32 protein-coding genes are annotated in these 43,189 nt (G+C 64.3%); 25 read left to right on the top strand and 7 right to left on the bottom strand.

Features of this window, described 5'->3' with window-relative positions:
- Nucleotides 1-52: 52 nt before the first annotated feature.
- The 11 genes from B3P22_RS08475 to B3P22_RS08425 all read left to right on the top strand — a co-directional run bounded on the left by B3P22_RS08475 (nucleotide 53) and on the right by B3P22_RS08425 (nucleotide 10,809).
- Complete coding sequence (locus B3P22_RS08475; RefSeq protein WP_296270652.1) at nucleotides 53-493, top strand: NUDIX hydrolase; 441 nt, start codon at nucleotides 53-55, stop codon at nucleotides 491-493.
- 122 nt (nucleotides 494-615) lie between these two features.
- A complete protein-coding gene (gene mnmA, locus B3P22_RS08470) occupies nucleotides 616-1,728 on the top strand; it encodes a tRNA 2-thiouridine(34) synthase MnmA (protein WP_296270651.1) in 1,113 nt (370 codons plus the stop codon).
- Nucleotides 1,725-2,345, top strand: a complete 621-nt coding sequence (gene hflD, locus B3P22_RS08465; protein WP_296270650.1) for a high frequency lysogenization protein HflD — start codon at nucleotides 1,725-1,727, stop codon at nucleotides 2,343-2,345. Before mnmA ends, hflD begins: the two co-directional genes overlap by 4 nt.
- 2 nt (nucleotides 2,346-2,347) lie before the next feature.
- A complete protein-coding gene (locus B3P22_RS08460) occupies nucleotides 2,348-3,211 on the top strand; it encodes a DMT family transporter (RefSeq protein WP_296270649.1) in 864 nt (287 codons plus the stop codon).
- Nucleotides 3,212-3,359: 148 nt separating this feature from the next.
- The gene (gene purB / locus B3P22_RS08455; protein ID WP_197856518.1) at nucleotides 3,360-4,730 is read left to right on the top strand and encodes an adenylosuccinate lyase; all 1,371 of its coding nucleotides are present in this window, start codon (nucleotides 3,360-3,362) and stop codon (nucleotides 4,728-4,730) included.
- Nucleotides 4,731-4,808: 78 nt separating this feature from the next.
- Complete coding sequence (locus B3P22_RS08450) at nucleotides 4,809-5,975, top strand: cupin domain-containing protein (protein ID WP_296270648.1); 1,167 nt, start codon at nucleotides 4,809-4,811, stop codon at nucleotides 5,973-5,975.
- Nucleotides 5,968-6,393 (top strand): GNAT family N-acetyltransferase, encoded by a 426-nt coding sequence (locus tag B3P22_RS08445; RefSeq protein WP_197856516.1) that lies wholly within the window; start codon nucleotides 5,968-5,970, stop codon nucleotides 6,391-6,393. The genes B3P22_RS08450 and B3P22_RS08445 overlap by 8 nt, the downstream gene beginning before the upstream one ends.
- An 8-nt stretch (nucleotides 6,394-6,401) precedes the next feature.
- On the top strand, nucleotides 6,402-7,043 hold the full coding sequence (locus B3P22_RS08440; RefSeq protein ID WP_296270647.1) for a histone acetyltransferase HPA2: 642 nt from the start codon (nucleotides 6,402-6,404) through the stop codon (nucleotides 7,041-7,043).
- Entirely contained in the window at nucleotides 7,040-7,849 is an 810-nt protein-coding gene (locus B3P22_RS08435; protein ID WP_296270646.1) for a secretin N-terminal domain-containing protein, read from the top strand. Before B3P22_RS08440 ends, B3P22_RS08435 begins: the two co-directional genes overlap by 4 nt.
- A 557-nt stretch (nucleotides 7,850-8,406) precedes the next feature.
- Nucleotides 8,407-10,002, top strand: a complete 1,596-nt coding sequence (locus B3P22_RS08430; RefSeq protein ID WP_296270645.1) for an isocitrate lyase — start codon at nucleotides 8,407-8,409, stop codon at nucleotides 10,000-10,002.
- 144 nt (nucleotides 10,003-10,146) lie between these two features.
- Nucleotides 10,147-10,809, top strand: a complete 663-nt coding sequence (locus B3P22_RS08425; protein ID WP_296270644.1) for a hypothetical protein — start codon at nucleotides 10,147-10,149, stop codon at nucleotides 10,807-10,809.
- 40 nt (nucleotides 10,810-10,849) lie between these two features.
- Here B3P22_RS08425 and B3P22_RS08420 read toward each other — a convergent pair whose 3' ends face one another.
- Nucleotides 10,850-12,238 (bottom strand): pectin acetylesterase-family hydrolase, encoded by a 1,389-nt coding sequence (locus tag B3P22_RS08420; protein ID WP_296270643.1) that lies wholly within the window; start codon nucleotides 12,236-12,238, stop codon nucleotides 10,850-10,852.
- 571 nt (nucleotides 12,239-12,809) lie between these two features.
- Here B3P22_RS08420 and B3P22_RS08415 point away from each other — a divergent pair.
- From B3P22_RS08415 to nuoN, 13 genes are all read left to right on the top strand, one after another.
- Entirely contained in the window at nucleotides 12,810-13,223 is a 414-nt protein-coding gene (locus tag B3P22_RS08415; protein ID WP_013715479.1) for an NADH-quinone oxidoreductase subunit A, read from the top strand.
- 10 nt (nucleotides 13,224-13,233) lie between these two features.
- Nucleotides 13,234-13,911, top strand: a complete 678-nt coding sequence (locus B3P22_RS08410) for a NuoB/complex I 20 kDa subunit family protein (protein WP_013715478.1) — start codon at nucleotides 13,234-13,236, stop codon at nucleotides 13,909-13,911.
- A 62-nt stretch (nucleotides 13,912-13,973) separates the two neighbouring features.
- Nucleotides 13,974-15,755 (top strand): NADH-quinone oxidoreductase subunit C/D, encoded by a 1,782-nt coding sequence (nuoC, locus tag B3P22_RS08405; protein WP_296270642.1) that lies wholly within the window; start codon nucleotides 13,974-13,976, stop codon nucleotides 15,753-15,755.
- Nucleotides 15,752-16,252: an NADH-quinone oxidoreductase subunit NuoE gene (gene nuoE / locus B3P22_RS08400; RefSeq protein WP_296270653.1), complete on the top strand. Its 501-nt coding sequence runs from the start codon at nucleotides 15,752-15,754 to the stop codon at nucleotides 16,250-16,252. The genes nuoC and nuoE overlap by 4 nt, the downstream gene beginning before the upstream one ends.
- On the top strand, nucleotides 16,249-17,595 hold the full coding sequence (gene nuoF / locus B3P22_RS08395) for an NADH-quinone oxidoreductase subunit NuoF (RefSeq protein ID WP_296270641.1): 1,347 nt from the start codon (nucleotides 16,249-16,251) through the stop codon (nucleotides 17,593-17,595). The genes nuoE and nuoF overlap by 4 nt, the downstream gene beginning before the upstream one ends.
- Nucleotides 17,596-17,654: 59 nt before the next feature.
- Nucleotides 17,655-20,378 (top strand): NADH-quinone oxidoreductase subunit NuoG, encoded by a 2,724-nt coding sequence (nuoG, locus tag B3P22_RS08390; RefSeq protein ID WP_296270640.1) that lies wholly within the window; start codon nucleotides 17,655-17,657, stop codon nucleotides 20,376-20,378.
- Nucleotides 20,375-21,367 (top strand): NADH-quinone oxidoreductase subunit NuoH, encoded by a 993-nt coding sequence (gene nuoH, locus B3P22_RS08385; protein WP_197856507.1) that lies wholly within the window; start codon nucleotides 20,375-20,377, stop codon nucleotides 21,365-21,367. The genes nuoG and nuoH overlap by 4 nt, the downstream gene beginning before the upstream one ends.
- Before the next feature lie 11 nt (nucleotides 21,368-21,378).
- Complete coding sequence (gene nuoI, locus B3P22_RS08380) at nucleotides 21,379-21,927, top strand: NADH-quinone oxidoreductase subunit NuoI (RefSeq protein WP_296270639.1); 549 nt, start codon at nucleotides 21,379-21,381, stop codon at nucleotides 21,925-21,927.
- 160 nt (nucleotides 21,928-22,087) lie between these two features.
- On the top strand, nucleotides 22,088-22,597 hold the full coding sequence (gene nuoJ, locus B3P22_RS08375) for an NADH-quinone oxidoreductase subunit J (protein ID WP_296270638.1): 510 nt from the start codon (nucleotides 22,088-22,090) through the stop codon (nucleotides 22,595-22,597).
- Nucleotides 22,594-22,902 (top strand): NADH-quinone oxidoreductase subunit NuoK, encoded by a 309-nt coding sequence (gene nuoK, locus B3P22_RS08370; protein WP_003460477.1) that lies wholly within the window; start codon nucleotides 22,594-22,596, stop codon nucleotides 22,900-22,902. The genes nuoJ and nuoK overlap by 4 nt, the downstream gene beginning before the upstream one ends.
- Entirely contained in the window at nucleotides 22,899-24,749 is a 1,851-nt protein-coding gene (gene nuoL / locus B3P22_RS08365) for an NADH-quinone oxidoreductase subunit L (RefSeq protein WP_296270637.1), read from the top strand. Before nuoK ends, nuoL begins: the two co-directional genes overlap by 4 nt.
- A gap of 15 nt (nucleotides 24,750-24,764) precedes the next feature.
- A complete protein-coding gene (gene nuoM / locus B3P22_RS08360; protein ID WP_296270636.1) occupies nucleotides 24,765-26,294 on the top strand; it encodes an NADH-quinone oxidoreductase subunit M in 1,530 nt (509 codons plus the stop codon).
- 19 nt (nucleotides 26,295-26,313) lie between these two features.
- Complete coding sequence (nuoN, locus tag B3P22_RS08355) at nucleotides 26,314-27,798, top strand: NADH-quinone oxidoreductase subunit NuoN (protein ID WP_296270635.1); 1,485 nt, start codon at nucleotides 26,314-26,316, stop codon at nucleotides 27,796-27,798.
- 110 nt (nucleotides 27,799-27,908) lie between these two features.
- Here the strand turns inward: nuoN and tam are convergent, their stop codons facing one another.
- Nucleotides 27,909-28,670 carry a trans-aconitate 2-methyltransferase gene (tam, locus tag B3P22_RS08350; protein WP_296270634.1) on the bottom strand — a complete coding sequence of 254 codons (762 nt, stop codon included), beginning with the start codon at nucleotides 28,668-28,670 and terminating at the stop codon, nucleotides 27,909-27,911.
- Between the two features lie 309 nt (nucleotides 28,671-28,979).
- Here tam and B3P22_RS08345 point away from each other — a divergent pair, with 309 nt between their 5' ends.
- Entirely contained in the window at nucleotides 28,980-29,987 is a 1,008-nt protein-coding gene (locus B3P22_RS08345) for a TRAP transporter substrate-binding protein (RefSeq protein ID WP_197856500.1), read from the top strand.
- Between the two features lie 24 nt (nucleotides 29,988-30,011).
- Here B3P22_RS08345 and B3P22_RS08340 read toward each other — a convergent pair whose 3' ends face one another.
- The 5 genes from B3P22_RS08340 to B3P22_RS08320 form a co-directional block, all read right to left on the bottom strand.
- On the bottom strand, nucleotides 30,012-32,060 hold the full coding sequence (locus B3P22_RS08340) for a putative bifunctional diguanylate cyclase/phosphodiesterase (RefSeq protein WP_296270633.1): 2,049 nt from the start codon (nucleotides 32,058-32,060) through the stop codon (nucleotides 30,012-30,014).
- A gap of 154 nt (nucleotides 32,061-32,214) precedes the next feature.
- A complete protein-coding gene (locus tag B3P22_RS08335; protein WP_296270632.1) occupies nucleotides 32,215-33,693 on the bottom strand; it encodes an efflux transporter outer membrane subunit in 1,479 nt (492 codons plus the stop codon).
- Nucleotides 33,690-36,794: a multidrug efflux RND transporter permease subunit gene (locus B3P22_RS08330; RefSeq protein WP_296270631.1), complete on the bottom strand. Its 3,105-nt coding sequence runs from the start codon at nucleotides 36,792-36,794 to the stop codon at nucleotides 33,690-33,692. The genes B3P22_RS08335 and B3P22_RS08330 overlap by 4 nt, the downstream gene beginning before the upstream one ends.
- Nucleotides 36,795-36,879: 85 nt before the next feature.
- Nucleotides 36,880-39,972 carry an efflux RND transporter permease subunit gene (locus B3P22_RS08325; RefSeq protein WP_296270630.1) on the bottom strand — a complete coding sequence of 1,031 codons (3,093 nt, stop codon included), beginning with the start codon at nucleotides 39,970-39,972 and terminating at the stop codon, nucleotides 36,880-36,882.
- On the bottom strand, nucleotides 39,969-43,189 hold a 3,221-nt coding region (locus B3P22_RS08320), incomplete at its 5' end, for an efflux RND transporter permease subunit (protein WP_296270629.1). The genes B3P22_RS08325 and B3P22_RS08320, both read right to left, overlap by 4 nt.

Genomic DNA, 43,189 nt, shown 5'->3' with positions numbered 1-43,189 from the left:
GCAGAGCTCGCTCCTACAGAATCACGCTGATCGTTTTTTTTGGAGCACCGAAATGGACTGGCAACCCCATATCACCGTGGCCACGGTGATCGAAGACGATGGCCGTTTCCTCTTCGTTGAAGAATTCAAGGCCGGCCGCATGGTGCTGAATCAACCAGCCGGACACCTGGAAGCCAACGAGTCGCTGTGCGAAGCCGCACTGCGCGAGACCCTTGAGGAAACCGGCTGGGACGTAGAGCTGACCGCCCTGCTCGGCATCTATCTCTATACCGCACCGAGCAATGGCGTGACCTATCAGCGCGTGTGCTTCAGCGCCCGCCCGGTGCGCCATGACCCCGAGCGCGAACTGGATAGCGACATCAGCGGCATCACCTGGCTGACCCGCGACGAGTTGGCCGCGCAACCCGAGCGCTGGCGCAGCGAGCTGGTACTGCGCTGCGTCGACGATTATTTGGCAGGCGTCAGTGGGCCGCTGGAGCTGCTGCGCGATTGAGCAGCCTGGCATGGCGTGGCCGAATCCGGCGTTTACCAGGATCGCCCCGGATTGCATCCGGGCTACGGGCGTTTGCTTTCTGGTAGACTCGGCAGTTTTTCAGGCTTCACTCGCAGACTCCCATGCAAGCACCTAGCACCCAACGCGTGATCGTCGGCATGTCCGGCGGCGTCGACTCGTCCGTTTCCGCCCTGCTGCTGATGGAACAGGGCTATCAGGTCGAAGGCCTGTTCATGAAGAACTGGGACGAAGACGACGGCACCGAATACTGCACCGCCATGGATGACCTGGCCGACGCCCAGGCCGTATGCGACCGCATCGGCATCAACCTGCACACCGCCAACTTCGCCGCCGAGTACTGGGACAACGTGTTCGAGCACTTCCTCGCCGAATACAAGGCTGGGCGCACGCCGAACCCGGACATCCTGTGCAACCGCGAGATCAAGTTCAAAGCCTTCCTCGACTACGCCCTTAGCCTCGGTGCCGACCTGATCGCCACCGGCCACTACGTGCGTCGCCGCGATGTCGACGGCCGTACCGAACTGCTCAAGGGCCTCGACCCGAACAAGGATCAGAGCTACTTCCTGCATGCCGTCGGCGGCGAGCAGATCGCCAAGACCCTGTTCCCGGTCGGCGAACTGGAAAAACCGCAGGTACGCGCCATCGCCGAGAAATACGAGCTGGCCACCGCGAAGAAGAAGGACTCCACCGGCATCTGCTTCATCGGCGAGCGCCGCTTCAGCGACTTCCTCAAGCAGTACCTGCCGGCGCAGCCGGGCGATATCGAAACCACCGAGGGCCAGATCATCGGCCGCCATCATGGCCTGATGTACCACACCATCGGCCAGCGCCAGGGCCTGGGTATCGGCGGCCTTAAGGACGCCAGCGACGATCCCTGGTACGTGCTGCGCAAGGACCTGACGCGCAATGTGCTGATCGTCGGCCAGGGCAACGAACATCCCTGGCTGTTCTCCCGCGCCCTGCTCGCCTCGGACATCTACTGGGTCAACCCAGTGGACCTGAGCACTCCGCGCCGCCTCACCGCCAAGGTGCGCTACCGCCAGAGTGACCAGCACTGCACCCTGGAGAAGACCGAAACCGGCTATCGCGCCGTGTTCGATGAGCCGCAACGCGCCGTAACGCCGGGCCAGTCCGTGGTGTTTTACGACGGCGAGGTGTGCCTAGGCGGCGGCGTGATCGAAACAGCAGAAGCCTGGTACGAGGACGCCCGATGAGCCCGATGCAGGAACAGCTGGTCGCCCTCGGCGCCGTCTTCGAAGCCGCTTCCCTGGCCGACAAGATCGCCCGCACCGGCCAGGTCAGCGAAGCCTCGATGGGCTGCATGCTCGGCAGCCTGCTGGTGCGCGATCCGAAAACCACACTGGACGTCTACGGTGGCGACGATCTCAACCTGCGTGATGGCTATCGCGCGCTGATCAGCTCGCTGGAGCGCAACCCGTCTGCCCTGCAGCGCGAGCCGCTGCGCTACTCGCTGGCGATGATCGGCCTGGAGCGCCAACTGGATAAGCGCAGCGACATGCTGCAGGTGATGGGCAGTCGCCTGGACCAGATCCAGCAACAGGTCGAGCACTTTGGCCTGGTTCACGACAACGTCATCGCCGCCTGCGGTGGCCTTTACCAGGACACCATCAGCACCTTCCGCCAGCGCATCCAGGTGCATGGCGACATGCGCTTCCTGCAGCAACCTAACAATGCGGCGAAAATTCGCGCGCTGCTGCTCGCAGGCATTCGCTCGGCGCGCCTCTGGCGTCAGCTCGGCGGCCACCGCTGGCAGCTGGTGTTCAGTCGCGGCAAGCTGCTCAAAGAACTCTACGAACTGACGCGAAACTGACCATGGAACCCTCCAGCCGCAGTGTCAAACCCCTCCAGGGTGCCCTGCTGCTGGCGCTCTCGGCGCTGCTGTTCGCCTTTACCGGGGTCGGCATCCGCGAGATCTCCGTCAGCGTCAACAACGAGTCGGTGGTGTTCTTCCGCAACCTGGTCGGCGTGCTGTTCTTCCTGCCCCTGCTGCTGGTGCGCGGGGTCCGCCCGCTGCGCACGACCCGCCTGAAATCTCATCTGTGGCGCACCACATACGGCTTGGCGGCGATGTACTGCTTCTTCTACGCCATCGCCCATCTGCCGCTGGCTGACGCCATGCTGTTCACCTACTCGGCGCCGGTATTCACGCCACTGATCGCGCACATCTGGCTCAAGGAGCCGCTAACCCGGCGCATGCTGATCAGCAGCCTGATTGGCCTGTGTGGCGTACTCTTAGTGGCCAAACCCAGCGCCGCGTTATTCGAAGGCCCTGCCCTGATCGGCCTGGCGGCTAGCCTGCTGGCGGCCTTCGCCTTCGTTTCCATCCGCGAAATGAGCGACAGCGAGCCGGCCACACGCATCGTGTTCTATTTCTCGCTATTCAGCGCGCTGTTTTCCGCCATCCCGCTGACCTGGAGCTGGCAACCGCTCGATGCCACGCAACTGAGCTGGCTGCTGGGCATCGGCCTGCTGGCAACCGCCAGCCAGGTGATCATGTCGCGCGCCTACGGCCTGGCACCGCCCGGGCTGATTGGCCCGGTCGCCTACCTGGCCATCGTCTTCGCCGGCATCATCGCCTGGCTGCTCTGGAACGAGACACCAGACAACCTCTCGCTGCTCGGCGCAGCACTGATCTTTGCCGCCAGTCTGTTATCGGTCGCAAGACGCAGGGCATAGGCGGTCATGCGCCGGTTTTCATGTATGATATGCGCCCTTTTCGTCAGAGGTCGTCCAGGCACCTGAGCTAGAGCCCGCTTCATCGAAGCCGGCGCGATGCACAGCGATCCAGGATGGCTTTTCAGCCCGACAGCTCGAGAACGCCTACATGCAGCTTTCCTCGCTCACCGCGGTTTCCCCCGTCGACGGCCGCTACGCCGGCAAAACCAGCGCCCTGCGCCCAATCTTCAGCGAATACGGCCTGATCCGTAGCCGCGTACTGGTCGAAGTGCGCTGGCTGCAGCGCCTGGCTGCCCACGAAGGCATCCCGGAAGTCGCGCCCTTCTCCGCCGAAGCCAACGCCCTGCTCAACGAGCTGGCCGAGAACTTCGCCGTCGAGCACGCCGAGCGCGTGAAGGAAATCGAGCGCACCACCAACCACGACGTCAAGGCCGTGGAGTACCTGCTCAAGGAGCAGGCCGCCAAGCTGCCTGAACTGGACAAGGTCAGCGAGTTCATCCACTTCGCCTGCACCAGCGAGGACATCAACAACCTGTCCCACGCCCTGATGCTGCGCGAAGGCCGGGACAACGTGCTGCTGCCGCTGATGAAGCAACTGGCCGACGCCATTCGCGAGCTCGCGGTGAAATTCGCCGACGTGCCGATGCTGTCGCGCACCCACGGCCAGCCGGCCTCGCCGACCACCCTGGGCAAGGAGCTGGCCAACGTCGTCCACCGCCTGGAGCGGCAGATCGCTCAGGTCGCTGCCGTGCCTCTGCTGGGCAAGATCAACGGCGCCGTGGGCAACTACAACGCCCACCTGTCGGCCTACCCGAGCATCGACTGGGAAGCCAACGCGCGCCAGTTCATCGAAGGCGACCTGGGCCTGACCTGGAACCCCTACACCACCCAGATCGAGCCGCACGACTACATCGCCGAGCTGTTCGACGCCATCGCCCGCTTCAACACCATCCTGATCGACTTCGACCGCGACGTCTGGGGCTACATCTCCCTCGGTTACTTCAAGCAGAAGACCGTGGCCGGCGAGATCGGCTCCTCGACCATGCCGCACAAGGTCAACCCGATCGACTTCGAAAACTCCGAAGGCAACCTGGGCATCGCCAACGCGATCTTCCAGCACCTGGCCAGCAAGCTGCCGATTTCCCGCTGGCAGCGTGACCTGACTGACTCCACCGTGCTGCGCAACTTGGGTGTCGGCTTCGCGCACAGCGTCATCGCTTACGAGGCAAGCCTCAAGGGAATCAGCAAGTTGGAGCTCAATGCGGGGCGTATTGCTGAAGATCTGGACGCCTGCTGGGAAGTGCTCGCCGAGCCGATCCAGACCGTGATGCGCCGCTACGCCATCGAGAACCCGTACGAGAAGCTCAAGGAGCTGACCCGCGGCAAGGGCATCAGCCCCGAGGCCCTGCTGGCCTTCATCGACGGCCTGGACATGCCGGCCGCCGCCAAGGAAGAGCTCAAGCAACTGACCCCGGCGCGCTACATCGGTAACGCCGTGGCCCAGGCCAAGCGTATCTAACAGCTTTCAGCCACGAGGACGCCCGGCTGAGCCGGGCGTTTTTGTTTTAAGGTTTTTATCCATTTCAAGGGCTTAGCGATGAATCCTGATACTCCGCTGCAATTGCTGGGTGGCCTCACAGCCCGTGAGTTCCTCCGCGATTACTGGCAGAAAAAACCGCTGCTGGTGCGCCAGGCCATTCCCGACTTCGAAGGCCCGATCAGCCCGGACGAACTGGCCGGCCTAGCGCTGGAAGAAGAAGTCGAGTCGCGCCTGGTGATCGAGCACGGCGAACGCCCCTGGGAGCTGCAGCGTGGCCCGTTCAACGAAGACACCTTCCAGGACCTGCCCGAGCGCGACTGGACCCTGCTGGTGCAGGCCGTCGATCAATTCGTCCCGGAAGTGGCCGAGCTGCTGGAAGACTTCAAGTTCCTGCCCAAGTGGCGCATCGACGACCTGATGATCAGCTTCGCTGCCCCCGGTGGCGGCGTCGGCCCGCATTTCGACAACTACGACGTATTCCTGCTGCAGGCCCACGGCCATCGCCGCTGGCAGATTGGCCAGATGTGCGATGCCGACAGCCCGCTGCTCCCCCACGCCGATCTGAAGATCCTGGCCGAATTCGAACCAACTGATGAGTGGGTACTGGAGCCCGGCGACATGCTTTATCTGCCGCCGTGCCTGGCCCACAACGGCATTGCCGAGGATGATTGCATGACCTATTCCGTGGGCTTCCGCGCGCCGAGCGCCGCCGAAGTGCTGACCCATTTCACTGACTTCCTCGGCCAGTTCCTGCCCGACGAAGAGCGTTACAGCGACGCTGACATCCAGCCGAGCGAGGACCCCAACCAGATCCAGCGCGACGCCCTGGAGCGCCTCAAGGCCCTGCTCAACGAACACATGAGCGACGAGCGCCTGCTGATGACCTGGTTCGGCCAGTTCATGACCGAGCCCAAGTACCCGGAACTGGTCGCCGGCATCGAAATCGAGGAAGACGACTTCCTCGGCGCCCTGGAAGATGGTGCGATCGTCATCCGCAACCCCAGCGCACGCATGGCCTGGTCGGAAGTGGGTGAAGACCTGGTGCTGTTTGCCAGCGGCCAGAGCCGCCTGGTGTCGGCGCGCTTGCGCGAGCTGCTGAAGCTGATCTGCAGCGCCGACGCGTTACATGTGGAAAACCTCGGCGCCTGGCTGGCCGACGACGAGGGGCGTACCCTGCTGTGGGAACTGGTCAAACAGGGCAGCCTGGGATTTGCCGATGAGTGAGATCACCGTCCGTGTCGCGGACTGGCATAAGGACATCGCCGAGCTTCGCCGCATTCGCGACAGCGTGTTCGTCGCCGAGCAATCGGTACCGCCGGAACTGGAGTGGGACGCCGAAGATACCGAGGCCGTGCACTTTCTCGCCGAGGAAGGCGACTACCCGGTTGGCACCGCACGCCTGCTGCCGGACGGCCATATTGGTCGCGTCTCGGTGCTCAAGGACTGGCGCGGCCTCAAGGTCGGCGAGAAACTGATGCAGGCGGTGATCGCCGAAGCGGAAAAACGCGGCCTGCATCAGCAAATGCTCACTGCCCAGGTGCACGCCACACCGTTCTATGAAAGGCTAGGCTTCAGGATTGTCAGCGACGAATACCTCGACGCCGGCATACCGCACGTGGATATGGTGCGCACCAGCCAGTAGAGACCCAGATGAACGAAAAAGACGCCCCGGTCGAACCGAGCGATACGCCAGAAGCCACTGAGTTGGCGGCCATCGAATTCGAGTCGCCGGGGCGTTTTGCCGTGCACAACCCCGAGCCTGTCACGGCGGACGCGGCGCAATGCGAGCCGGCACCGTTCGTCCTCGGCCAGCATGAGCACCTGGAGCGCTTCAGCAAGCCGCAGGAGGCGCGCGCCCACGTTCTGGCATTGATCCAGCAGGCCCAGCGCAACCTGTGTCTGTATACCGACGATCTCGAACCCTGGCTCTATCACCACAGCAGCGTGCAGCAGGCCTGCACCCGTTTCCTGCTGAACAGCCCGCGGGCGCGCCTGCGCATCCTGCTGCGCGATCCAACCCGTGCGGTGAAGGAAGGCCATCGCCTGCTCGCCCTATCGCGTCGGCTGTCCTCCAACTTGCATATCCGCAAACTCAACCCGGACTACGCCAGCGATGAACTGGCCTTTCTGATCGCCGACGACAGAGGGCTGCTGTTGCGCCCGGAACTCGATCAGCAGTCCGGCTACACCCTGTACAACGATCCGGCGCGCGTGCGCCAGCATCAGGCCCAGTTCGATCAGGCCTGGGACACCAGCATCACCGACCCCGACCTGCGGAGCTTCCTGCTATGACCCTGCGCACGCTGTTCGCCGCCCTGCTTCTCGGCCTGTGCCTGCCGCTGCAAGCCGCTACCGAGGTGATCCCACTGAACTACCGCACCGCCGACGACGTAATCGGCGTGGTGCAGTCGATGCTCGGCAACGAGGGCAAGGTCAGTGCCTACGGCAACCAGCTGGTGGTCAATGCCTCACCCGCCAAGATCGGCGAAGTTCGCGTGCTCCTGCAGCAGCTCGACACCCGTCCGCGCCGCCTGCTGATCACCGTGGAAAGTACCGACAGCAACTACCAGAACGACCGTGGCTATCGGGCCGATGGCACCCTTAGCGCCGGCAATGCCGAGGTGCAGGTCGGCCGTGGCGAAGTCAACGGTCGCGACCAGGTACGCATCATCCGTCGCAGCACCGACAGCCGCGGCGGCGGCACCCAGCAGGTGCAGGCCACCGAGGGCTATCCGGCGCTGATCCAGGTCGGTCAGAGCGTACCGCTGACCAGCACCAGCACCGGCCCGTACGGCCAGGTGTACCAGGACACCCAGTACCGTGACGTGACCCAGGGCTTCTACGTAACGGCCAGCCTCTCCGGCGAGCTGGTGCATGTTTCCATCAGCAGCCAGCGCGACCGGATGAATGACCACCGCCCCGGCGTGGTCGACGTGCAGAGCACCGACACGCGCGTCAGTGGTCGCCTGGGCGAATGGATCACCCTCGGCGGCGTCAGCGAGCAAACCAGTTCCAGCGGCCGCGATGTGCTACGCCGGCACACCACCCAAGGCCGCGGAGACATGTCACTGCGCCTCAAAGTTGAGGCCCTCGACTGACGTCCCCGACCAAAGTCGAATGCCCTTGCGCCCTAGGTACGATGGACAGGCCGCGTAACCCAAAAAATGCCTGAAACGCCCAGGCCATGGGCTGCCGCGCATGACCAATCAGTCGCCGAATGAATATGTAGTAGTTTTGAAAAACCACTACAAAACGTTTGACGAAGTATTTTCCCAGAGGCATGATGGCCTCGCTCCCGCTAGCCAGGGGTCCTGAAAAGGATCTCCAGATCGTTCACGAAGTACTTCGTAGCGGTCCGTGTCCCAACAGCCCACAAGGCCGTACGACGAGGTTGCGACTGGAACGAAGTTGTCCTGAGGGACGGGGAAGCGTTTAGCGTCAAACAGATCGATGATGCAGCAGGTGCCGAGGTTTCCACGAGCCAAGGGCCCCAGACGAAGTTTTCGAACTGTTCGCCACACCCCCTCCTCGCGGTCAATCCTCGTCCCAGCCGTTTTCTTGCCGTCAAAGTGGAAGCCTCCCGCAGCCGCTGCATCCGTGCACGCATTGCGTGGGTAGTCGGTGCTCAACCAACACATTCTTTGAAGGATTGACCATGTCCGCATATCAAAACGACATCAAGGCTGTAGCCGCTCTGAAAGAGACGTTCGGCAGCAGCTGGAGCGCTATCAACCCCGAGTCCGTCGCCCGTATGCGCGCTCAGAACCGCTTCAAGACCGGTCTGGAAATCGCTCAGTACACCGCTGACATCATGCGCAAGGACATGGAAGAGTACGACGCCGACTCCTCCGTCTACACCCAGTCCCTGGGCTGCTGGCACGGCTTCATCGGTCAGCAGAAGCTGATCTCGATCAAGAAGCACCTGAAGACCACCAACAAGCGCTACCTCTACCTGTCCGGCTGGATGGTCGCTGCCCTGCGCTCCGACTTCGGCCCGCTGCCGGACCAGTCGATGCACGAGAAGACTGCCGTCTCCGACCTGATCGAAGAGCTGTACACCTTCCTGCGTCAGGCTGACAGCCGTGAGCTGGACCTCCTGTTCACCGCCCTGGATGCCGCTCGTGAAGCTGGCGACCAGGCCAAGGCTGCCGAGATCCAGAACCAGATCGACAACTTCGAGACTCACATCGTCCCGATCATCGCCGACATCGACGCTGGCTTCGGTAACCCGGAAGCCACCTACCTGCTGGCCAAGCGCATGATCGAAGCCGGCGCCTGCTGCATCCAGATCGAAAACCAGGTTTCCGACGAGAAGCAGTGCGGTCACCAGGACGGTAAAGTGACCGTTCCTCATGCCGACTTCCTTGCCAAGATCGCTGCCGTTCGCTACGCCTTCCTCGAGCTGGGCATCAACAACGGCGTCATCGTCGCACGTACCGACTCCCTGGGCGCCGGCCTGACCAAGCAGATCGCCGTAACCAAAGAGCCGGGCGACCTGGGCGACCTGTACAACAGCTTCCTCGATTGCGAAGAAGTGTCCGCTGCCGATCTGGGCAATGGTGACGTGGTGATCAACCGCGGCGGCAAGCTGCTGCGTCCGAAGCGCCTGCCGTCCAACCTGTTCCAGTTCCGCAAGGGCACTGGTGAAGACCGCTGCGTACTGGACTGCATCACCAGCCTGCAGAACGGCGCCGATCTGCTGTGGATCGAAACCGAGAAGCCGCACGTTGGCCAGATCAAGGCCATGGTCGACCGCATCCGCGACGTCATCCCGAACGCCAAGCTGGTGTACAACAACAGCCCGTCCTTCAACTGGACCCTGAACTTCCGTCAGCAGGTGTTCGACGCCATGGTTGCCGAAGGCAAGGATGTTTCCGCCTACGACCGCGCCAAGCTGATGAGCGTCGAGTACGACGAGACCGAGCTGGCTCAGGTAGCCGATGAGAAGATCCGTACCTTCCAGCGCGATGGTTCCGCTCACGCCGGTATCTTCCACCACCTGATCACCCTGCCGACCTATCACACTGCTGCTCTGTCCACCGACAACCTGGCCAAGGGCTACTTCGCCGACCAGGGCATGCTGGCCTACGTGAAAGGTGTTCAGCGTCAGGAACTGCGTCAGGGTATCGCCTGCGTCAAGCACCAGAACATGGCCGGCTCCGACATCGGCGACAACCACAAGGAGTACTTCGCTGGCGAAGCTGCTCTGAAGGCGAGCGGTAAAGACAACACGATGAACCAGTTCCACTAAGAACGGTTCCCTGCTGCGGACCACGCATCCGCAGCAGACTTTTTGCCTAATCCGCCCCGGCTCTGCTGGGGCTTTTTTTCGTCCTGCATTTTCCCTCACGCCCCACAGCTCCTAAGCTCAGACGACGCCCTTTGGAGTCGCCCCATGCCTTCACCACGCCAAGCCCTGCTATTGGGCAGCTGCCTTCTGGTCGGTAGCGCGTCCCTGACCTGGTATTGGCAGCGCCCTACCGCTCAGGAACCTGTCATCGTCGATTCCGAGCAGAGTCAGGCGCCTGCAGCCTTCCAGGACAGCGCCCCGCCACCGTCGACGGACCTCAGCACGGAGCAACGCCAACTGCTGGCAAGGCCTGAGGTTCGCCAACAGGAGCGGCGCCTGGAATTTCATCAACGCTATAGAGCCTTCATCGAGCAGGCAAAGCAGTTCGATGCAGGCAGCCGCGAAGCTCAGGCGCAGGCGCTGAGCGAAGGGCTCGACGCCATGGAACAACAGGGAGAATTGGCATTGAGCGAAGCCCTGCTGCTGCAGATCGCCCTGATCAAGGCCGTCAGCGACGACGAAAACGAGCAGAAGAGCCGCGCCGAGGCGCTGATCGAGCGCTACCGGGCCATAAGCGCCGAACGCGAAGCCAGACTGGCACAGCGATCAGACCCGGATTTCGACCGTTACAAGGCCGAGGAAAAGCGCATCGTCGAGGAAGTCCTCGCCCTGCAGAACATCCCCGACGGGCTGACTCGCGACCAATATCTGCGCCAGCGCCTGCAACAGGCCCGCGAACGCAACTACCGGCAAGCGCCAGACAGCTGAATATGGTGGCAAAGCTGTTCGTCACCGCGCCCGCTGAGCATCAGAGCAGTTGATCGAGCAGGTAATACAGGAGGTTGAACGGCTTGTTGCGATCGGCCACATCGCTGCTTTCGGAAGCGTCGAGCACCTGTCCGCTGCCGTCCAGTACGCTACCGACGAAGTTGTCCAGTTGCAGGTTCTGCTCCTGAATATCGGCGTTGGCGAATTCGATGATGCTGGTGCAGTGGCTTTCGTTGACGTTTCGAAACTGTGGGAAGTAGCCGCCGACATTGCCCAGGTTGGCCAGTTGGCTGCGCAGACGCGTGGTATCGGTCGCCCAGCGCTGCTTGATCAGCGCCTCCCTGGCGGCCTGATTCGGCGCATTGACGATCTCCGGATAGAAACGCTCGTAGGAATAGGATGAATAGTTCAGGTCCTGCCAGAAATGCGTATGCCCCATTCGATCTCCCGGCAGGTTGCTCGAAAGCGCCGGATACAGAGTGCCCAGGTCGTTGCTGTTGAAGCCTGGCAGGCGTGCCTGCAGGTACTGCAGCGGTCCCTCGGCGGCATCGAGCCCCCAGGCCTGACGAATGAAGGCCTGCAGCGGATAGGACGGATACGCCTGATTGTCGCCAGCCAGCGCGGTGTACACAGGCCCGGAGTCGTTGATCAGGTAACCGCGATCCGGGGCGATGTCCTGGCGCAGGTTGGCGTAATTGGTCAGGCTGCCCGCACCGCCGGCGCTGCAACCGGTGGTGAGCATCTGCGTTGGCCGCGGCAGGTTGTCCTTCAGCCACCCTGCCACCGCGCGCATGTTGCGCAGGCCGTTGTGGTGCCACACCAGCGGCGGGTTTTCACCCTGCGGGTCCTGGTAGACCGCCACCTTGTCGCCGGAGTAGATATCCCCCGTGCAGTACGGCACGTAAACCATGTTCCAGTTCTGCGTCTTTACCCGCGTCCACGGATGCAGGCGCACGACGAAGGGGCTTACCAGGCTGGCGCCGGGGTTGAGCAGGGACATGTAGTCGTCGGCGATGCCATCTGGGTTGCGCGCGCCGCGTATGCCGCTCTGGCCGCTGCAGCTGGCATAGTCCCAGCAAGCACCGCCGCCCTCCAGGTAAACGATGGTATTGCGCGTGTTCGGCACACGATTGATAAAGAATTTGTAAGGCGAGCCGTTGCCACACACCGCACCGGTTTGTGGCGCCATCTGGATCGTTTGCCAACCGTAATAGTTGCTAGGGTTGAAGCCGGTGGCGAAACCGCTCGGGTTGGCCAGTAGCGGGTATGGCCCGACACGTTGCGCAGGCGTCACCGGGTTATCGGCCTTGGGCGGCGAAACCAGATTGCTCAACCCCTGCCAGAAGCTGTAATCGCCCAGCTCCGCGCTGGCAGGCGCGCTCAGGGCGAGCAGCATGATGGCTGGGACAAGACGCGACTCGACAGGCATGGCAAACCCCTCATGTTGTTATGCGTACGAAGGGCCGGCATACCCAGGCTGGGGTAACTTCGCAGACCCAACGGGTGGTGGGCACTGCATGATTGGTACATCGCTTTTATCGATTCATGCACGCTAGTACAGGATCGGCGTAGCGGCCTCTCTCAGGGGATAACATTTGGTGATAAATCGCGGGCCGCTTTATGCGCTGAGGGAATTTTCCATCGCGGCCAGTGCTTTGGGCCAAACACCAAAGTTGCAGCTGAATACGCATCTCGGCGGGGATAATCACGCAAGAAAATGATGCACATTAGGCGGATGAATGGCCGATGAATTGCCATACCAGCGTGCTTGGCTATAGTCCTGACGGCAGAGGCGATGCTGTTCGCGGCTGATTTGCATCATTGCGACAAATCGGTCAGAAGCTCGACACAAAGGGCCAAACTGCAGGATAAATTGCTTTGAAAAATTTACTTACAGTTACCTTGCACATAGTATTGTATACACACTTTGCGTCAGCGCCCTCGACGGCGCCTGGCCACTACTAAATTAAAAGCCGTTCCTTAGTTCAAGGAGTACCGGCATGCCTGATGCTGTAACGACCATGTCCCATAACTGGGCCTTCGCTGTTTTCTTGCTGGGCGTCTGCGGGCTCATCGCCTTCATGCTCGGCGTTTCCAGCCTGCTTGGCAGCAAGGCCTGGGGGCGCAGCAAGAACGAGCCTTTCGAGTCGGGCATGCTTCCCACCGGCAGCGCGCGCCTGCGCCTGTCAGCCAAGTTCTATCTGGTCGCGATGCTCTTCGTGATCTTCGACGTTGAAGCCCTCTATCTCTTCGCTTGGGCAGTCTCGGTGCGCGAAAGCGGCTGGGCGGGCCTGATCGAAGCTACAGTTTTCATAGCAATTCTGTTGGCAGGTCTTGTCTATCTTTGGCGTATCGGCGCGCTCGATTGGGCACCGCAGGGACGTCGTGAACGGCAGGCGAAGCTGAAACAATGAGGCTTTGGCGATGCAATACAAACTTACTCGGGTCGACCCGAATGCGCCCAACGAGGCGTATCCGATCGGCCAGCGGGAGGTCGTCTCCGACCCGCTGCTAGAGGATCAGGTTCACAAGAACATCTACATGGGCAAGCTCTCGGACGTGCTTAACGGCGCGGTCAACTGGGGGCGCAAGAATTCCTTGTGGCCGTACAACTTCGGCCTGTCCTGCTGCTATGTGGAAATGACCACCGCCTTCACCGCCCCGCACGACGTGGCGCGTTTCGGTGCGGAAGTCATTCGCGCATCACCCCGCCAGGCCGACTTCATGGTCATCGCCGGCACCTGCTTCATCAAGATGGCGCCGGTCATCCAGCGTCTCTATGAGCAGATGCTGGAGCCCAAGTGGGTTATCTCCATGGGTTCATGCGCCAACTCCGGCGGCATGTACGACATCTACTCGGTCGTTCAGGGCGTGGACAAGTTCCTCCCCGTGGACGTCTACATTCCCGGCTGCCCGCCCCGTCCGGAGGCGTTCCTGCAAGGCTTGATGCTGCTGCAGGAATCCATCGGCCAGGAGCGCCGCCCGCTGTCCTGGGTCGTTGGCGATCAAGGCATCTACCGTGCCGAAATGCCTTCGCAGAAGGAACAGCGACGCGAGCAGCGAATCGCCGTTACCAACCTGCGTAGCCCCGACGAAGTCTGAGCCGATGCTTGCCTGCGCAAGCGTCACGCCACTTTCTACGTTGATCGACAGCGACCGAGACCATGACTCAAGACACCGTTGTGTCCATACCGCCCTACAAGGCTGACGACCAGGACGTCGTCACCGAATTGCGCGCCCGTTTTGGCGACGACAGTTTCACCCTGCAAGCCACCCGCACCGGCATGCCGGTACTCTGGGTCGCCCGTGAGCGTCTGATCGAAGTGCTCACGTGCCTGCGCAACCTGCCACGCCCCTACGTGATGCTCTACGACCTGCATGGCGTCGACGAGCGCCTGCGTACCCAGCGTCGCGGCCTGCCGGAAGCCGACTTCACGGTGTTCTATCACCTGATGTCGCTGGAGCGTAATAGTGACGTAATGATCAAGGTCGCCTTGTCCGAGCGCGACCTCAACCTGCCCACCGCCACCGGCATCTGGCCCAACGCCAACTGGTACGAGCGCGAAGTCTGGGATCTGTACGGCATCACCTTCACCGGCCACCCGCACCTGAGTCGCATCATGATGCCGCCGACCTGGGAAGGTCATCCGCTGCGCAAGGACTACCCGGCGCGCGCCACCGAATTCGATCCGTTCAGCCTGACCCTGGCCAAGCAGCAGCTCGAGGAAGAAGCCGCACGCTTCAATCCCGAAGACTGGGGCATGAAACGCGGTGGTGAGCACGAGGACTACATGTTCCTCAACCTCGGCCCCAACCACCCATCCGCCCACGGTGCCTTCCGCATCATCCTGCAGCTCGACGGCGAAGAGATCGTCGATTGCGTGCCGGAGATCGGCTACCACCACCGTGGTGCCGAGAAGATGGCCGAACGCCAGAGCTGGCACAGCTTCATCCCATACACCGACCGCATCGACTACCTCGGCGGGGTGATGAACAACCTGCCCTACGTGCTCTCGGTGGAGAAACTGGCCGGCATCAAAGTGCCCGCCCGTGTCGACTTCATCCGCGTGATGCTGGCCGAGTTCTTCCGCATCACCAGTCACCTGCTGTTCCTCGGTACCTACATCCAGGACGTCGGCGCCATGACCCCGGTGTTCTTCACCTTCACCGACCGCCAGCGCGCCTACAAGGTGATCGAAGCCATCACCGGCTTCCGCCTGCACCCGGCCTGGTACCGCATCGGCGGCGTCGCCCATGACCTGCCGCGCGGTTGGGACAAGCTGGTCAAGGAATTTGTCGACTGGCTGCCCAAGCGCCTCGACGAATATGAGAAGGCCGCGCTGAAGAACAGCATCCTCAAGGCACGGACCATCGGCGTCGCGCAGTACAACACCAGGGAAGCGCTGGAGTGGGGCACCACCGGCGCCGGCCTGCGCGCCACCGGTTGCGACTTCGACCTGCGCAAGGCACGCCCCTACTCCGGCTACGAGCACTTCGAGTTCGAGGTACCACTGGCCGCCAATGGCGACGCCTACGACCGCTGCATGGTGCGCGTGGAAGAGATGCGTCAGAGCATCCGCATCATCGACCAGTGCCTGAAGAACATGCCGGAAGGCCCGTACAAGGCCGACCATCCGCTGACCACGCCGCCGCCGAAAGAGCGCACGCTGCAGCACATCGAAACCCTGATCACCCACTTCCTGCAGGTTTCCTGGGGCCCGGTCATGCCGGCCAACGAAGCCTTCCAGATGATCGAGGCGACCAAGGGCATCAACAGTTATTACCTGACGAGCGACGGCAGCACCATGAGCTACCGCACCCGGATTCGCACCCCCAGCTTCGCCCACCTGCAACAGATCCCCTCGGTAATCCGCGGCAGCATGGTGGCGGATCTGATCGCCTATCTGGGCAGTATCGACTTCGTCATGGCCGACGTGGACCGCTGATCATGAGCACGCTAATTCAGACCGACCGTTTCACCCTCAGCGAAACCGAGCGCTCGGCCATCGAGCACGAGATGCATCACTACGAAGACCCGCGCGCCGCCAGCATCGAGGCGCTGAAGATCGTGCAGAAGCAACGCGGCTGGGTGCCAGATGGCGCTGCTAACGCCATTGGCGAGATTCTCGGCATTCCTGCCAGCGACGTCGAAGGCGTGGCCACCTTCTACAGCCAGATTTTCCGTCAGCCCGTCGGTCGCCACGTGATTCGCGTGTGCGACAGCATGACCTGCTACATCGGCGGCCATGAATCGGTGATCAGTGAGATGCAGAAGCAGCTTGGCATCGGCCTTGGCCAAACCACCAGCGATGAGCGTTTCACCCTGCTGCCGGTGTGCTGCCTGGGCAACTGCGACAAGGCTCCGGCGTTGATGATCGACGACGACACCTTCGGCGACGTTCAACCCGACGGCGTCGCCAAGCTGCTGGAGGACTACAAATGAAGACCCTGACCTCCATCGGCCCAGCCAACCGCATTACCCGCAGCGAAGAAACCCACCCGCTGACCTGGCGCCTGCGTGATGACGCCCAGCCGGTATGGCTGGAGGAATACCAGCAGAAGAACGGCTACGCGGCCGCACGCAAGGCGCTGACCGAGATGGCGCAGGCCGACATCGTGCAGACCGTCAAGGAATCCGGCCTCAAGGGCCGTGGCGGTGCAGGCTTCCCCACGGGCGTGAAGTGGGGCCTGATGCCGGCCGACGAATCCATGAACATCCGCTACCTGCTGTGCAATGCGGACGAAATGGAGCCCAACACCTGGAAAGACCGCATGCTGATGGAGCAGCTGCCGCACCTGCTGGTGGAAGGCATGCTGATCTCCGCGCGCGCCCTCAAGGCCTACCGCGGCTACATCTTCCTGCGCGGCGAATACGTCGACGCCGCCGCCAACCTCAACCGCGCCATCGACGAAGCCAAGGCTGCCGGCCTGCTCGGCAAGAACATCTTCGGCTCAGGCTTCGATTTCGAGCTGTTCGTGCACACCGGCGCCGGCCGCTACATCTGCGGCGAGGAAACCGCGCTGATCAACTCGCTGGAAGGCCGCCGTGCCAACCCGCGCGCCAAGCCGCCCTTCCCCGCTGCAGTCGGCGTGTGGGGCAAACCGACCTGCGTCAATAACGTCGAGACCCTGTGCAACGTGCCGGCCATCGTTGGTCAGGGCGTGGAGTGGTACAAGGGCCTCGCCCTCCCGGGCAGCGAAGACCACGGCACCAAGCTGATGGGCTTCTCCGGCAAGGTGAAGAACCCCGGCCTGTGGGAACTGCCGTTCGGCATCACCGCCCGCGAATTGTTCGAGGATTACGCCGGCGGCATGCGCGACGGCTATCGCCTCAAATGCTGGCAGCCCGGCGGCGCCGGCACCGGCTTTTTGCTGCCCGAGCACCTCGAGGCGCAGATGTACGCCGGCGGCATCGCCAAGGTCGGCACGCGCATGGGCACCGGCCTGGCGCTGGCGGTGGACGACTCGATCAACATGGTTTCCCTGCTGCGCAACATGGAAGAGTTCTTCGCCCGCGAGTCCTGCGGCTGGTGCACGCCGTGCCGCGACGGCCTGCCATGGAGCGTGAAGATTCTTCGCGCCCTGGAGCGCGGCGAAGGCACCGCCGACGACATCCGCACCCTGCTCGGCCTGGTCAACTTCCTCGGCCCGGGCAAGACCTTCTGTGCTCACGCGCCAGGCGCCGTGGAGCCGTTGGGCAGCGCGATCAAGTATTTCCGTGAAGAGTTCGAGGCCGGCGTGGCCAAGGTGGCGACCACGCCCCGCATGCCGGCAAGTGCGAGCTGAACAGACTAATTCCCTTAGCCAGCCGCTTTTATGAAGCGGGTAAACGAAGACTTAAAGAAATGGCCACTATCCACGTAGACGGCAAAGATTTCGAAGTCGATGGTGCAGACAACCTCCTGCAGGCCTGCCTGTCCCTCGGACTCGATATCCCCTACTTCTGCTGGCATCCGGCGCTTGGCAGCGTCGGGGCGTGCCGCCAGTGCGCGGTCAAGCAGTACAACGACGAGAACGACACCCGTGGTCGCATCGTCATGTCCTGCATGACGCCTGCCACCGACAACACCTGGATCAGCATCGACGACGAGGAATCCAAGGCGTTCCGCGCCAGCGTCGTCGAATGGCTGATGACCAACCACCCGCACGACTGCCCGGTGTGCGAGGAAGGCGGTCACTGCCACCTGCAGGACATGACGGTGATGACCGGGCATAACGCCCGTCGCTACCGTTTCACCAAGCGTACCCACCAGAACCAGGAGCTCGGCCCCTTCATCGCCCACGAGATGAACCGCTGCATCGCCTGCTACCGCTGCGTGCGCTACTACAAGGATTACGCTGGCGGCACCGACCTGGGCGTCTATGGGGCGCACGACAACGTGTACTTCGGCCGCGTCGAGGACGGCACGCTGGAAAGCGAGTTCTCCGGCAACCTGGTCGAGGTCTGCCCGACCGGCGTATTCACCGACAAGACCCACGCCGAGCGCTACAACCGCAAGTGGGACATGCAATTCGCCCCGAGCATCTGCCACGGCTGCTCCAGCGGCTGCAACATCAGCCCCGGTGAGCGCTACGGCGAGCTGCGCCGTATCGAGAACCGCTTCAACGGCTCGGTGAACCAGTACTTCCTCTGCGACCGTGGCCGTTTCGGCTATGGCTACGTCAACAATGCGGATCGCCCGCGTCAGCCGCTGCTGGCTGGCCAGGCTATCGGCATCGATGCCGCGCTGGACAAGGCCGCCGAGCTGCTCAAGGGCAAGCGCGTGATCGGCATCGGCTCGCCGCGTGCCAGCCTGGAATCCAACTTCGCCCTGCGCGAACTGGTGGGTGCCGACAACTTCTACAGCGGTATCGCCGCTGGCGAACTGGCCAATATCCGCCTGATCCGCGACATCCTACAAAACGGCCCGCTGCCAACGCCGACCCTGCGCGATGTCGAACTGCACGACGCCATCTTCGTTCTCGGCGAAGACCTGACCCAGACCGCCGCACGCCTGGCCCTGGCCCTGCGCCAGGCGGTCAAGGGCAAGGCCACCGAAATCGCTGCCGGTGCGCGTATTCAGGACTGGCACATGGCAGCCGTGCAGAACGTTGCACAGCACGCTTTGCACCCGCTGTTTATTGCCAGCGTCGGCGAAACCCGCCTGGATGACGTGGCCGCCGAAAGTGTGCATGCCGCGCCGGCCGACCTGGCCCGTATCGGTTTCGCCGTGGCCCACGCCATCGACCCGAGCGCACCGGCCGTCGATGGCCTGGACGCCGAAGCCGGCGAACTGGTGCAGCGCATCGCCGATGCCCTGATCAATGCCAAGCGCCCGCTGGTCGTTTCCGGCGCCTCCCTGGGCGACAAGGCCCCGATCGAAGCCGCCGCCAATATCGCCAGCGCGCTGAAGAACCGCGAGAAGAACGGCTCGCTGAGCCTGGTGGTACCCGAGGCCAACAGCCTGGGGCTGGCACTTCTTCTGGATAAAGAGCAGGGCGGCGAGTCCGTCGATGCCGCACTCGATGCTCTGAGCAACGGCCACGCCGATGCCGTCATCGTGCTGGAAAACGACCTGTACCGCCGCGCCGATGCGGCCAAGGTCGACGCCGCGCTCAGCGCCGCGCAAGCGGTGATCGTCGCCGATCACCAGCGCACCGCCACCAGCGAACGCGCCCATCTGCTGCTGCCGGCGGCCAGCTTCGCCGAAGGCGACGGCACCCTGGTCAGCCTCGAAGGCCGCGCCCAGCGCTTCTTCCAGGTCTATGAACCGAGCTACTACGACGCGGGCATCCTGATCCGCGAAGGCTGGCGCTGGCTGCACGCGCTGCACAGCACCCTGCAGGGCAAGGCCGTGGACTGGACGCAACTGGATCAGGTCACCGCAGCCTGCGCCGCCAGCAACCCGCTGCTGTCCGGCATCAAGGATGCAGCGCCGAGCGCCTCGTTCCGCATCAAGGGCCTCAAGCTCGCACGCGAGCCGCACCGCTACAGCGGCCGCACCGCCATGCGCGCCAACATCAGCGTGCACGAGCCGCGTCAGCCGCAGGATCAGGACACCGCCTTCGCCTTCTCCATGGAAGGCTACGCCGGCAGCAAGGAAGATCGGCAGCAGATTCCGTTCGCCTGGTCGCCGGGCTGGAACTCGCCACAGGCCTGGAACAAGTTCCAGGACGAGGTCGGTGGTCACCTGCGTGCCGGCGACCCCGGCGTGCGCCTGCTCGAAGCCGCCGGTAACGCCCTGCCCTGGTTCGCCGTGAACGCCGCGTTCAACCCGGCAGCCGGCACCTGGCAGGTGGCGCCGCTGCACCACCTGTTCGGCAGCGAGGAAAACTCCGCGCGCGCCAAACCGATTCAGGAACGCATGCCCGAGCCCTACGTGGTCCTGGCCCGCGATGAGGCGGCACGCCTGGGCGTGAACGACGGTGCACTGCTGGCCCTGCGCGTCAACGGTCAGGCACTGCGCCTGCCGCTGCAGGTGCGTGATGATCTGGCCGTCGGTCTGGTCGGTCTGCCGGTTGGCCTGCCGGGCATTCCGGCAGCAGTCGCCGGTGCCAGCGTGACCCTGCTGCAGGAGGCCGCGCAATGAGCTGGTTGACGCCCGAACTGATCGAGATCGTCATCGCTGTACTCAAGGCCATCGTCATCCTGCTGGTGGTGGTGGTCTGCGGCGCGCTGCTGAGCTTCATCGAGCGCCGTCTGCTCGGCTGGTGGCAGGATCGCTACGGTCCCAACCGTGTGGGGCCGTTCGGCATGTTCCAGATCGCCGCCGACATGATCAAGATGTTCTTCAAGGAGGACTGGACGCCGCCGTTCGCCGACAAGTTCATCTTCATCCTGGCGCCGATGATCGCCTTCTCGGCGATGCTGATGGCCTTCGCCATCATCCCCATCACCCCGACCTGGGGCGTGGCGGACCTGAACATCGGCATCCTGTTCTTCTTCGCCATGGCCGGTTTGTCGGTCTATGCCGTGCTGTTCGCCGGCTGGTCGAGCAACAACAAGTTCGCCCTGCTCGGTGCCCTGCGCGCTTCGGCGCAGACAGTGTCCTACGAGGTTTTCCTGGCCCTGGCGCTGATGGGCGTGGTGGCGCAGGTCGGCTCGTTCAACATGCGCGACATAGTCGATTACCAGGCGCAGAACCTGTGGTTCATCATTCCGCAATTCTTCGGCTTCTGTACCTTCTTCATCGCTGCTGTCGCCGTGACCCACCGTCACCCGTTCGACCAGCCGGAAGCCGAGCAGGAGCTGGCCGATGGTTACCACATCGAATACGCCGGGATGAAATGGGGCATGTTCTTCGTTGGCGAATACGTGGCCATCGTCACCGTGTCGGCGCTGCTGGTAACCCTGTTCTTTGGTGGCTGGCACGGCCCGTTCGGCATCCTGCCGCAGATTCCGTTCTTCTGGTTCGCGCTGAAAACGGCCTTCTTCATCATGATCTTCATCCTGCTGCGCGCGTCGATCCCACGCCCGCGCTATGACCAGGTCATGGCCTTCAGCTGGAAGTTCTGCCTGCCGCTGACCCTGATCAACCTGCTGGTGACCGGCGCCGTCGTGCTGGCCACGGCCCAGTAAGGAGAAAAGCAATGTTCAAGTACATCTGGGACGTGCTGGTCGGTACCGGCACCCAACTGCGCAGCCTGGTCATGGTCTTCAGCCATGGCTTTCGCAAGCGCGACACCCTGCAATACCCGGAAGAGGCGGTCTACCTGCCGCCGCGCTACCGTGGCCGCATCGTCCTGACCCGCGACCCCGACGGCGAAGAGCGCTGCGTCGCCTGCAATCTGTGCGCCGTGGCCTGCCCGGTGGGCTGCATCTCGCTGCAGAAGGCCGAAACCGACGACGGTCGCTGGTACCCGGAGTTCTTCCGCATCAACTTCTCGCGCTGCATCTTCTGCGGCCTGTGCGAGGAAGCCTGCCCGACCACCGCGATCCAGCTCACCCCCGACTTCGAGATGGGCGAGTTCAAGCGTCAGGATCTGGTGTACGAGAAGGAAGACCTGCTGATCAGCGGCCCCGGCAAGAACCCGGACTACAACTTCTACCGCGTTGCCGGTATGGCCATCGCCGGCAAGCCCAAGGGCGCCGCGCAGAACGAGGCCGAGCCGATCAATGTTAAGGGGCTGTTGCCATGAGCCAGGGTCATGGATTTTCCCGCCCTGTAGGAGCGAGCTCTGCTCGCGAACGCAGACAACGCCAAACGCTTCGCGAGCAGAGCTCGCTCCTACGGCTTTGGCGTCATATCCCGAGATATGCCGCTGCTTCTCATGAGGCGAGCGGAGTAAGGAGCTTCTGATGGAATTCGCGTTCTACTTCGCTGCCGGCGTGGCGGTGGCATCGACGGTTGGGGTGGTCACCAACACCAACCCGGTGCATGCCCTGCTCTATCTCATCGTCTCGCTGCTGGCGGTGTCGATGGTGTTCTTCGCCCTGGGCGCCCCCTTTGCCGGCGCGCTGGAAATCATCGTCTATGCCGGCGCCATCATGGTGCTGTTCGTCTTCGTGGTGATGATGCTCAACCTCGGCCCGGCTGCCGCCGAGCAGGAGCGCAAGTGGCTGAGGCCCGGCATCTGGGTTGGCCCAGCGATTCTCAGCGCCCTGCTGCTCGGCCAGTTGCTCTATGTGCTGCTCAACCACGTCAGCGACGCCCACATCGGCCACACCACAGTGGAAGCTAAGGCCGTCGGCATCAGCCTGTTCGGCCCCTATCTGCTGGCGGTGGAGCTGGCTTCCATGCTGCTGCTCGCCGCACTGGTCGCTGCCTACCACCTGGGCCGCCATGATGCCAAGGAGCCCAGCGTATGACCGGTATACCTCTGGAACACGGCCTGGCCCTGGCCGGCGTGCTGTTCTGCATCGGCCTGGTCGGCCTGATGGTGCGGCGCAACATCCTGTTCATCCTGATGAGCCTGGAAGTGATGATGAACGCCGCCGCGCTGGCCTTCGTCGTCGCCGGAGCCCGCTGGGGCGCGGCTGACGGCCAGGTGATGTTCATTCTGGTGATCACCCTGGCAGCCGCGGAGGCCAGTATCGGCCTGGCGATCCTGCTGCAGCTGTATCGCCGCTTCAACACTCTGGATATCGACGCTGCCAGCGAGATGCGCGGATGAACCTTCTAGCCCTGACTCTATTTTTCCCGCTGCTCGGCTGGCTGCTGCTGGCCTTCTCGCGCGGACGCTTCTCGGAAAACACCAGTGCGCTGATCGGTGTGGGCTCCATCGGCCTGGCGGCCGCCAGCGCTGCCTGGGTCATCGCCGCGTTCCTCGGCAATCCGCCGGCCGGCGGCGCCTACAGCCTGACCCTGTGGCAGTGGATGAACGTCGAAAGCCTGGCGCCGAGCTTCACCCTGCATCTGGACGGCCTGTCGGCAACCATGCTCGGCGTGGTCACTGGCGTGGGTTTTCTGATCCACCTGTTCGCCAGCTGGTACATGCGCGGTGAAGAAGGCTATTCGCGCTTCTTCGCCTACACCAACCTGTTCATCTTCAGCATGTTGCTGCTGGTACTCGGCGACAACCTGCTGGTGCTGTTCTTCGGCTGGGAAGGCGTGGGCCTGTGCTCGTACCTGTTGATCGGCTTCTACTACAAGCACGTGCCCAACGGTAACGCGGCGCTCAAGGCGTTCATCGTCACCCGCGTCGGCGATGTGTTCCTGATGATCGGCATGTTCCTGCTGTTCATCAATCTCGGCACGCTGAACATCCAGGAGCTGATGGTGCTGGCGCCGCAGCAATATGTGGCCGGCGACATCTGGCTATGGCTGGCTACTCTGATGCTACTGGGCGGCGCGGTGGGCAAGTCCGCCCAGCTGCCGCTGCAGACCTGGCTGGCCGATGCCATGGCCGGCCCGACCCCGGTGTCGGCGTTGATCCACGCCGCGACCATGGTCACCGCTGGTGTGTACCTGATCGCGCGCACCCATGGCCTGTTCCTGCTGACCCCAGAGATTCTCGAACTGGTCGGCATCGTCGGCGGCGTGACCCTGGTGCTGGCCGGCTTTGCCGCACTGGTGCAGACCGACATCAAGCGCATCCTTGCCTATTCGACCATGAGCCAGATCGGCTACATGTTCCTCGCCCTGGGCGTGGGTGCCTGGGATGCGGCGATCTTCCACCTGATGACCCACGCCTTCTTCAAGGCCCTGCTGTTCCTCGCCTCCGGTGCGGTGATCCACGCCTGCCACCACGAGCAGAACATCTTCAGAATGGGAGGGCTGTGGAAGAAGCTGCCGCTGGCCTACGCCAGCTTCGTCGTCGGCGGCGCTGCCCTGGCTGCCCTGCCGCTGCTGACCGCCGGCTTCTACTCCAAGGACGAGATACTCTGGGAAGCCTTCGCCAGCGGTCATAGCGAGCTGCTCTACGCGGGCCTGGTCGGCGCCTTCCTGCCCTCGATCTACACCTTCCGCCTGATCTTCATCGCCTTCCACGGCGAGCAGAAGACCGAGGCACACGCCGGCCATGGCATCGCCCACAACCTGCCGCTGCTGGTACTGATCGTGCTGTCCACCTTCATCGGCGCCTGGATCACCCCGCCGCTGGCCGGCGTGCTGCCACAGAGCGCCGGCCATGCCGGTGGCGAGGCCAAGCACAGCCTGGAGCTGCTGTCGGGGCTGATCGCGGTGAGCGGCATCGTCATCGCCGCCCTGCTCTTCCTCGGCAAGCGTCGCGTTGCGTCTGCCGTAGCGCAGAGCGCGCCGGGTCGCCTGCTGAGCGCCCTGTGGTTCGCTGCCTGGGGCTTCGACTGGCTCTACGACAAGCTGTTCGTGCGCCCCTACCTTGCGCTCTGCCACCTGCTGCGCCGCGACCCCATCGACCGCAGCATCGGCCTGATTCCGCTGCTTGCGCGTGGTGGCAACGCCGCACTGGTGCGCAGCGAAACCGGCCAGGTGCGCTGGTACGCCGCTTCGATCGCCGGGGGCGCCGTACTGGTGCTCGCCGCCATCCTCTTTCTGAGTTAAGGAAAACAGCCTGTCATGATTCTGCCCTGGCTAATCCTGATTCCCTTCATCGGCGGCCTGCTGTGCTGGCAAGGCGAGCGCTTCGGCCACGTCCTGCCGCGCTGGATCGCCTTGATCACCATGGGTCTGCTGTTCGGCCTGAGCCTGTGGCTATGGGTCAGTGGTGATTTCACCCTGGCGCCGGCCCCGGACGGCGGCCCACGCTGGGCCCACGAGTTCATCATCGACTGGATTCCACGTCTGGGGATCACCATTCACCTGGCGATGGACGGCCTGTCGGTGCTGATGGTGGTGCTTACCGGCCTGCTCGGCGTGCTCTCGGTGCTGTGCTCGTGGAACGAGATCCAGAACCGCGTCGGCTTCTTCCACCTCAACCTGATGTGGATTCTCGGCGGCGTGGTCGGCGTGTTCCTCGCCGTCGACCTGTTCCTGTTCTTCTTCTTCTGGGAAATGATGCTGGTGCCGATGTACTTCCTCATCGCGCTCTGGGGTCATAGCGGCAGCGACGGCCGCACCCGCATCACCGCCGCCACCAAGTTCTTCATCTTCACCCAGGCCAGCGGCCTGGTGATGCTGGTGTCGATCCTGGCCCTGGTGTTCGTGCACTTCAACCAGACCGGCGTGCTGACCTTCAACTACGCCGACCTGCTGAAGACCGAACTGGCGCCGGGCACCGAATACCTGCTGATGCTCGGTTTCTTCGTCGCCTTCGCGGTGAAGTTCCCGGTGGTGCCGGTGCACTCCTGGCTGCCGGACGCCCACGCCCAGGCACCGACCGCCGGCTCCGTCGACCTGGCCGGCATCCTGCTGAAGACCGCCGCCTACGGCCTGCTGCGCTTCGCCCTGCCGCTGTTCCCCAATGCATCGGCGGAGTTCGCGCCCATCGCCCAGTGGCTCGGCGTGTTCGCCATCATCTACGGGGCACTACTGTCGTTCGCGCAGACCGACATCAAGCGCCTAGTGGCCTACTCCAGCGTGTCGCACATGGGCTTCGTGCTGATTGCCATCTATTCCGGCAGCCAGATCGCCCTGCAGGGCGCAGTGGTACAGATGGTCGCCCACGGCCTGTCCGCTGCCGCGCTGTTCATCCTCTGCGGCCAGCTGTACGAACGCGTGCACACCCGTGATTTGCGCCAGATGGGCGGGATCTGGGCGCGCATGCCTTGGCTGCCGGCCATCAGCCTGTTCTTCGCCGCCGCCGCGCTGGGCCTGCCGGGCACGGGTAACTTCGTCGGCGAATTCCTCATCCTGCTCGGCAGCTTCCCTGGCGCGCCCTGGGTCGTGGTGATCGCCGCCAGCGGCCTGGTACTCGGCTCGGTGTACGCCCTGGCGATGATCCACCGCGCCTACTTCGGCCCGGTGCAACAGGACGCGCCGCTGCCCGGGCTGAAAGCCCGCGAATTGGCCATGGTGCTCGGCCTTGGCGTGCTGCTGATTCTGCTTGGCGTTTACCCGCAACCGGTGCTCGACACCTCCGCTGCCAGCATGCATGGCGTGCAGCAGTGGATGGCAGGCGCCCTCGATCAACTCGCCTCGGGCCGGTAAGGGTAAGGATTAGAGACTCATGGAACATCACGCTGTCGACTTCACCCTGCAACACCTGATCGCCCTGCTGCCGCTGCTGGTGACCAGCCTCACCGCTGTCGTGGTGATGCTGGCGATCGCCGCCAAGCGTAATCACACGGTGACCTTCATCCTCTCGGTCGCGGGCCTGAATCTGGCGCTGCTGTCGCTCATTCCAACGCTGGACGTGGCACCACTGGAAGTCACCCCGCTGCTGCTGATCGACAACTTCGCCTGCTACTACATGGCGCTGGTGCTGGCCGCCAGCCTGGCCTGCATCACGCTTATTCATGCCTACCTGGGAGGTGAGTCGGGCAAGGGTTACCCACGCAACCGCGAGGAGCTCTACCTGCTGGTGCTGCTGTCGGCTGCCGGCGGTCTGGTGCTGGTCAGCGCGCAACATCTGGCTGGTCTTTTCATTGGCCTGGAGCTGCTGTCGGTGCCGACCTACGGGATGATCGCCTACGCCTTCTTCAACAAGCGCTCGCTGGAAGCCGGCATCAAGTACATGGTGCTGTCGGCCGCAGGCAGCGCCTTCCTGCTATTCGGCATGGCGCTGCTGTACGCCGAGTCCGGCAACCTGGCGTTCGTCGACCTGGGTGTCAGCCTGGCACGCGAGAGCAGCCAACTGGTGCAGATCGGCATCGGCATGATGCTCATCGGCCTGGCCTTCAAGCTGTCGCTGGTGCCCTTCCACCTTTGGACACCGGACGTCTACGAAGGCGCTCCGGCGCCGGTGGCGGCCTTCCTGGCCACCGCCAGCAAGGTGGCGGTATTCGCCGTGCTGCTGCGCCTGTACCAGATATCCCCGGCCATGAGCGGCGGTTGGCTGAGCGACCTGCTGACCCTGATCGCCATCGCTTCGATCCTGTTCGGCAACCTGCTGGCCCTGCTGCAGAACAACCTCAAGCGCCTGCTGGGTTACTCCTCCATCGCCCACTTCGGTTACCTGCTGGTGGCGCTGATCGCCAGCAAGGGCCTGGCCGTGGAAGCGGTGGGCGTGTACATGGCCACCTACGTGCTGACCAGCCTCGGCGCTTTCGGCGTGATCACCCTGATGTCCACGCCCTACAGCGGCCGCGATGCCGATGCACTGTACGAGTACCGTGGCCTGTTCTGGCGGCGCCCTTACCTGACCGCCGTGCTTACGGTGATGATGCTGTCGCTGGCCGGCATTCCGCTGACGGCAGGCTTCATCGGCAAGTTCTACGTGATCGCCGCCGGTGTCGAGGCGCAGCTGTGGTGGCTGCTCGGCGCCATGGTGCTGGGTAGCGCCATCGGCGTGTTCTATTACCTGCGGGTGATGGTCACCCTGTTCATGCGCGAACCCAACATGCATCGCCACGACGCGCCCTTCGACTGGGGTCAGCGCGCCGGTGGCATCATGCTACTGGTGGTCGCCCTGCTCGCCTTCATCATCGGCGTGTACCCACAGCCGTTGCTGGAACTGGCGCAACACGCCGGACTGGTTGCCCTGGCGCACTGAACGAAAAGCCCCGCAGATGCAGGGCTTTTCGTTTAAGGATCGCGGCTAAGCCCCTCCCACCGGTTGCCACAAACCTGTGGGAGGGGCTTTAGCCGCGACAGCTTGCTGCGCTAGCGCCGAGCAACCAGGAACAGCCGTGGAAACGGCAACAACACCCGGCCATCAGCCTGCGCCGGATAGGCCTCGGCGATCGCTGCCTGATAGCGCTCAAGGAATGCCACCTGCTGCTCAGCCTCCAGCGGCTGCAGGAACGGCAATAGCGCCGTGGACTTGAACCACTCCACCACCGCCGCGGCATCGTCCAGCACATGGAAATAGGTCGTGCGCCAGATGTCCAGCTCGCTGGCATGCGCGCCGAGGATGTCGTAATAGGTCTGCGCACTGTGCCGCTCGGCATGACGCACCTCACCGATACGTGCAGCCCAGGGCCCATCGGCCGCAATTTCACGGGCCAGACGATGCGCCGGCTCATGCAGGTTGTCCGGCGTCTGGATCGCCAACCAGCCGCCGGGCGCCAACTGTGCCAGCAATCTCGGGTACAGCTGCGCGTGATCGTCCAACCATTGCAGCGAGGCGTTGGCCAGGATCAGGTGCGGCGCGCGCTCGGCCTGCCAGTGCTGGATATCTGCCAGCTGGAAGCTGACCTGTGGCAAGCGCTCACGCGCCGCACGCAACATATCTTCGCTGCTGTCGATACCGATCACTCGCGCTTGTGGCGCATGCGCCTGCAATACGCCAGTGGAATTGCCGGGGCCGCAGCCCAGATCGACGGCCAGCTCGATACCATCGCGAGGTATCGCCGCCAGCAGGTCATGCACCGGGCGGGTACGCTGGCGTTCGAACAGGGAATACTGCTGAGCGGACCAACTCATCGGAGCACTCCTGGGTTAAGACGATCGGCACAGCATAACAGGCGCCGACAGGCAGCCTGCGCACCGGCAACTTTCCGCTCCCCGCCCGCCTGCATATGGCGGTTATCCGCCACCCGCTGTGCGCCAGATCACATGCTTTTTAACGACCCAAGCAGGCTGGCGGAAAATCGCCACAATGGCATAACCCTTGCCATGCAAGACCCAGCTCGGAGCTGTCCGGGGTGCTGCCTATCCCCGACAGAACAGCGGAGCGACCAACACGAGGCGCCTGCCAAGGCACCGCAACCGATAAGAAGAAAAGGAAGCAGTATGTTCAATCCAGTCCGCGCCCTGGCCGCTTGCGCCCTGGCGTTAGCCTCTTTCGGTGCCGCCACGGCACTGGCCGATGAACCTATCCTGATCAAATTCTCCCACGTCGTCGCCGATGGCACCCCCAAAGGCCAAGGCGCGTTGATGTTCAAACAACTGGTGGAAGAACGTCTGGGCGGCAAGGTGAAGGTCGAGGTCTACCCGAACTCCAGCCTCTACGGCGACGCCAACGAGCTCGAAGCGCTGCGCAACAACGAAGTACAGCTGCTGGCGCCCTCGCTGGCCAAGTTCGAGCAGTACACCAAGCAACTGCAGGTGTTCGACCTGCCCTTCCTGTTCGATGACATCGAGGCGGTCAACCGCTTCCAGAAACGTTCCAAGGGCCGGCAGCTGCTGCGCTCGATGGAAGATCACAACATCGTCGGCCTGGCCTATTGGCACAACGGCATGAAGCAGCTGTCGGCGACCCGCGCGCTGCATACGCCTGGCGACGCCAACGGCCTGAGCTTCCGCATCCAGCCATCGGCGGTGCTGGAGGCGCAATTCCGCCAGGTCGGCGCCAACACCCAGAAACTACCCTTCGCGGAAGTGTTCAAGGCGCTGCAGAGCGGCCAGGTGCAGGGCGCGGAAAATCCCTGGTCGAACATCTACAGCCAGAAACTGCACGAAGTGCAGCCCTTCATCAGCGAAACCAACCATGGCGTGCTGGACTACATGCTGGTGAGCAACTCACGCTTCTGGTACGGCATCCCGCATCAGATGCGCGTGGAGTTGGAAGCCATCATCGATGAAGTCACCTACGCGGTGAACAAGCAGGCCGAAGCCGCCAACCAGGCCGACCGCCAGCGCATCATCGACTCGGGCCGCAGCCAGTTGATCACCCTCAGCAGCGAAGAGCGCGAAGCCTGGCGCGACGCCATGCGCCCGGTGTGGCAACAGTTCGAATCGGTGATCGGCAGCGACGTGGTCAAGGCCGCACAAACCGTTAATCGCAAGCAGCGCGATTGATGGCGGAAATCCGCCAGATATCGTTCAACTGGCAATTTGCTCGGCCGGCAGTGGAACGCCGAGCAAAAAGCCCTGTAGCGAATCGCAACCCAGCTCGGTAAGAAACGCCTGCTGCTCGGGCGTTTCCACGCCTTCGGCGACGATGCGCAGGTCCAGCGCTTGGCCCAGGGCGACAATGGCGGAGACGATGGCGGCGTCGTCGCCGTCATGCTGCAGATCCCGCACGAAGCCCCGGTCGATCTTCAGTTCGTTGGCTGGCAAACGTTTGAGATAGAGCAGACTGGAATAGCCGGTACCGAAGTCGTCAATGGCGATGTCCACGCCCATCTCGGCAAGCTGTTCGAGTATCTTCTGGCTGGTGCCCACGTCATGCATGGCGGTGCTTTCGGTGATTTCCAAGGTCAGGCAGTTGGCCGGCAGCGCATGTTTGGCCAGGGTCCGGCGCACGGTTTCGACCAACTCGCCGTGGCAGAACTGCAGCGCAGAGAGATTCACCGCCACGCGCCAGTGGTGATGGCCCTGGTCGTACCAGCAACGCATCTGCCGACAGGCTTCATCTAGTACCCAGTCGCCGATCGGAATGATCAGACCGGTCTTCTCCGCCAGACCGATGAAGCGTACCGGCGCCAGCATGCCCTGCGTAGGGTGTTGCCAGCGCAACAAGGCCTCGGCACCCAGCATGCCGCCGGAGTCGCTGGCGAACTTGGGCTGGTAGTGCAAGCGCAGCTCACCACGCTCGAGGGCGACACGCAGGTCCTGCAGCAGCTGCAATTGCTGCCGCGCATTGGTGTTCATCGAACTCTCGAAGAAGCTGTAGCCATTCTTGCCAAGGTTCTTGGCGTGATACATCGCCGCGTCGGCATTGATCAATAGCTCCTGCTGGTCGAGACCGTCCCCAGGGAACAACGCGATGCCCACGCTGGTGGAAACCCGCAATTCATGGCCGTCGACATCGAAGGCCTGGTTGAGCAGCCCCACCACATGGCTGGCAAGGTTTGCCGCGTCTTCTCGATGGCGGAGATCGGCCAGCAGCACGAACTCATCGCCACCGATGCGCGCCAGGCTGTCGTTGGCGCGCAGATGAGCACGCAGACGTTGAGCCACGGCTACCAGCAACTGATCGCCAACATGGTGACCGAACGCATCGTTGACCGGTTTGAAACCGTCCAGGTCCATGAACAGCAAGGCAAAGCACCCACCGTTGCGCTGTGTCTGGAGGATGCTTTGGCCAATGCGGTCTTCCAGCAGCAGGCGATTAGGAAGCTTGGTCAGCGCATCATGTAGTGCCAGTTCGGTCAGCTCGGCATTGGCCCTGGCCAGAGACTGGCTGAGCAACGCGGTGCGTGCCTCCAACCTAGCGTCGAGGATCGAGGTGAGCAACGCGATGGCCAGCACGGCAAGGGTGACGATCACCACCAGGGCGGCCAGCCAGCCGCTGTCCATGCCGTTGAAGGCCGCCCCGCAGTAGCTGCCCGCGGGAAAATTCGCCGCAGCCATGCCGGTAAAGTGCATACCGACGATGGCGATGCCCATGATCACTGCCGCGCCGCCACGCAGTATGCGCACATAGGACGAATCACGGCGCAAGCGGAACGCGATCGACAACGCCGCCCCCGAGGCCAGCACAGCGATCAGAAGCGACAGGCCGAACAGCAGCGGGTCATAGACGATGCCCGGCTGCATGCGCAGCGCAGCCATGCCAATGTAGTGCATCGAGCCGATGCCTGCGCCCATCGCTAGCGCGCCCAGCGCCAGATGCCAAGCAGGCAGCTCAGGTTGGCTAACCAGCCACAGGGCGAAGCCCGAGGCAAGGATGGCGATGGCCAGCGACAACAGGGTGATAGCCAGGTCATAGCCAAGGTCTATCGGCAGGCTGAAGGCGAGCATGCCCACAAAATGCATGGACCAGATGCCGATGCCCATGGCCACCGAGCCGCCACCGATCCATAACAGGCGCGCCCTGCCACTGGCACTGGCGATACGCCCCGCGAGGTCGAGGGCGGTGTAAGACGCGAGAATCGCCACGCACAGCGAGAGGAAAACCAGGGCGGAATCGTAACTACCAATCAGCATCGAGGACTCTGCGCAAAAAAGACGCACGGCCGAAAGGCGTATCCGCCTGACATCCCTGATAGCCAGTTGCGATCACTTAAGATTTAGATTGCGAATCTTAGCGGAAAATTTAGCTCACCGGTCAGGTTATGAATATGACCGGCAAGGCATCGCCCTACCGATCATGGCTAGCGTCGCTCTCGTGCAGTTGCCCAACCTGCCAGCCGCCACCCAGCGCAGCGATCAGCTGCACGCTGGCCGTCAGGCGACTGCCCAGCAGCGTGAGGTTGCTGCGCTCGTTGTTCAGCGCCGTGGCCTGGACGTTGACCACGCTGTTGAAATCGACGGTACCGGCGCGGTACTGGTTCTCGATCAGGCGCAGCGACTCGCGCGCCGCGTCCAGCGCCTCCTGCTGTACGCCGCTCTCCTGCTCCAGCACGCGCAGCTGCACCAGGTAATCCTCCACCTCACGGAAGCTGTCCAGCACGGCCTGACGGTATTGCGCCACGGTCTGATCGTAGGCGGCTTCGCTGCGCTCCAGCTCCGCACTCCGCGCGCCACCGTCGAACAGGTTCAAGGCCAGCTGCGGGCCCAGTGACCAGAAACGATTGGGCACTTCGATCCAGTCGGCGAAGCTGCTACCGCGATAGCCACCCGTGGCCGAGATCGTCAGATCGGGAAACCAGGCCGCTTCGGCGATGCCGATCTGCGCGTTGGCTGCCATCACCCGACGTTCGGCGGCAGCAACGTCAGGACGACGTTCGAGCAACTGCGAAGGCAGCGCCACGGGCACTTCGGGCAGCGCCGGCAGGCTCTCGCGCGGTGCGATGGACAGTTCGGCCGGACTCACGCCCACCAACACGGCAATGGCATGTTCGAGTTGCGCGCGCTGCCATTGCAGGTCGATGGCCTGCGCCTGGGTGCTCTTGAGCTGCGTGGTGGCCTGGGACACATCGGACCTGGGCACGATGCCGGCGCGGTACTGATTTTCGGTCAGACGCAGCGAGCGCGCATAAGCCGCCACGGTAGCGTCCAGCAGGCGTTTCTGCTCATCGAGGATGCGCAGTTGCAGATAGTTCTGCACCAGTTCGCTCTGCAGGCTCAGACGCGCTGCGGCGAGATCGGCGGCGCTGGCGTCGAATTCGGCGCGACTGGCTTCAAGGCCGCGGCGCAGCTTGCCCCAGATATCCAGCTCCCAGGCTGCGTTGAGGCTGAGGTCGTAGCTCTTGGAAATCCGCGATGCACCCGAGCCGCTGACGGTGACGCCATCGGCGGTGCGGATGGTGCTGTCGCCACCACCCTGCCCGGCCCGTGACACGCCGGCGTTGCCGGACAGCGTCGGGTAGAAGCTGGCCCGCGCACTGCGTACCAGCGCGCGCGCCTGGCGGTACTGCGCCTCGGCAGCTGCCAGGTTCTGGTTGGAGACCTGCAGGCGCTCGACCAGCGCATCGAGCTCGGCGTCGCCATACAGCGCCCACCAGTTGCCGCGCTCCAGCGCGTCTGCCGGCGCCGCACTCTTCCAGCCGTCGACCTGCTTGAACTGCACGGGCGCCGTCAGCTCGGGCCGCTGATAGTCCGGCCCCAGGGCGCAGCCCCCCAATGCGCCAGCCAGCAGCAGGGAGACGAGTGTTTGGGCGAAAGGAGCTCGGTTCATAGCGGATTTTCCAACGAGGCATCGGTGCGCACGCCGCGCCAGCGGTTGACGCGATGACGCAGGCGGTCGAAGTAGAGGTAGATCACCGGAGTGGTGTAGAGCGTCAGCACCTGGCTCAGCACCAGGCCACCGACGATGGTGATGCCCAGCGGCTGACGCATTTCCGACCCTTCGGCGGTGCCCAGCATCAGCGGCAAGGCGCCGAGAATCGCGGCCAGGGTGGTCATCATGATCGGGCGGAAACGTAACAGGCAGGCCTGGCGGATGGATTCCTGCGGGCTCAGGTGCTCACCGCGCTCCAGTTGCAGAGCCAGGTCGACCATGAGGATGGCGTTCTTCTTGACGATACCGATCAGCAGGAACAGGCCCAGCAGCGAGATCAGGCTGAATTCCATGCCTACCAGCTGCAGCGCGAGCAAGGCACCGACCCCGGCAGACGGCAAGGTGGAAAGAATGGTCAGCGGGTGCACGTAACTCTCGTAGAGCACGCCCAACACCAGGTACACCACCACCAACGCCAGCAGGATCATCAGCGGCTGGTTGTCCTGCGTCTGCTGGAAGGCGGCGCCAGTGCCACCCAGCGTGCCCTGCACCTCGGTCGGCAGGTTGAGCTGGGCGATGGCCACGTCGATGGCCCGGGTCGCCTGATCCAGGCTGACGCCCTCGGCCAGGGAAAAGCCGATGTTCTCCACGGCGAACTGGCCCTGGTGGCTGACCCGGTCGTTCTCCAGGCTGCGCTCCCAGCGGGCGAAGGCCGAAAGCGGCACGCGCGCACCATCGTCGGTGATCAACTGGATCTGGTCTAGCGCTTCGGGATGCTGGGCGTACCTGGGATTGATCTCCATCACCACGCTGTACTGGTTCAGCGCCTGGTAGATGGTCGAGACCTGGCGCTGGCTGAAGGCGTTGTTCAGCACCGCGGTGATCATGTCCATGTCCACCCCCAGGCGGCGTGCCGTCTCGCGGTCCACTACCAGGCGAATCTGCTGCGCGCCCTCGGTTTCCCGCGCGTCGATACCGGTCAGTTCGGGCAGCGCGCGCAGCGCCTCGCGCACCCTCGGCAGCCAGGTGCGTAACGAATCGAGGTCATCGGACAGCAGCATGTATTCGTTTTCCGAGCTGCGCCCCTGGCGCCCGCCTATCTGCAGATCCTGGTCCGGCATGAGGAACATGCGTCCGCCAGGCACCTTGGGCACCGTGTTGCGCAGGCGGTTGATCACGTCCTGAGCCGAGTCGCTGCGCTGGGCAATGGGCTTGAGGCGCACGATCATGAACGCGTTGTTGATGCCCCCGCTGCCGCCGATGAAACCGGCCACGCTTTCCACCGCAGGATCGGCCAGCACCGCGTTGCGGAAGATCTCCATCTTCGGCTGCATGACCTGGAACGACATGCCGTCGTCGCCGCGGATGAAACCGATCAACTGGCCGGTGTCCTGCTGCGGCATGAAGGTTTTCGGCACGCTGACGAACAGATAGACATTAAGCGCGATGGTGGCGAGAAAACTCAGCAGCATCAGCAACGCATGACGCAGCGCCCAGTCCAGGCTGCGCGCGTAGACGGCCAGCACCCGCTCCTGCACGTGATCGCCCCATTGCTGCAGGCGGCTGCGCGATTGCTCTTGCTCGGGCTTGAGCCAGCGCGCACAGAGCATCGGCGTCAGCGTCAGCGACACCAGCAGGGATATCACCACCGCCACTGCCAGAGTCAGGGAGAACTCGCGGAACAGGCGCTCGATGATGCCGCCCATGAACAGGATGGAGATGAACACAGCGACCAGCGACAAGTTCATCGACAGCAGGGTGAAGCCCACTTCGCGCGTGCCTTTGAGCGCCGCCTCCAGCGGAGGTTCGCCATTGCGGATGTGCCGCGAAATGTTCTCCAGCACCACGATGGCGTCGTCCACCACCAGGCCGGTGGCGATGATCAGCGCCATCAGCGACAGGTTGTTCAGCGAGAAGCCCAGCAGATACATGGCGGCGAAACTGCCGATCAGCGACACCGGCACCGCCAGCGCCGGAATCAGCGCCGCACGCCATCGGCCGAGGAAGGCCAGCACCACCAGAATCACCAGGCCCACGGCGATCAGCAGGGTCTGCTCGGCTTCATGCAGGGTGGCGCGGATCACCGGCGAGCGATCCATGGCCACCTCCAGCTTGACGCTGGCCGGCATCACCTCGCGCAACGCCGGCAGCTCGGCGCGAATGTCGCGGATGGTCTGCAGGATATTCGCCCCGCTCTGGCGGTTGATCACCAGCAGCACCGCTTCTTTATCGTTATAGAAACCGCTGTTGTAGCGATTCTCGACGCCATCGGTCACGGTCGCCACATCGCCCAGGCGCACGGCGGCGCCGTCCTGGTAGCGAATGATCATCGGCATATAGTCGGCGGCCTTGGCCAACTGATCGCTGGCCTGCACCTGCCAGCGGCGCTGCGGGTCTTCCACGGCGCCCTTGGGTTTCAGTGCATTGCTGGCGGCGATGGCCTGGCGCACTTCGTCCAGTGCGATGCCGTACTGGTCGAGCAGACGCGGCTCCAGCGCCACCCGCACCGCTGGCAGCGAACTGCCGCCGACCTGTACCTCACCCACGCCGGTGACCTGCGACAGCTTCTGCGCCAGGATGGTTGAGGCCACGTCGTACAGCTGGCCCTTGTTCAGGGTATCGCTGGTCAGCGAGATGACCATGATCGGCGCTTGCGAGGGGTTGATCTTGCGGTAGCTGGGCATGGTGCGCATGCCGCTGGGCAACAACTCGCGCGCGGCATTGATCGCCGCCTGCACCTCGCGGGCCGCGGTGTTGATGTCCTTGTCGAGATCGAACTCGACCATGATCCGCGTGCTGCCCTGGCTACTGCTGCTGTTCATCTGGTTGACGCCGGCGATGCTACCCAGCGAGCGCTCCAGCGGGGTGGCCACCGTCGACGCCATGATCTGCGGACTGGCACCCGGCAGGTTGGCCTGCACGGTGATCACCGGGAAATCCATGTTCGGCAACGGCGACACCGGCAGCAGGCCGAAGCTGACGCCGCCCAGCAGCATGATCGCCAGGCTCAGCAGCAGCGTCGCCACTGGCCGGCGGATAAAGGGGGCGGAGAGGTTCACGCCGCGCCCTCTGTGGGAGCGAATTTATTCGCGAAACGGTCTGGAAGGATCGCGAACAAGTTCGCTCCTACACGGTAATTGCCGTTCATACCGCCACCCCTGCCGCGCTACGTCCCGTCGCCCGCCGCGACAGGCGATCGAAGTACAGGTAGATCACCGGCGTGGTGAACAGCGTCAGCACCTGGCTGACCAGCAGACCGCCGACCATCACCAGCCCCAATGGCTGACGCAGCTCGGCACCCGAGCCCGACGCGAGCATCAGCGGGATAGCGCCGAACAACGCCGCCAGGGTGGTCATCAGGATCGGCCGGAAACGCAGCAACGCCGCCTGGTAGATCGCCGGCTCGGGCGCCATGCCCTGGTTGCGCTCGGCCTCAAGGGCGAAGTCGATCATCATGATCGCGTTCTTCTTGACGATGCCGATCAGCAGCACCAGGGCGATGGTCGAGATCACCGACAGGTCGGTGCTGGTCACCCACAGCGCCAGCAGCGCGCCCATGCCGGCAGCCGGCAGGGTGGACAGGATCGTCACCGGGTGCACCAGGTTCTCGTACAGCATGCCCAGCACGATGTAGACCGTGGCGATGGCGGCGATGATCAGCATCAGCATCGCGGCCGGGTCCAGTGCCTGGCGGAAGCCACCGGGTTCGGCCTGGCGGATGTCGCCGGGCATGCGCAGGCCGTCGATGGCGGCCTTGACGATGGCATCGCCCTCGCCGCTGCTGACGCCGGGCGCCAGGTTGTAGCTCAGGTCCATCACCGTGTACTGGTTCTGGTGGGTCACCTGCGACGGCGCCAGCCCGGGTTCCTGGTGGGCGAAGGCGGTGAGCGGGATCATCTGGCCACTGCTGGAGGCCACGTACACGTCGTCGATCGCCGCCGGACTGCCGGTCTGTTCCGGCAGCGCGTTCACCACCACGCCGTACTGGTTGAGATCGGCATAGATGGTGGAGATCTGGCGCTGGCCGAAGGCGCCGTACAGCGCACCGTCGATGGCGCCGATGCTCACGCCCAGGCGCGAGGCCTTCTCGCGGTCGATGACGATCTTCTGCATCAGCCCGCCCTTGTCCACGTCCGAGCCGACGTCGCGCAGCTTCGGGTTCTGCTTCAGCACCTCGACCAGCTTCGGCAGCCATTCGGCCAGCTGCGCGGCATCGTTGCCCTGCAGGGTGACCCGGTTCTGCGCGCCCTGGCCACCCCCGCCGCCGCCGTCGGAAGGCAGGTCCTGGATGGCGCGCAGGCGCACGTCCAGGTCCGGGAACTGCGCCGCCTTGGCGCTGAGCCGGGCGACGACCAGGCTGGTCGGCTCGCGCCGCCCCTCGGCCATCGTCCTGAGCTCGATGTTGAACTGCGCGCTGCTGCCCTGGCGGCTGGAACCCAGCCGCGAGCCGACCATCTTCACCGCCGGGTCGGCCAGGAACATGTCGCTCAGGCGCCGCTGGCGCTGGCTCATCTCGTTGAAGGACACCGTGGCGCTGGAGCTGGCGCGGCCCCAGATCAGGCCGGTGTCCTGCTCGGGGAAGTTGCCCTTGCCGACCGCGCCGGCCAGGTAGAACGTGGCCACGATCAGCAGCAGCGGGGTGAGCGCCAGCAGCAGCGCGTGGCGCAGCGAGAAATCCAGCGCCACCGTGTACACCTTCAGCATGCCGCCGTGCACGCGGTCGAGCAGGCGGTGGGTGCGCGACTCGCGCACGTGCGCCTCGTGCGGCTGCAGGAAGCGCGCGCACAGCGCCGGGGTCAGGGTCAGCGACACCAGTGCCGACACCATGATCGCCGCCACCAGGGTCAGGGTGAACTCGCGGAAGAACGCGCCGAGCATGCCCTGGGCGAAGATGATCGGCAGGAACACCGCCACCAGCGAGGCGGTGATGGAGACGATGGTGAAGCCGATCTCGCGCGCGCCGGCCATCGCCGCCTGCATGCGCGGCATGCCGGCGTCCAGGTGGCGCATGATGTTCTCGATGACCACGATGGCGTCGTCGACGACGAAGCCGATGGCGATGACCAGCGCCAGCAGGGTCAGGTTGTTGAGGGTGAAGCCCAGCGTCATCATCACCACCGCCGCACCGGCCAGCGACAGCGGCACGGTGACCGCGGCGATCAGCGTCGGCGCCAGCCGGCGCAGGAACAGCGCCATGGTCAGCACCACCATCGCCAGGCTGATCATCAGGGTGATCTGCACCTCGGCCAGCGACGCGCGGATGGTCGGGGTGCGGTCGAAGTAGGGGGTGAGCGTGGTGCCGGCATCGAGATGGCTGGACAGTGCCGGCATCTCCGCCTTGACCCGGTCCACGGTCGCCACCAGGTTGGCGCCGCTGCGCAGGTACACGTACATCAGCACGCCGCGCCTGCCGTTGAACCAGGCCGCCTGGAACGCGTCCTGCTGGCCGTCGTAGACGGTGGCGATGTCCTTCAGCCGCACCACCGCGCCGTCGTGGCTGGCGATGGCGATGTTGGCGAAATCGGCCGCCTTGCGCACCTGGTCGTTGAGGACGATGGCGGTCTGGCTGCGGCCGTCGTCGAGGAAGCCCAGCGGCGAGGCCACGTTGGCCGCGCGCATGGCGTTGCGCAGGTCGTCCGGGCTCAGCCCCAGCGCGTTCATCGCGCGCAGGTTGAGGTCCACCCGCACCGCCGGGGTCGAGGCGCCGGCGATGTCCACCTGCGATACCCCGGGCAGCTGCCGCAGGCGTTGCGCCAGCAGCGAGTCGGCCAGGTTGTAGAGCTGCGCGACCGACTGCGTGTCCGAGGTCAGCGACAGCGCGATCACCGGGTCGTCGTTGGGGTTGGCCTTCTGGTAGGTGGGCGTGTTGATGCCGGCCGGCAGGTCGGCCATGGCGGCATTGATCGCCGCCTGCACGTCCTGCGCCGCCGCGTCGATGTCGCGGCTGGTGTCGAACATCAGGAACACCATGCTGCGGCCGTCGCTGCTGCTCGAGCGCATGGTGCTGATGCCCGGTACCTGGCCGAGGTGGCGCTCCAGCGGCGCGGTGACGGTGGCGGCCATGGTGTCGGCGTCGGCGCCGATGTTGCTGGCCTGCACGAAGATCACCGGGATCGACAGGTTCGGCAGCGCCGCAACGCCCAGCCGCAGGTAGCACAGCAGCCCGGCGAAAAACAGGCCGATGGCCAGCAGGCTGATGCCGATCGGGCGCTTGATGAAGGGCGCGGAGATGTTCATGCCGTGCGCTTGCCGGCCGCCTGCAGGCGTGCGGCGGCGCGACGCTCGCGGCGCCGCGCGGCCCACTGGGAGAACCGCTCGAAGTACAGGTAGATCACAGGCGTGGTGTACAGCGTGACCAGCTGCGAGAGCAGCAGGCCGCCGACGATGGCCACGCCCAGCGGGCGCCGCAGCTCCGAGCCGATGCCGGTGCCCAGCGCCAGCGGCAGCGCGCCGAGCATGGCCGCGGCGGTGGTCATCATGATCGGGCGGAAGCGCAGCAGGCAGGCGCGGCGGATCGCGTCGAACGCGTTCATGCCGGCACGCTGCGCGTCCAGCGCGAAGTCGATCATCATGATCGCGTTCTTCTTGACGATGCCGATCAGCAGCACGATGCCGACGATGCCGTCCACCGACAGGCTCATCCCGCACAGGTACAACGCCAGCAGCGCGCCGACGCCGGCCGGGGGCAGGGTGGAGATGATGGTCAACGGGTGGATCCAGCTCTCGTAGAGCACGCCCAGCACGATGTAGATCACCGCGATGGCGGCCAGCAGCAGCAACACCACGTCGGTCTGGCTGCTGGAGAACTCGGCGGCGGTGCCGACGAACTGCGCCTGCGTCTGCGACGGCAGCTGCAGCGCTGCCACGGCCTTGTTGATCGCCGCCACGCCTTCGGACAGCGAGTAGCCCGGGGCCAGGTTGAACGAGATCGTCGCCGACGGCAGCTGCTGCTGGTGGCTGACGATCAGCGGCGCGGTCCCCGGGGTGGCGGTGGCGATGGCCGACAGCGGGATGCTGCCGCCGGCGCCCAGCGCGATGCCGGTGTTGCTGTTGCCGATGCCGGTGGCGGTGGAGGAGTTGCTGGAGCTGACCTGGCCCAAGGTGGTGGCATTGCTGCCGGTCAGCGCGCCGCTGCCGTTGCTGCCGATCGCCAGCTGGTTCATCAGCGCGTCGGCGGTGCGGAACTCCGGCGCCACCTCCAGCACCACGCGGTACTGGTTGAGCTGGGTGAAGATGGTGGAGATCTGGCGCTGGCCGTAGGCGTCGTACAGGGTGTCGTCGATGGTCTGCATCGGCACGCCGTAGCGGCTGGCCTTGTCGCGGTCCACCTCCACGTGCAGGGCGCGGCCGTGGTCGGCCAGGTTGTTGTCGACGTCGGCCAGCTCCGGCAGGCGGCGCAGCGCGTCGGTGACGCGCGCGGCCTGCTCGGCCAGCTCCCGGCTGTCCATGTCCGACAGCGAGAACTGGTAGGCGGTGGCAGCCACGCGCGTGTCCAGGGTCACGTCCTGCACCGGCTTGAGGTACAGCGCGACGCCGGGGATGTGCGCGGCGGCGGCCTGCAGCCGCGGCAGGATCGTGTCCAGGCTGCCGCGCTCGCCGCGATCCTTGAGCACGATGTTCAGCTGGCCCTGGTTGAGCGTGGGGTTCATCGAGCCGGCGCCGATGTAGGCGGCCACGCCGGTGACCGCCTCGTCCTGGCGCAACGCCTCGGCCACGGCCCGGGTGCGCTGCTGCATCTGCTCGAAGGCCACGTTCTGGTCGGCGATCACCACGCCGGTGACCATGCCGGTGTCCTGGTCGGGCAGCAGGCCCTTGGGAATGGCGATGTACAGCAGCACGGTCAGCACCACCGAGCCCAGGGCGATGCCCAGGGTCATGCGCTGGTGGCGCAGCACCCAGTCCAGGCTGGATTCGTACAGGTGAACCAGCCGCGACCACGCCGTCACCTTGCCCTGCGCAGCGGCGCGCTCGTGGGCATCGTCGCCCTCGGGCAGCGCGTCGGGCTTGAGCAGGTAGGCGCACATCATCGGGGTGAGGGTCAGCGAGATCAGCATCGAGATCGCCACCGCGATCGACAGCACCCAGGCGAACTCGTGGAACAGGCGGCCGGTGACGCCCGGCATCAGGATCAGCGGCAGGAACACCGCGATCAGCGACACCGTCAGCGACAGCACGGTGAAGCCGATCTCCTTCGCGCCGGTCTCGGCGGCATCCTGGCCGTCCTTGCCCTGCTCGATGTAGCGCACGATGTTCTCGATCATCACGATCGCATCGTCGACCACGAAGCCGGTGGCCACGGTCAGCGCCATCAGCGAAAGGTTGTCCAGCGACATGCCGGCGAAGGCCATCACCCCGAAGGTGCCCAGCAGCGACAGCGGCACTGCCACCGACGGGATCACCGTGGCCCACAGCCGGCGCAGGAACACGAAGATCACCGCCACCACCAGGCAGATGGTGAGCACCAGGGTGAACTGCACGTCGTGCACCGAGGCGCGGATGGTCACGGTGCGGTCGGAGAACACGTCCAGCTTCACGTCCGCCGGCAGCATGCCCTGCAGGCCGGGGAGGATCTGGCGGATGTTCTGTACGGTCTTGACGATGTTGGCGCCGGGCTGGCGGCGCACTTCCAGCAGCACCGCCGGCTTGCCGTCGGCCCAGGCCGCGATCTGGTCGTTCTCCACCCCGTCGACCACGCTGGCCACGTCGCGCAGGCGCACCGGCGCGCCGTTGCGGTAGCGCACGATGATGTCGTTGTAGTCGGCCGCGTCGCTGAGCTGGTCGTTGGTGGACAGCGTGTAGCTCTGGGTCTTGCCGTTGAGCGAGCCCTTGGGTGCGTTGACGTTGGCCTGGGTCAGCGCGCTGCGCAGGTCTTCCAGGGTCATGCCCATGTTGGCCAGCTGCGCCGGGTTGGCCTGGATGCGCACGGCCGGGCGCACGTTGCCGGCGATCGACACCAGGCCGACGCCGTCCACCTGCGACAGGCGCTGGGCCAGCACCGAATCGGCCAGGTCGTTGACCTCGCGCAGCGGGCGCGTGTCCGAGGCCAGCTTCAGGGTCAGGATCGGCGCATCGGCCGGGTTCACCCGGTTGTAGACCGGCTGGTACGGCAGCGAGCCGGGCAGGGTGGCCTGGCGGATCGCCGCCTGCACGTCCTGCGCGGCGGTGTCGATGTCGCGCTCCATCGAGAACTGCAGCACGATGCTGGACAGGCCGGCCGAGGAGTCGGAGGTCATCAGGTCCAGGCCGGAAATCTGGCCCAGCTGCCGCTCCAGCGGCGTGGTCACCAGCGAGGCCATGGTCTGCGCACTGGCGCCGGGGTACTGCGTGGTGACCACCAGGCTGGGTGCCTCGATCTCGGGCAGGGCCGAAACCGGCAGGCGCTGGTAGCCGAGGATGCCGAGCAGCATCAGCCCGACCATCAGCAGCGAGGTGGCGATGGGGCGGCGGATGAAGA

Origin of the sequence: Pseudomonas sp. UBA6323, from assembly GCF_002439135.1 — a bacterium.
GTDB lineage: Bacteria > Pseudomonadota > Gammaproteobacteria > Pseudomonadales > Pseudomonadaceae > Aquipseudomonas.
This window is presented reverse-complemented; position numbering and strand designations above follow the sequence as displayed.

What these genes read in the sequence shown, in the direction of transcription:
- B3P22_RS08445 (WP_197856516.1), top strand. Translation starts at nt 5,968, where the DNA reads ATGAGTGAGATCACCGTCCGTGTCGCGGACTGGCATAAGGACATCGCC.
- B3P22_RS08430 (WP_296270645.1), top strand. Translation starts at nt 8,407, where the DNA reads ATGTCCGCATATCAAAACGACATCAAGGCTGTAGCCGCTCTGAAAGAG.
- B3P22_RS08420 (WP_296270643.1), bottom strand. Translation starts at nt 12,238, where the DNA reads ATGCCTGTCGAGTCGCGTCTTGTCCCAGCCATCATGCTGCTCGCCCTG.
- nuoG (WP_296270640.1), top strand. Translation starts at nt 17,655, where the DNA reads ATGGCCACTATCCACGTAGACGGCAAAGATTTCGAAGTCGATGGTGCA.
- nuoM (WP_296270636.1), top strand. Translation starts at nt 24,765, where the DNA reads ATGATTCTGCCCTGGCTAATCCTGATTCCCTTCATCGGCGGCCTGCTG.
- B3P22_RS08460 (WP_296270649.1), top strand. Translation starts at nt 2,348, where the DNA reads ATGGAACCCTCCAGCCGCAGTGTCAAACCCCTCCAGGGTGCCCTGCTG.
- B3P22_RS08425 (WP_296270644.1), top strand. Translation starts at nt 10,147, where the DNA reads ATGCCTTCACCACGCCAAGCCCTGCTATTGGGCAGCTGCCTTCTGGTC.
- nuoK (WP_003460477.1), top strand. Translation starts at nt 22,594, where the DNA reads ATGACCGGTATACCTCTGGAACACGGCCTGGCCCTGGCCGGCGTGCTG.
- nuoC (WP_296270642.1), top strand. Translation starts at nt 13,974, where the DNA reads ATGACTCAAGACACCGTTGTGTCCATACCGCCCTACAAGGCTGACGAC.
- nuoH (WP_197856507.1), top strand. Translation starts at nt 20,375, where the DNA reads ATGAGCTGGTTGACGCCCGAACTGATCGAGATCGTCATCGCTGTACTC.
- B3P22_RS08345 (WP_197856500.1), top strand. Translation starts at nt 28,980, where the DNA reads ATGTTCAATCCAGTCCGCGCCCTGGCCGCTTGCGCCCTGGCGTTAGCC.
- B3P22_RS08475 (WP_296270652.1), top strand. Translation starts at nt 53, where the DNA reads ATGGACTGGCAACCCCATATCACCGTGGCCACGGTGATCGAAGACGAT.
- B3P22_RS08415 (WP_013715479.1), top strand. Translation starts at nt 12,810, where the DNA reads ATGCCTGATGCTGTAACGACCATGTCCCATAACTGGGCCTTCGCTGTT.
- nuoJ (WP_296270638.1), top strand. Translation starts at nt 22,088, where the DNA reads ATGGAATTCGCGTTCTACTTCGCTGCCGGCGTGGCGGTGGCATCGACG.
- B3P22_RS08450 (WP_296270648.1), top strand. Translation starts at nt 4,809, where the DNA reads ATGAATCCTGATACTCCGCTGCAATTGCTGGGTGGCCTCACAGCCCGT.
- mnmA (WP_296270651.1), top strand. Translation starts at nt 616, where the DNA reads ATGCAAGCACCTAGCACCCAACGCGTGATCGTCGGCATGTCCGGCGGC.
- B3P22_RS08435 (WP_296270646.1), top strand. Translation starts at nt 7,040, where the DNA reads ATGACCCTGCGCACGCTGTTCGCCGCCCTGCTTCTCGGCCTGTGCCTG.
- B3P22_RS08410 (WP_013715478.1), top strand. Translation starts at nt 13,234, where the DNA reads ATGCAATACAAACTTACTCGGGTCGACCCGAATGCGCCCAACGAGGCG.
- nuoL (WP_296270637.1), top strand. Translation starts at nt 22,899, where the DNA reads ATGAACCTTCTAGCCCTGACTCTATTTTTCCCGCTGCTCGGCTGGCTG.
- B3P22_RS08340 (WP_296270633.1), bottom strand. Translation starts at nt 32,060, where the DNA reads ATGCTGATTGGTAGTTACGATTCCGCCCTGGTTTTCCTCTCGCTGTGC.
- nuoI (WP_296270639.1), top strand. Translation starts at nt 21,379, where the DNA reads ATGTTCAAGTACATCTGGGACGTGCTGGTCGGTACCGGCACCCAACTG.
- nuoF (WP_296270641.1), top strand. Translation starts at nt 16,249, where the DNA reads ATGAAGACCCTGACCTCCATCGGCCCAGCCAACCGCATTACCCGCAGC.
- nuoN (WP_296270635.1), top strand. Translation starts at nt 26,314, where the DNA reads ATGGAACATCACGCTGTCGACTTCACCCTGCAACACCTGATCGCCCTG.
- purB (WP_197856518.1), top strand. Translation starts at nt 3,360, where the DNA reads ATGCAGCTTTCCTCGCTCACCGCGGTTTCCCCCGTCGACGGCCGCTAC.
- hflD (WP_296270650.1), top strand. Translation starts at nt 1,725, where the DNA reads ATGAGCCCGATGCAGGAACAGCTGGTCGCCCTCGGCGCCGTCTTCGAA.
- B3P22_RS08440 (WP_296270647.1), top strand. Translation starts at nt 6,402, where the DNA reads ATGAACGAAAAAGACGCCCCGGTCGAACCGAGCGATACGCCAGAAGCC.
- B3P22_RS08325 (WP_296270630.1), bottom strand. Translation starts at nt 39,972, where the DNA reads ATGAACATCTCCGCGCCCTTCATCAAGCGCCCGATCGGCATCAGCCTG.
- B3P22_RS08335 (WP_296270632.1), bottom strand. Translation starts at nt 33,693, where the DNA reads ATGAACCGAGCTCCTTTCGCCCAAACACTCGTCTCCCTGCTGCTGGCT.
- tam (WP_296270634.1), bottom strand. Translation starts at nt 28,670, where the DNA reads ATGAGTTGGTCCGCTCAGCAGTATTCCCTGTTCGAACGCCAGCGTACC.